The following is a 46,987-nucleotide window of genomic DNA, read 5'->3' on the forward strand; positions in this document are numbered from 1 at the left end:
CGGTGGGCCGGTGGGCCGGTGGGCCGGTGGGCCGGTGGGCCGGTGGGCCGGTGGGCCGGTGGGCCGGTGGGCCGGTGGGCCGGTGGGCCGGTGGGCCGGTGGGAAAACGATTGGTCGCGGGTCGGGTGGGGCGAACAGACTGCGGACATGGAAATACCGAACCGACAGATCCGCGCCGCGTACACCGACGACACCGTCACGGTGTACCAGGCGTACAAGCCGCAGATCGCCGACGCGGCCATCCGGGGGCAGCGGTTTCCGGACACCTGGAGTCGGGAGCGGATGACCTGGGTCAAGCCCAGTTTCACCTGGATGATGTACCGCAGCGGATGGGCGACCAAGCCCAAGCAGGAGCGGGTGCTGGCCCTGGAGATCAGCCGCGAGGGCTTCGAGGCCGCGCTCGCCGGGGCGTGCCTGAGCCACTACGACCACACCACCTATCCGGACCGGGACACGTGGGGTCGGCGGCTGCACGCGACCACGGTGCGAATCCAATGGGACCCCGAACGCGACCTGACCCTGCGGCCGTTGGCGCATCGTTCGTTGCAGCTCGGCCTGGCCGGGTGGGCGACGCGCGCCTACGCCGACGAGTGGACGCGCCGGATCACCGACGTGACCGCGCTCGCGCACCGGGTGCACGATCTGGTCCGCGCCGGTGACCTGGCCGCGGCCGCCGCGGCCGTGCCGGCCGAGCCGGTGTACCCGCTTCCGGACGCACTCGTCCCGGTGATCGGCGCCACCGCGCTCGACTGAGCCGCGCGCGACCGAGCGAGCCGCGCCCGACCGGGCGGTACCCGGCTCACTGCACGGTCGGCCCGCCGTCGATGCCGGCGATCCGTCCGGTCATGAAGCTGCCCGCGGCGGGGGTGATCTCGCCGACCGGTTGCGCCGGTTCGTTCGCGGCGTTGTCGAGCACGATGTCGATGCCGCCGAAGTGCGCGACGGTCGTGTCCACCAGCGCGCCAATCGATCGAGATCGCCGCAATGGGTGGCCACCGCGATCGCCCGGCCGCTCAGGTCGAACATCGCTTTGGCGTCCCGCACTTCGCCCGCGTCGCTCATCTGTCGCCACCTCGTCGTCCGGAACACGCACGCCGCACCGGGCGGAACCACCGGTGTGCCACTCGGGCGGATTCAGGTGTGCCACGCATGCGATTTGCATTGCACAGTCAATTACTTGTATTGCACAGTGAACTACTTCGATGCAAGGTGTCGGGAGACACAACGACCGGCGGAGGGTGGACACATGACCGGGCTCATCGACGCGCGACGCACGTGGGAACTCGCCGAGAAACGCCTGGCGGCGGAGAACGATCCGCGCCGGCAGGCGATCCTGACCACCCTGATTGCGCACATGCGCGCCGAGCACGAAGGCGACCTGGACGCCCTGATGGCCACCGTCTCGCCGCGGGCCGTCTACCACCAGTGGGGCGCTTCCCCGGTGGATCGCGCCCCCAAGAGTCACGCCGAGGTCCGCGAGTTCTATCGTGCCGTGGTCGACAACGACTGCGGCCGACTCGCGCACCACATCGACCGCCTGACGGTGGATCAGGACACCGTGGTAACCGAGGGCATCCTGCGGATCGCCTATCCGGGACGGATCCTGGCCGGAATGGGCCGGTCCGTGCCGGACGTCGACGCGTTCTACCTGTACGAAACGCAAATGGCGATCGTGTGGGGCTTCGACGCCGACGCGCTCGTGCTGTGCGAGGACAGCTACTCCACGGGTGACGGCTTCGCCGACATGCGCCGGCTGGAACCGGACGAGGTGCCGGCGCGCAAGGGCGTCTGACGGCGTGTCACCGGGGCGCGCCGGGGCCGGCCCGGCCCACCATGGGACACGTCTTGTCCACAGGAAGCTCCGACATCCCCCAAAAGTTTCCACAGGCTGTGGACAACTTATGCACACCTGCGTCGACACCCACCTCCGCTTGCGCACTCGTCATACGAGCACCCGCCATACGAGCACCCGTCTCGTGCACACCTCCGCCCCGACCGTGGTCCCGGCTCGGGGTACGCCCGCCGGGCGTGGCAGAAATCCATCCATGGTTGGCATTTCTGCCACTCACCTCGACCCCACGACAGCGACAAGGATCGAAGGCGAGCCGGAAGCCGCCACACACCTCGGCCCCGAGGACCTTCCCGGGGTGTGCGGTACGCCGATCCGGCCGCTCGATCCCATCGGTCACGGGGCGGATGGGCGCGAGTCGCACCAAGGATGCGCCCGGAGCCTGCCGCGGGAACGGACAGGACCCGGACGTCGCGGGACGGATCGGGAACGAGGAGCCGCTCGTCGCCCGAGCGCTCGCGCGGACCACGGCCCGGCCGGCCGATCCACCGGATCACCGGCCGGTCCGTGGTGGCATCCACGCCGGGCGGGTTAGGTTGCCGCCATGCGGCGCGTGGGGATTCTGCTGTTCGACCCGGTACGGGTGTTCGAATACGCGGTCGCCTTCGAGGTCTGGGGAGTCGATCGCACCGACCGGGGCGTCCCGGCCTTCGAGCTTCGGGTGTGCGGCCCGCAACGCGCCGGGGTGAATCTGGGGGCCGGCGTCTTCTGCATTCCCGACTACGACCTGGACGGCCTCGACGAGTGCGATCTCGTGATCGTCCCGGGCAACGAACACCGGGTCGTGCCGAGGCGCGACACCTTCCCCGACGACGTGCTGCGGGCCCTGCGGTCCGCGCACGAACGGGGCGCCACGATCGCCTCGTTGTGCTCGGGTGCCTTCGTGCTCGCCGCCGCCGGCCTGCTGGACGGACGGCGCGCGACGGCACACTGGCTGGACACCGACGACCTGGCCGACCAATACCCGGCCGTCACCGTGGACGCCAACGTCCTGTTCGTCGGCGACGGTTCGATCTGGACCTCGGCCGGCTCGGCGGCCGGCATCGACCTGTGCCTGCACCTGGTCCGCGTCGACCACGGCGCGACCGCCGCCATGGAGATCGCCCGCACGATGGTGACCGCGCCCTTCCGCTCGGGCGGCCAGGCCCAGTTCGTCAACAACCCGGTACCGGCCTCGCCCGCCGCCCCGGACGACGGCCTCGGTCGACTGCGCGGCCGGGTCCTGGACGACCTGCGCCACCCCTGGACCGTCGCCGAGTTGTCCGCCCTGGCCGGCATGTCCGAACGCAGCTTCGCCCGCCACTTCGCACGCAGCACGGGCACCTCGCCGCTGCGCTGGTTGTCCACCCAGCGGGTGCTGGCCGCGCAGCGCCTCCTGGAGATCGGCGACCTCTCGATCACCGCCATCGCCCGGCACTGCGGCTTCGGCTCCCCCCTGGCCCTGCGCCAACACTTCACCCGGCACGTCGGTGTCGCCCCGAGGGACTACCGCGCCGCCTTCCGCGGCGCCCCGGGCCGCGGGACACCGGGCACGGGCGCATAGCCGAGCAGCGGGCCGATCCCGCGTGGTCGACGCACGAACCGGATCGGCTCCGCCCGCTTCGTTCGACCGCCGTCGCCCGACGGCCGACCATCGCCCCGACGCCGGGCGGCTCGACCCGGTGGGCGGGTTCCGGCCGGCTCAGGTGCCCGCGGCCACCCGCACCGTCAGGGCCAGGATCGAGTCGAGGGACGGGGCGAAGGCGAGCGCGCGGATCTCGGCGACCAGGGCTCGGGCGTCGCGGCGGCTGCCGCCGAGACGTTCGCAGGTCTCCAGGTCGAACTGGTAGTCCGTGGTCTTCGCCGCCGGATGCGGCTCGCCGACCCACTCGCCCCCCAGCCCGCCGAGCACCCGTTCCGGTCGCAGCCGCCAGGCCCGACACAACTCGTCGATCCCGCCGACGGGGCCGTTCGCGCCGGACGCGGCCAGTCGCGCGGCGATGATCGCGTTGCCGGCCGCGATCCCGGTGGTGAGCCCGGGGGTGCCGCCGGTGCCGTTCGGCGCACCCGCGAACTCCCCCGCGATGCCCACCGCGTCCCGGACTCGGCACCGGTCCAGCGTCATCAGCCGGGCCGCCGCGAGCGCCGCGCCGAGCACCCCGACCGAGCGCGAACCGTCCGGCGCGGCCAACCGGCAGGCCATCTCGTGCCCGGCGATCACCGCGAGCAACACCTCGTCGCCGCGCGCCTTGACCTCCTGGCCGACCGCCATGGCCACCGGCAGCACCACGGCCATCACCCCACCCGCGCCATCGGGTTCGGGCCGTGCCGCGCCGATCAGCATGCCGTTCGCGAGCGCGGCGGCGGGCGCCGCGAGCCGGCCCGCGGCGTGCCCGATGAGTTCCGCCTCCGGTGGGCCGCCGATCCCGACGGCGACGTGTACGGCGGGGTCCACCAGGCCCACGCGCGCCGCGCCGACCCCGGCCGCGATCGCGGTCAGGATCCGCCGACCGGCCGCCCGTCGTACCGGCACCGGGACATGACGCATCGTCAGTTCCGTCGCCCATTCGGCGAATTCACCCGACACCGGCATAAAAACCCTCCCCGTACCTCGTCTGCACGACGGCGTGGTGCCAAAGGACGGCGCAATGTCCCATTGTGACCGTCCCGGTGACGTCGCGTCAGCCCCCAATCACTCGGGCGCACGGGTGGTGGTCGGAGCGTGCGGGCGTCGGATCAGCGCACGATGCCGGCCGCCCGGGCGGCGGTCAGCCACTGCGGGAACTCGGTCAGGATCCGCTCGTACAGCTCGACGTCGGAGATCCGGTCGATGTCGTCCACCTGGAAGAAGCCGGCGTTGTCCACGAGCCGACCGGGCATGGTGTCGATCCGCTCCAGGATCCCGTAGTTCGAGCGGCCCAGTCCGACGAACTGCCAGAAGATCGGCAGCCCCGCCGCGTCGGTCAGCAGGCGCTGGATCTGCTTGCTGCGGTTGACCCCGCCGTCCGAGTAGAACAGCACCAGCACCGGCGCACCCGGCTCGCGGCGGTAGCGCGCGATGATGTCCTCGATCACCGCCGGTTCGTTGTTGCCGCCGAACACGCCGGACAGGTGGTCGGGCGAGCGCTGTGCCCCGTTCGGCAGCGGGGGCGACTGCGGCCGGTTGTTGCGGCCGTCGATGTACACGTTGTCGGCGATCCAGCGCGGCAGTTCCGGGATCCGGACCGGGTCCAGCGGCGCGAACTCGTCGGCGAAGATCCACGCGTCCAACTCGCCGTCGTCGTCGAGCCGGGCCGCGATCGGCGCCATGCGCTCGACCAGGCGCCCCACCGCGCCGTTTCCGTACAGCTCGCGCATCGACCCGGAGCGGTCCAGCACGATCGCCACCCGGGCCCGCACGTCACGCAGGCCCTTCTTCTCCAGGGTGATCCGCACCGCCTCCTTGCGCAGCGAGATGCGCGCGCCCACCTCCGGCGGCAGCCCGGCCAGTTGCGGGTCGTCCGCGGGCGCGGGCAGGCGCATGGTCGGTTCGTCGCTGTACGGCGGCGGCGCCCACCCGGGCGTCGCACCCACCGGCGCGGCCGGCAACGTCCCGGCGGGCAGCCCGTCGCCGACGCTCCCCTCGTCCTCCTCGCCGACGTCCACGCCGTAGTCGCTCGCGAGTCCGGCCAGCCCGGTGTCGTAACCCTGGCCGATCGCCCGCAACTTCCACGCGCCCTGGCGCCGGTACAACTCGCCCAGCACCAGCACCGTCTCGCCGCCGCCGGCCTGCACCGGGAAGGTCGCGACGGTGCCGCCCGCGCCGTCCAGCACGGCCAGCGCGAGCCCGCCCACCCCGGCGAACGTGCCCTCGTGCACGGAGGCGGCCACCACCACACGATCCACGTCGGCGGGCAGCGCGGGCACATCCACCGCGACCGCCTCGCCGCCCGCGGTCGGGCCGAGGTGGCGTACCGCGCCGGCGGCCCCGGCCGGCTGGTTGTAGAACACGAAGTCCTCGTCCGAGCGCACCTTGCCGTCCGATCCGAGCAGGAGCGCCGAGGCGTCCGCGATCGGCGCGTCCGCCGCGCGGCGGATCACCAGGGTCAACGGGCCCGCGGGAACCGGGACATTGGCCCCGGCGATCAGAGTCGTCATGGTCGTCAGTGTGGACCGGATCGAGGCCCTGCCGCAGGAATGTGGGCACCGGCCGGAAGGCGGACGTGATCGGCATCACGGGTGATGAGGCGTCACATCGTGAATGATCGCCCCCATCCGGTGGGAACCAAGCGGTTATGGGCAACAACGGTCATCATCCGGGCGGCAATCGCGCGGACCCCGGCGAGTGGAGCGAGGCCGAGCACGAGCGTGCCCGACTGCTGGTCGAGCGCGCGGCGTCGATCGCCCGCCGCCTGGAGTCGCTGTGCGCCGCCGAGGCGGCCTCGACGCAGCGCGGCCCGGGCCGCACCTGACGGTGCCTCCCGGGCCGGTCGAGGGGCCCGTGGGACCCCCGCGCGACGTCCCGTCCCCTCCACGGCACGTCGTGGTACTGCCGTCACCGAAGTGAGAAAACCTGACAGAACGGCCGAAGGCGACCGCATCTCCCGGTGTTCGCACAGGAGATACGGTCGCCCCCGACCGTCTTCGCACAGCTCGCCCCGCGCACCACGTGCGCACAGCGTGTTCTTCGCACCGCTCACTCGACCGCCGTGCACCGCGTCGCGGGCACCACACGGCGTACGCCGAACGTTCGGGACCGAGGCGGTCCCGGGAGGTTCTAGCGCAGGACCAACTGCTGGCCCGGGAGGATCAGGTCGGGGTTGCTGCCGACCACACCCTGGTTCTTCGCGTACAGCGCCTGCCAGCCGCCGCCCACGTTGTTCGCCGCGGCGATCGCGCTGAGGGTGTCACCGGTCTTGACGACGTAGGCGCCCTCGGTCGAGGTGGTCGGCGCGGTCTCGGCGACCGGAGCCGCGGCCGGCTTGCTCGCCGGAGCGGCCTTCTTCGGCGTCTCGCTCTGCGGCGCGACGACGACCTTCTTCGGGGTGCTCTTGGGGGTGGTGCTCTTCGGGGTCGACTCCTTCTTCGGGGTCGACTTCTTCGGGGTGGTGCTGCCGGCGTCCGGGCTGCCGCCACCGCGGGTCAGTCCGGCCTTGACCGAGCACACCGGCCAGGCACCCGGGCCCTGGGTCTTGAGCACGTTCTCGGCGACCCGGATCTGCTCGGCCTTCGAGGCGTTCTGCGGGCTGCCGGTACCGCCGTTGGCGCGCCACGTGCTCTGCGTGAACTGCAGGCCGCCGTAGTAGCCGTTGCCGGTGTTGATGGACCAGTTGCCGCCGCTCTCGCACTGGGCGACCTTGTCCCACGTGGAAGTGGTGGCAGCGCCGGCCGAGGTCGCGGTCGCGAGCCCGACGAGCGGGGTGGCGGCGACGACGCCGACAATGGTCGCGGTGCGCAGGCGGCGCTGGGTACGACCCATGCCGCGGTGCGTGTTGGTGCGACCGAAAGCGTTGCGGAGAGACATACATTCCTCTCGGAATTCCCCTGGGGCGGATGGACCGGCGCGATCCTTGCGGATCACCCCCGCCCGGAACCGAACGGTCACGTCCAAGACGTGATGTCCGATGCCGCAACCCCGCGGCCCTCCCAGACCGCGAGTTCCGCCATGCCGTGCCGGCGAGAACCCAGGAGGTGCGATTTGCACATCGCCAGGACCATAAACAGGTTATCCGGCGCTTATCAACCCGCTCGGGTATTTACGCAGGTCAGGATAGGTATTAGAAATGCCCGTCGGACCCCTTCGAGCCGCCTTCCGGGCCCGATCGGCGTTTACCGGCCGGCAAACCTGGGAACCTTTTGCCCCTTTTGACCCACGCTTCTATACGCTACGCGATCGGTCCGTGACACACTGTCGAAACATCACCGGATGCGATCGCATGATCACGCAGGCCGGCGCCCTGGGAGCGGCATTTCGGGTGAGTCTTAAATACCTTTATGTCCGGCTTACACGTGCAGCGTGAGCGTCATCACAATTCCGGCGTCGGTAGCCTGTGGACACACCGGGTATAACCGGCCGGCCACTGCCCCGGACGACCGCGCCGGCCTGCATGTATTCACGCTGCGAGAGCACTCCGCCACCGGCCGGAAAAGTATGCCGAATGCGATCCGCACCACATCCGGATCTGTGACCCGCGCCACTTTCACCCGCGCGTGGCGCTATTTTCGCCCCTTTCGAGGGACTCCACCGCGGAACGCGATCCTCCGGAAGCCGGAGCTTCGGGAAAGCGGGCCGATATCACGATGCGTGGCGGCGGGAAAGCGGATTCCGTGCGCCGAAAGTCGCGCCCGGCGTACCCCTATATATAGGAGTGCTCTTCCGGGGTCGAGCGCGCCCCGGTACGGACGAATGCGCACCCCGGCGCGGGCCGAGACCCACCCGGGGTCGCCGGGGGGTGCGAGGTGCACCCGGACACCCCCGGGGCGGGCCGAGGCGGGTGCGACCGGTTCGGGCCCACGTTTCGTGCGTCGACCGGTTCCACCCGCGCTTCGTGCGTCGACCGGTTCAACCGCGCGATTCGTGCTTCGACCGGGGCAACAACCCGCTTTCGATGGCGATGACCACCGCGTGCGTGCGGTCGCTGACGTCGAGCTTCGCGAAGACCCGCAACAGGTGTGTCTTCACGGTCGCCTCGGCGATCACGAGTCGCTTGCCGATGTCCGCGTTGGAGAGGCCGTCGGCCACCGCGTCGAGCACCTGCACCTCGCGCGAGGTCAGCACCACCGGGGCGGGCCGGCGCATCCGGGCCACCAGCCGCTCCGCGACCCTGGGGGCCAGTACGGTCTGGCCCCGAGCCGCCGAGCGGATGGCCTCGACGAGTTGTTCGCGAGTGGTGTCCTTGAGCAGGTAGCCGATCGCACCGGCCTCGACCGCGCGCTCGATCTCGGCGTCGGTGTCGTACGTGGTCAGGATCAACACCCGGGTCCGGACCGGAAGGCCGACGATCCGGGTGGTGGCGGCCACCCCGTCCAGCACCGGCATCCGCAGGTCGATCAGCGCCACGTCGGGTTCCAACCGCTCGACCAGTTCGACGGCGGCGAGGCCGTCACCCGCCTCGCCGACGATCTCGATGGTGGGCTCCGCGGCCAGCAGGGCGACCACCCCGGCCCGCATCACCGAGTGGTCGTCGACCACGATGACCCGCAGCGTGTCCTGTGTCATGTCCTTCACTCCTGACCGTCGGTGGGAATCATCGCCAGGATCCGGGTGCCGTCGCCGACGGAACTGGTGACGGTGAACTCGCCGCCGAGTTCGGCCAGTCGTTTGCGCATGCCGTCGAGCCCGAAACCGCGGGCGTCCCCGACCACGAACCCCCGCCCGTCGTCGGTGATCTCCAACTCGATGCCGTGCGGATGCCGGGCGAGCACCACGCCGACCGCGGCGGCCTCCGCGTGCTTGCGTACGTTGGCCAGCGACTCCTGGGTGCAGCGCAGCAGCGCGATCCGGGTCGGCTGGTCGCACTCGACGTCGGGCAGGTCCGCGTCCACGGTGATCCCGGTGTCCTCGACGAAGCGGTCCAGTGTGCGGCGCAGGGCTCCGGCGACCGAGCCGGGGACGACGCCGCTCTGCGGGGCGGAGCCGACCAGTACCCGGGCCTCGGCGAGGTTCTCCCGAGCGGTGTGCTCGATGGAGAGCAGTTGCCTGCCGCTGGTCGCGGGATCGCTGGCGATGCCGGAACGGGCCGCCTCCGCCAGCACGATGATCGACGCGAAGCCCTGGGCGAGGGTGTCGTGGATCTCCCGGGCCAGCCGCTCCCGCTCCTCCGCGGCGCCCCGACGCTGGTTGGCCTCGGCCAACCGGAGCTGGGCGCTCTCCAGTTCGCTGCCCAGGACGCGGACCCGCTCACCGCTCTGCTCGACGAGGCGGTGCACCGACAACCCCAGCGGCACGCTCACCGTGTAGGCGATCAGGGTGGCGACGGTGTTGCCGGTGAGCAGGTCCGGACTCCAACCCTGCGGCGCCACCCCGCCGATCACGGTGGCGACCGCGGCGAGGCCGCCGTACGTGATGGCGGGCCTGGGGTCCCGAGTGAGGAACCAGAAGAGCGGGAGGGTCGCGACGTACACCGAGGCACCGCCGTCGCGCGGGTAGGCCATCGCGCCCAGCCCGATGATCAGCACCCACACGAAGGTGTGCGGTCGCAGCACCCGGTTGCCGGGGAACACCCGCGTGATCAGGTAGGCCAGGCCGAGCACGACCGGCAGCCCCACCGACCAGTACCGGGTCGCGCCGGCATCGTCCGTGCCGGCGACGGCCATCGGAGCCAGTCCCAGCAGCACCCAGAAGAGGATGTACCACCGGTGCAGGGTCCACATCCGGAACGGGTCGGTGAGCTGCGGCCGTTCGGACATACCGATCAGCCTACTTTTTCGGTCGTGCGAGCGTCGGCGGCGGGGGCTTGCTCCCGGGTCCGACGCGTCCCGATCGACGGCCACCAGGTCTTCTCCCCCAGCAGCAACATCGTCGCCGGCAGGATCATGATCCGGATCACGAACGCGTCCAGGAGCACGGCCACCGCAAGGCTGAAGCCGAACTGCTTCATCTCGATCAGATGCAGACCGATGAAGCTGGCGAACACGGTCACCATCACGAACGCCGCGCTGGTCACCACGCCGGCCGAGCTGCCGATCCCGTCGAGCACCGCCTGCCGGGTCGACACCCCACGCAGCGCGGCCTCCCGGATCCGGCTGATCACGAACACCTGGTAGTCCATCGACAGCCCGAACAGGATCACGAACAGGAATAGCGGTACGCGAGAGCCGATCGATCCGGTGGAATCGAAGTCGAGCAGCCCCTCCGCCCAGGTGCCCTGGAAGGTCAGCACGAGCAGCCCGAGCGCGGCGCCGGCCGAGAGCAGGTTCAACACCACGCCGACCAGGCCCAGGACCACCGACCGGAACGCGAACACGGTGATCACGAAGGTGACCAGGAGCAGCGTCACCACGATCAGCGGCAACTTGCCCTTTTGATGTTCGGGATAGTCCGCGTAGCGGGCGACGTCACCGGTCACCGCGACGTCGACGCCGGACAGCCTGCCCACGGTGGCCGGCACGTACTCGTCGCGTACCCGATCGAGCGAGTCCTGCGCGGTGGCGGCGCTGACGAAATGCGGCACTCGCAGTTCCAGCATGGTGATCCGGCGGTCGGGCGACGTGCGCAGCTCGGTGACCCGGGAGAGCGACGGGTCGGCCTGGGCCCGCTGTTCCAACTCGCGCAGCGCGCCGGCCACCTCGTCGGCGCGGCCGGCCTCGGCCCGAACCACGACCTGGTGCATCGACTTCAGTTCCGGGAACGCCTGGTTCTGCCGGTGCCAGGTCTCCATCGCCGGGAGGTCGCGGGAGTAGGTCTCCCGGCCGATGTCGGTCAGCTTGAGGTCCGCGAGCGGAGCGGTCATGGCCAGCATGGCCAGCACGGCGACGGCGAGCGTGGCGCCGGGGCGCCGGCTGGTGACCCGCAGCATGGCCGAGGTGATCCGGCCGGCTCCGGTGGTACGCGGCGGCTTGGCCGCCACGACCTCGCCGCGTCGGCTCGCCCGCTCGGCCCGACGGGCCGCCCGGCGCTCGGCCCGGGCACCGAGCTTGACCAGCAGCGCGGGCAACACGGTCAGCGAACCGAGCACCGCGACCAGGCTGACCACGATCGCACCGGTGGCGATCGAGGAGAAGATCACGTCGTCCGCGAGGAACAGCGTCGCACTGGAGGCGGCGACCGCGAGCCCGGACACCACGACGGCGTGTCCTGAGGTGGCCGCGGCCAGCTCCACCAGGGCCCGCGAGTCGAGCCGGCCGTCGGACCGGGCCCGCTCCTCGCGTTCGCGCTTGAGGTAGAAGAGCGCGTAGTCGACGCCGACCGCCAACCCGATCAGCAGGATGACGTTGGTACCGACGCCGGCGTCCGGGAACACGTGCGACACGAGCATCGACAACCCGATGGACGCCGCGATCGAGGACAGCGCGAGCAGCAGCGGCACGGTGGCCATCGCCGCCGACCGGAACACGATCAGCAGGGTGATCAAGGTGATCGGCAGCGCGATCAGTTCGGTACGCGAGAGGTCCTCGCCGCGTTGGCCCTGGACGTCCTTGCTGATCGAGGGGCCGCCGGTCTCCGCGATCAGCAGCCCGGGATGGCCGGCCCGTACCTTCGCGGTCTGCGCCAGCAGCGGGTCGACGTGCTCCTTGCCCTCGAGCTCGGCGCCCTTCATGGTGACGTCGACCCGGACCGCCGTACCGTCCGCCGAGCGCACCGGCGCGGCCACGGACAACACTTCGGGCAGCGCCCGCATCCGGCCGACGACCTCGCGGGCCGCGGCGTCGGCGGCGCCCGGGTCCAACTGTTGCGCCCCGGGCTTCGCGGTGATCAACACCCGCTCCGTCGGCTTCTGTTGCAGGCCGCCCTCGGTGGCCAGCGCCTCGCCGCGCCCGGCCTCGCCGACCCGGAAGTCGTCGGCCGTGGCCGCGTTGGTCCCGACACCGATCCCGGCTCCGAGGCACAGCGCGACGAAGAGGAACCAGCCGGCTATCGCCCGCCAAGGATGTCCGGCGCTCCACCGCGCCATGCGAACAGGAAGTTTCGTCATGCCCGAAATCCTGGTCTCGGCGCCCATATCCCGGACAGGCTCGACCGATGGAACTCGTCGTCCACCGATCGGTGGACAAGGGCGACGGGGAGCAGCGATCACGACCGCTCCACGAACACCACGACACACAGGTGGGCGGCGGCACCCGATTCCCTCCGGGTACCGCCGCCCACCTGTGTTCTCGTGTGTCCGCGTTGCTTCCTGCGGAGGACGTGGGATTCGAACCCACGAGCAGAGTCACCCCTGCTAGCAGTTTTCAAGACTGCCGCCATCGGCCACTAGGCGAGTCCTCCAGCGTCGCGACCGGGATCGGGCGCGGGCGGGATCAGTCTCTCATGAGCGATGGTGTCGATCACTGGGGATTCGGGGCGGGGGTGTTCGGGCCCGGGGTGGCGGTCAGTTGTCGCCGACGCGCTGGCCCAGGGTGACCTCGGTGGTGGCTTCCTTGCCGTCGCGCTGGTAGGTGACCTTCACCTTGTCGCCCGGGCGGTGGCTCCAGATCTCGCTGAAGAGGTCCTCGTAGGAGCCGATCGCCCGGTTGTTCAGCCTGGTGATCACGTCGCCGGCCTTCAGGCCCGCCTTCGCCGCCGGGCCGTTCGCGGTGACCGGGTCCTGGCCGTTGGTGTTCTGCGCCACGATCTGCGCGCCGGTCCCGGTGTAGCGCGAGTCGGGCAGGATGCCCATCTGCGCGTAGACCGGCTTGTTGCCCTGGATCAGGGTGTCCGCGACCCACCTGGCCTGGTTGATCGGGATCGCGAAGCCCAGGCCGATGCTGCCGGATTCCTGCTGCTGGCCGAACGGCGACTGGCCGCCGCCACCGGTCGAGCGGATCGCCGAGTTGATCCCGATCACCTCGCCGGCCGCGTTCAGGAGCGGACCGCCGGAGTTGCCGGGGTTGATCGCCGCGTCGGTCTGGATCGCGTTCATGTAGGAGACCTTTTGCTGGTCGCCGGAGGCGACCGGACGGTCCTTGGCGCTCACGATGCCCGTGGTCACCGTGTTGGAGAGGGTGAACGGTGCGCCGATCGCGATCACCGGGTCGCCGACCGCGACCTTGTCGTTGTCGCCGAGCGGCAGCGGCTGCACGCTGGCCGGCATGTCGTCGACCTTGATCACCGCGAGGTCGTAGCCCTCGGCGCGGCCGACGATCTTGGCCGGCTTGGTGGTGCCGTCGGAGAAGGTCACGCTCAATTCGCCACCGGCGGCGGCGAGCGAGACCACGTGGTTGTTGGTGAGGATGTGGCCCTGCTTGTCGTACACGAAGCCGGCGCCGGTGCCGGTCTCGGTGCCCTGACCGGACGCGCTGCCCTTGGTCTTGATCGTCACCGTGCTGGGAACGGCCTGCTTGGCGATCCCCGCCACGCTCGTGGGCGAGCGGTTCAGCGAGGCCGGGTCCACCGGGGAGGAGGACGGGCTGACGCCGGCCGTGGCCGGCTTGTCGTCGCGGTCCACGATCCACGCGCCCACCCCGCCGCCGACACCACCGGCGAGCAGCGCGGCCACCACGGCCGCGACCAGGATCCCGGACGGGCGACGCTTGGGCTTGGGCGGTGCGCCGAAGCCGGGGTAGTCCGGGTAACCGGGGTAGGCACCGGTGGTCCCGAACGGCGGAACGCCCGCGCCGGCCCCACCACCCGCACCGGCCGTGGACGCGCCGGCCGCGAACGCGGCGGGCACCTCGGCCGACGGCTCGCCCACCGGCGGCAGCGGAGCGGTCGGCGACACCGGCGCGGCGTGCGACTGACCCACGGTGGGCGCCTCGACCGGCTTGGCCGGCACCTCGGACCGAAACTCCGGCTCGGCCGCCGCTTCGGAACGGAACGCCGGCTCGGCCGGCCCGGACCCGATCACCGGCTCCGCTGGCAGTGGTGTGGCGGGAGACGATCCGTTGCCCTCCCCTGGCACCGGTGAACCGACTTCGCCGCCGGTCACGTCGCGGTCGTCGCTCACGGTCTTCCTCCCACACACTTCGGAATCGTTGATGTCCACAGACTCCCCGACGCCCTGTCTGAACACCGTAAGCGCCGGGCGTCCCGACCGCCCGCCCCCCTTATCCCGGGGTTATCCGCGCAGGTCGAACCCCCTGAACCGGGGTGCAAATCCCGGAAGAATCACCGAAGATCGACCCGATCCGGCGCCGTCGGGTCAATGCGCGCCCCGGTTCGCGCCCCGATCGGCGGCCCCATCGGCGCCGTATCGACCGCTTCCGGTGAGCGCTCCGGGAGCATCCGAGGGCCCACCCCACCGGCCCTCCGCCGGACCTGCCGACCATTCCGCCGGCGCCCCGCCGGCACCCCGGCGGCAATCCCGACAACGACCCGCCGCCGGACACCGACGCCGGACACCCGGCCGTCACCCTGTGCTCACCTCGGGATGGCACGATTGTCCCGTGTCCACCACCGGGGCGCGCCCACTGCGCGCCAACGTGCAGGTCGTCGCCCATCGAGGCGCGTCCGACACCGTCCCCGAGCACACGCTCGCGGCCTATCTCCAGGCCATCGAGGACGGCGCCGACGCACTCGAATGCGATGTCCGATTGACCGCCGACGGCCATCTGGTCTGCGTCCACGACCGCAAGGTCGACCGCACCTCCAACGGCAGCGGGATCGTCTCGACGCTGGAGCTCGCGGACCTGTCCGCGCTCGACTTCGGCTCCTGGAAGGAATCCGGCGTCGAACGCGAACGCCCGGAGGAGCCGGAGGCCCCCGACTGGGACCGCCGGTCGGTACTCACCCTGGAGCGCCTGCTCGAACTGGTCGTGGACGCGCCGCGCACCGTGCGCCTGGCGATCGAGACCAAACACCCCACCCGCTACGCGGGCCTGGTCGAGCGCCGCCTGGTCGACCTGCTGGAGCGGTTCGCGCTGACCCGCCCGACCGCCGAGGGCCCGTCACTGATCCGGGTGATGAGCTTCTCCCAACTGTCCCTGCGCCGGATGCGGCTGATGGCGCCGGAGTTGCCCACGGTGTTCCTGATGGAGCACGTCCCGCTGTTGTTCCGCGACGGTACGTTGCCCCGCGACGTGCGCATCGCCGGCCCCAGCATCGACATCGTGCGGGCCCATCCGCGCTACGTCGCCCGCCTGCACCGGGCCGGCCACCGGGTGCACGTGTGGACCGTGGACGCTCCCGAGGACGTCGAGCTGTGCCTGCGGCTCGGCGTGGACGCCATCATCACGAATCGGCCACGACAGGTACTGGCCCAAGTGTCCGATTGAACCCCATAAGGGGGCGTACGCTGGTAGCCTTTCGAGCCGTTATATCCGTCTTGACAGGATCGCATACCCCTATACGCCCCTGGGCGAGTCGGAGCGCGCGTCGCCCCGCCGTTTCCCGTCCGTCGGCATCGGGCATCTCAAGCCCGACGCGCGAGAGATGCGCTCGCGACAGGCGTGTGCACTAAGGAGGCCGGGGGTGGCAATGGTCGTGGCCCGTGGGGTGCCCGATTCCGCGGCGGTGTTGGTACCGCACGCTCCGATCGGTGTGTCCGCGGCTCGGCACCGCCTGGCCACCGACCTCGGCGAACGCGGCATCGCCGGGGACGTCGTGGACGACGCGGTGCTGATCCTGTCCGAATTGTTGAGCAACGCGCTACGGCATGCCCGCGCGCTGCCGTCCGGCAACGTCCGCGCGGCCTGGTGGGTGCGTCCCGACGGGCTGCTCGCCATGGAGGTCACCGATGGCGGCAGTTCGACCCGCCCCCGGCAGGCCAGCCCGTCGCTGAGCGCGCACGGCGGCCGAGGCCTGTCCATCATCGGCACCCTGGCGGCCGACTGGGGCGTGCGTGGCACCCCGGACGAGGTCACCGTGTGGGCACTGGTCCCGATCAAGTCGCGCACCGGCGACCGACTGTGGGACGAGTTCGACCTGGACGCGGTGGACCCACTCGACTGAATCCGGCCGCGCCGACCCCCGCGGCGTACGCACGGCGAGTTCACCCGTGCGGCCGAGCCCGGGCCACCGAGCCCGCACCACCGAGCCCGCACCACCGAGCCGGTACGTCGACCGACGCGGGCCGACCCGCGCACCCATCGCGTCAGCCACGCGTTCGCCCACCCGTTCGAGCGGCTACCCGTGCTCGCGGAACTCAGTACCCTCGGACCTGGTGAGTCGTCGACCACCATCCCCCCGACACCGAGGCGGAGAGACCGCAGCATGGGCAAGAAGGCCGCGCTGAAGGGCCACACCGGCAACAAGACCCAGACCGCAGCCGCCACGGGATCCGTCCCGGTCGTCGGCGGTCGCGAACCGTGCCCGTGCAACTCGGGCCGCCGGTACAAGGCATGTCACGGACGTGAGGCGTCCTCCGCCGCCGAGACGCTCGTGCTGCGTCCGTTCCAGGGGCTGCCGAACGAATGCGACTGGATCGCGCTGCGCGAGTTGGTCCCGGCCGCGACCGCGCGGCTGACCCTGACCGGCGAGCACGCCGACCAGGTCGTCACGCTCGCGACCGTGCTGCCGATGGCCTGGCCCGCGCTGCGGCGCGCCGACGGCGCGATCCTGGTCGGTCTGCAGACCCACACCAGCTCGGGTGACGTCAGCCGGGACCTCGCGCACGCCCTGGAGCGCGCGCTCGCGCAGGAGGACGGCACCTCGGTCACCCCCGGCCCGCTGCCCGAGTCCGGCGACCGGCTGCAGGACCTGCTCGACCTGTCCAAGCCGCTGGAGATCACCGTCCACCAGGGCTTCGACTTCTGGGTGGACGACCCGGCCGCGATGAACGCCGAGGTGAGCGCGTCGCTGGAGCGGGCGAACGCGGCGGCCATGCCGACCGTACGGCTGACCTCGGTGGACGCCGCCTACTGGTGCGGCACCACCGAGAAGAACCACCTGCGCTGGGTGATGCCGTACGCGGAGGAGGAGCTGCTCGACGCGATCGCGCGGCTGCACGCGGCCGGCGAGTCGAGCCTGGGCGAGGGCACCCGCTTCGTCGGTTCGTTCCGCGCGCACGGGCTGCTCGTCCCGGTGTGGGACCTGCCGACCGCGATGAGCGCCGAGGACGTGGAGAAGCCGGCCCGCGAATTCGGTGAGCGGCTCGCCGCCGCGATGGCGGACACCAGTCCGTTGACGCCGCGTCAGCGCAGCGCCCGCAACGGTCTGCTGAACCGCCAGATCACGCTGAACTAGTCGGACCCCGCGGGCACCCGGGTCGGCCGCACCCGCGGCCGACCCGGTCGGTCGACCGGACCGCGTTCAGCGCGAATCCGACGTCGGGGCCACCAGCGACGGCGGTCGCGGGCCGAAGTCCTCATCCGTCCCCTCGTCCGCCCCGCCCTCCCGCCGCCGCGCGTCGGCATCCGCGGCCGGCAGTTCGACGACGACGGACAGCCCCGCCCCCGGTGCGGTCTCCACCCGCACACTGCCCCGGTTCGCGGCCACCCCCGCCCACACGATGGCCATGCCGAGCCCGCTCCCGGTGTCCGAACCGGTCCCCCGGTCGATGCCACTCGCCGTGCCGTTCCCGCCGCGCTCGCGCGCGGCCCGGAAGAACCGGTCGAAGATGCGCTCGGCATCCCGCGGACGCATGCCCGGCCCCTCGTCGCGCACGCACAACACGACCCGCCGCTCCCCGTCCTCGGCCGTGGCCTCGGACATCGACACCGACACCGACACGTGCACATCCGCGGACGTCGGCGTGTGCGCACGCACATTGGTCAGCAGATTGCCGACGATCTGACTCAGCGTCGCCTCGTCGGCCAGCACCACACAGGTCTCCGGCAGATCCGTGTGCACCCGCCGGGTCGCCTGCTGCGCGCGCAGGTCGGCGATCGCGCCACGCACCACGCACACCAGGTCGATCGGGCGCGGCCGCAACTGCGGGCGCTGGTCCAGCCGGGCCAGCGCCAGCAACTCGTCGACCAGCCGGTCCATCCGCTCGGCCTCGACCCCCATGCGGTTCAGCGCCCGGGTGCGCTCGTCCTCCGAGGCCAGCATCCCCTTTTCGTACAACTGCAGATAGCCGCGAATCGCCGCCAACGGTGTACGCAGCTCGTGCGACGCGTCGGCCACGAACCGCTTAAGGTGCGTCGCCGCGTGTTCGCGGATCTCGAACGCCGACTCGACCTGCTGCAACATCGCGTTCAACGCGGTACGCAGTTGCTCGACCTCGCTGAACGACCGATGGCGCGGCGCCACGCGCGCGGACAGGTCGGGTCGGTCCGGACCGCCCTCGGCGATGCCCGACGCCGTCTCGACCATGTCCTCCAACGGCCGCAGCCGCCACCGGGCGACGAAGTAGATGGACCCGCCCAACAGCACCAACAGGGCGCCGCCGACCAGCAGTTCGAAATGCACGACCTGGTCGACCACACCATCGAGGTCCTCGGTCGAGCGGGCGAGGAGGATGTAGTGACCGTCGGCCAGGCGTGCCGTGACGACCCGGTAGGACTCCCCGCCGAGGGAGACGGCGCGCGGCTGTTCGTGCGCCGTCATGCCGCGTGGATCCCGGACCACCGCCGCCAAGGCGCGCTGCAGGGCGTTCGGCGTCTGGTCGGCGACCGGCAGGGCGGTGCCCCGCTCGTCGACCATCACGAAGACTTTGCCGTGCAGGCCGACCGACATCAGCACATCGCGCAGGCCCGCGGTCGGGCCCGGTTCGGACAACTGCGCGCGGGTGAGGCCGGCCCGCTCGATGCCGGTCCGGCCCGTGGTCAGGTCGTCGTCGACGCCGGACTCCAGATAGTGCCGAACCCCCATCATGCTGAACCAGATCAGCAGCGCCAGCCCGATCGCGAGCACCGCGATGCTGCTCAGCGCCAGCGTCGCGCGCATGGCCACGATGTGCGGACGCTTGCGCTCGCACGCCTTCCCGCGCCGGCGCAGTCGTCCGCCCGCCCGCCCCGTCAACCCGCCCACGTCGACCCGCCCACGTCGCTCCGCCCCTCGCTCCCGCCGATCCCGCCCGTCACGCCCCGTAGTCCGCCGGCCGGAGCCCGTACCCCATGCCCCGTCGCGTCGTGATCAGCGGCGGCCCGTCCGGCACCAGCGGGTCGAGCTTGCGACGCAGATAGCTGATGTACGTCTCGACCACCGTGGACTCCACGACGTGCTCGTACTTCCACACCTCGCGCAGCAGTTGCTCCTTCGGCACGATCCGGTCGCCGTGCCGGATCAGGTGGCGCAGGAGCGCGAACTCGGTCGGGGTCAGCTCCACGCCGCGTCCGCCCCGGCGCGCGGTGTACGTCGCCTCGTCCAACTCCAGGTCGCCGTGCCGCAGTACGGGCGGACGCGCGATCGGCGGCGCGCTCGCGTCCGGCGCCGGCCGGGTACGTCGCAACACCGCGCGCGTGCGCGCGACCAACTCGTCCACATTGAACGGCTTGGTGATGTAGTCGTCGCCGCCGAGGGTGAGCCCCTTGACGACGTCCGCGGGCGCGTCGCGGGCGGTGAGGAACACGACCGCGATCTCCGGCCGTTCGGCGCGCAATATGCGGCACACCTGGCGTCCGTCGCCGTCCGGGAGCGAGATGTCCAGCAGCACGACGTCGGGCCGCACGCTGCGCGCGGCGGCGAGGGCGGCGTGCACACCGTCCGCCGTGGCCACCTCGAAGCCGTGGAACCGCAGGGTGATGGCGAGGACGTCGGTGATGCTCGGCTCGTCCTCGACGATCAGGACCGTGGCGCCCGCGCGCGGCTGACTGCTGCTCATGTCCCCAGTATCCGGCGGAAGTTTGCGGAACTGCGGGGGACTGCTTGTGAGCTTCCTGTGAGTGCGCCGGCCGGCCGCCGCACCGCCTCGGCCGCCGCCGAGTCTGGCCTCGGAACGCACGACCGGGCCGCGTGGCCCGCACGAGGAAGGGAACGGCTATGGCGGCTTGGGCGCGATGGTGTCTCGATCACCGGTGGGCGGTGGTCCTGCTGTGGGTGGCCGCGCTGTTCGGAACCGTCGCGGCGAGCGTGACGGCGGGCAGTGCGTACTCCAACGTGTTCAAGATCCCCGGGACCGAGTCGTCGACCGCGTACGAGCGCCTGCAGAAGGCCTTCCCCGACGCGGCCGGCGATGTGGACAACGTCGTGTGGCAGACCGAGCGCGGCACCGTGCACGATCCGGCGGTACGCGACCGGATGACCGCGCTGCTCGCCGACATCGCGCGCATGCCCGACGTCGGTCGTGTGGTCGGCCCGTACGATCCGGACGGCGCCGAGCAGGTCGGCGCCGACGGCCGGATCGCGTTCGCGCAGGTGACCTTCGTCAAGCAGCAGTTCGAGCTGGACACCGAGAATCTCAAGCACCTGATCGAGCGCGCCGAGCAGGCCCGCGCCCCCGGACTGCGCGTCGAACTCGGCGGTCCCGCGATCGAGGCCGCCCAGGAGCCTCCGGCCGGGCTGGCCGAGGCGGTGGGCATCGTCGCGGCGGGCATCATCCTCTTCCTCGCCTTCGGATCGTTGTTCGCCATGTTGCTCCCGCTGGTCAGCGGGGTGTTCGCGGTCGGCACCGGGATCTCCACGGTCGTCCTGCTCAGCCACGTCACCGACATCCCGGAGACCGCGACGCTGCTGGGCAGCCTGATCGGGCTGGGTGTGGGCATCGACTACGCCCTGTTCATCGTGACGCGACACCGCAACGGCCTCAAGGCGGGCCTGTCCCCCAAGGAGGCGGCGGTACGGGCACTGGACACCTCCGGGCGGGCCGTGGTGTTCGCGGGCGGCACGGTGTGCGTCGCGCTGCTCGCGCTGTTCACCGTCGACATCACCCTGTTCGACGGAATCGCGATCAGCACCACGCTCGTCGTGGTGCTCAGCGTGCTCGCGTCCGCCACCCTGCTGCCCGCGCTGCTCGGGCTGCTCGGCCTGCGCGCGCTCAGCCGCCGCGAACGCCGGGCCTTGGCCGCGACTTCCGCCGCCGACGCCCCGCGCGACGCGGAGGCCGGGCGCGCCGCGCTGCGCTGGGCGAGCCTGGTGCAACGCCGGCCCCGACTCCTCGGCCTCGTCGCGCTGGTCGTCATGGCGGCGCTGTCGGTGCCCGCGCTCTCGCTCCGCCTGGGCACCAACGACCAAGGAAACCAGCCGACTTCGCAGACCGTGCGGCAGGCGTACGACCTGCTCGCCAAGGGTTTCGGCCCCGGCTTCAACGGCCCGCTGCTGATGGTCGCCGAGCTCGACGGTGCGCGGGACCGGCAGGCGTTGGACACCCTGATCACCGAGATACGCCGTACCCCCGGTGTCGTGCGCGTCATCGAGGCCCCGGTGCCCGCCGACGCCCGCGGCCTCGCCGCCGATACCCGGGTCGTACAGGTCGTGCCCGCGACGTCCCCGCAGGCCGAGGCGACCGACAAGCTGATCGACACGTTGCGCGACAAGACCGTCCCCGCCGCCGCGAAGGGCAGCACGCTCAAGGTCCACATCGGCGGCGAGACCGCGCTGCAGAAGGACTTCGCGGCCGTGGTCGGCGACCGCATGCCGAGCTTCATCGCCCTGATCGTGGGGCTGGGCGCCCTGCTCATGCTGGTCGCGTTCCGCAGCCTGCTGGTGCCGCTGACCGCCGCGCTGATGAACCTGATCGCCGCGTGCGCGTCGTTCGGCCTGCTGGTCGCGATCTTCCAGTGGGGCTGGGGCATGGATCTGCTGGGGCTCGGCAAGGAGGGGCCGATCATCTCCTTCCTGCCGGTGATCATGCTGCCGCTGCTGTTCGGGCTGTCGATGGACTACCAGGTCTTCCTGGTCAGCCGCATGCACGAGGAATGGCTGCACACCGGCGACAACGCCCGTGCGGTACGCGTGGGCCAGGCCGGGACCGGACGGGTGATCAACTCGGCCGCGCTCATCATGATCTTCGTGTTCGGCTCGTTCATCCTCAGCGGCGACCGCGGCGGCATGATGGCCGGCCTCGGCCTGGCGGGCGCGGTCGCGCTGGACGCGTTCATCCTGCGCATGCTGCTCGTGCCCGCCCTGATGCACGTCCTGGGCCGGGCCAACTGGTGGCTGCCCGCGTGGCTCGACAAGGTGCTGCCGCACCTGGCGGTGGACCCGCCCGACCGACCCGCCGGCGGCACCGCCGAGGGCACCGCGGAGAAGGTGCTGACGCCCAGCCGATAGGGAACGGGGCGGGGTCGATCCGCCCGGTCGCCGACGTACACCGAGGACGACAAAAATCGCCCGCACGCCCGACAACGGGCGTGCGGGATCGGTCGCGATCGGTCGATGAACGGCCCCGGATTGGAGATCGGCCGGCTTGTTGTTACCTTTGAGACAGCTCGGTCGCTGATGCATCCCCCGTCTTCAGCGGCCGGGCCTCTCACTTTTCCGGGGTCTTTTCCCGATTTTGTCCCGAGGGCTTTTTTCACCACCGAGCATCGAATTGTCCGTATGCGTCGATCGCCGGACGCGGCGGCTTTCCCGGGCCGAAGTCAGCGCTGCGTGGTGGCCGATCCCGAACGGAGCAGCTTGGTCGAGCCGTCCTTGGAAGCCAGTTCGGCGACTGCGGACCAGCCCTGGACGTCCTTGGGCACACGCACGCGCGGACTGTCGCAGCGACCCTCGGTGTCCTTGGGTTCGACGGTGCAGGTCACCCGCAGCGTGTTGCCGCCCGGCTGGAGAACGCTCATCACCAGCAACAGCGGGTCGGGCGTGGGGTTTCGGTAGTAGACCCGCCCCCATGCCTCCGAGCCGTCGCGCTCGACGCAGGTCTGCGCGCGCACCCCCTGGGGGCCGTCGACCGCCTTGCCGCACACGCTTTCCGTGCCCACGACCGGCAAAGTACCGGCCGTGGCCGAGGACTTCGCGGTGGGCTTGCCACCGATCAACTCCAGCAGCCCGGCCGAACCGGCCCGATCACGATCGCCGACACCATTGCCGAACTCGGCCGCCTTGGCGGCGCTCGGGCGGGTGGTCGGCCCCGAGTCGGCGGTGTGGCGGCCCTTGTCCGGGCCCGCCGAGTCCGCGGAGGCGGCGGCGAGCGGGACGATCAGGCACAGACCCACGACCGCGCCCAGAGCCACCGTGCGGACGTGACCCGTGCGTGGGCGCTGCATGGTGTCTCCTAGCGCGCAAAGCCCCCCTCCACACGCTCCCCAACGATGGGGATCCGGGTGCGGAACGGGGCCGGAATGATCGGCGCGCCGAGCCTATCGCGCCGCCACGACGTGCAGCGATCACCACATGTTGCGGTTACGCCACAACGATCACCGCATCGCGTGACGGCGCGCTTTCGATCAGGCTCTGGGCCCGGCGTGTTGGCAGGTGTCCACGAGCGTGCGGACCAGGTCGGCCACGGCCGGCAACCATGGTCCACCGGCCGTCGGATCCCCGGAGGGAGCCGGTGGCCGGGCCCAGCGCAACAGGCCGCCCTGCACTCGGGACGGCGGCAGCGCGAGGTAGCCGCCGTCGCCGTGAAAGCGCAGGGTGGAAGGCACCGTGCCGTACCGATCGAGGCCGTATCGGTCCAGCAACTCACCCAGTTCGCCCAACTCGTATGGCTCAACCAGGAACGCGTAGCGGCCCGGCGCGGCGACGACCGGACCGGTACGCACACCGAGCCGGGCGAGTTGGTCGAGCGAGCGGGCACCGGCTTCCGACGGCACACTCAACGCCGCCACCCGCCCACCCGTCGCCAGGATCACCGACGCGTCCGGGGTCTGCTGCCACCACCAGCGCGCCATGCGCTCGTCACATGTGGCCGCGAGCAGGGGAGGTTCACCCGGATGGGCGCCCGGCACGCGACAATCGGTCGCACCACAACGACACACGCCCGACCAGCGGTCGTATCCGACGCCGGGAACCACGGGCCAGCGCCATCTCGCACACGTCAGCACGGCCGACATCAATGCGGTGCGTTCCCTCCGTCGTCTTCCGAGGATCTCGCGCAGCATGCGCTCGTTCCTTTCCGTGAACGTGGAAGCACTATGCGTGATACTCAGGTACTCCGCAGCCGACCACGAGGAGGCCGCTTGGCGGCACATGGCGCGAGGTGGCGCAGGGGTGGCGAATTACGGCGCCCGGTACGGGTGTTGCCCTCGCGGATCGGGCCTCGGGCGGGAGATGGGGGCTCCCGAGCGGACCGTTGTGCCATCCATTGCTGCGGTTTGCGCTGCGGTTGGGTCTGTTGGTCTCTGCCTGGCCCGGCACCGCGTCCGATGCGACGCCGCGCCTATTCCAGCACTCCTCACCGAGGACGACGAACGGCCGGCCCTCGGAGGTTCCGCAGATATCACGAGACCGCGATCACAGGGTCCTGGAGCATACCCGCGATGTGGCTCTCTTCCGTTGTACCCCCATCGCCCGTGACCTTCACGCCGCCGCGCCGCGGCGTTGGGCAGGACGGGTGGAACCGGCCGGCATTCGGGTCGGCTCGTAGGATCACGCCATGGCGGAGCACACGACCGGCACACCGACCGGCGACACGGCCGTGGTGATCCCGGCATACGACGAGGCACAGCGAATCTCGGCCACGGTCGAGGCAGCACGATCGATCGGCGGCGTGGACCTCGTGGTGGTGGTGGACGACGGTTCCACCGACGACACCGGTACGGCGGCGCGCGCCGCGGGCGCCGTGCTCGCCCGGCACGGGCGCAATCGCGGCAAGGCCGCGGCGATGGAGACCGGGGCGGCCGTGGTCGCCGCGATCGACGTGCGCGAGGGCCGGGAGCAGCCGCGTCACCTGCTGTTTCTGGACGCCGACCTAGAGCGTACGGCCGCCGCCGCGGCACCGCTGATCGCCCCGGTCCGGGCCGGCGCGGCGGCGATGACCATCGCGGTGTTGCCGCCGCAACTGCGGGCCGGCGGCGGGCGCGGGTTCGTCGTCCGGGCCGCCCGGGACGGGATCGCCCGGGCCTGCGGGTTCACCGCGACCCAGCCGCTTTCCGGCCAGCGCTGCCTGACCCGCGAGGCGTTCGAGGCGGCGCTGCCGCTCGCGGCCGGCTTCGGCGTCGAGACCGGACTGACCATCGACCTGGTCCGCGAGGGGTTCGCGGTCGAGGAGGTCGAGGTCGAACTGCACCACCGGGTGACCGGAACCGACTTCGCCGCGCAGCGCCATCGCGCCCGGCAGTACGCGCACGTGGCCCGGGCGTTGGCCGAGCGCGGCGCGGCCGGGGCGTTGCCGGGGGCGATCCGCGGTCGTGGCTGAACCGGTGACGGCACGGCCCGGCGCGGAGCGTCGCTCGTCGATGTTTCACGTGGAACACCCGTTTGGGTGTGTCGCGCTCGGCCTGACGGCACTGGCGATCGCGCTGCTCCTGCTGACCGGGCTGCTGGGGCCCTCGGCCGCGCAGCCACCGGTGCCGGGCGGGCCGTCGTGGCTGCCGCCCTACCATCTCGACGTCCGGCCCGGCGCCGGTGTGGTGACCGCTCTGCTGCTCGCGGCGGCGCTGTCGGGCGCGCTCGGGCTGGGTGTGGCGATGCGCGAGCTGCGCCGGGGCTGGACACCGGATCCGGGCCGGCTCACCCTCGCCGGGGCGGTCGCCGCGCTCGCAATGGTGTGCGTGCCGCCGATGGGCTCGGCCGACCACCTCGTGTACGCCGCGTACGGCCGGCTGGCGGCCACCGGTGGCGACCCCTACCGGGACACCGCCGCGACGCTGGTGCGGGACGGGGATCCGGTCGGCGTGGCGGTCGAGGCGCCGTGGACGGACACACCGTCCGTGTACGGGCCGGTGGCGACCGCCGAGCAGTGGCTCGCGGCCCGGATCGGCGGGACCTCGGTGCACACGACCGTGCTGGTGCTGACCCTGCTCGGGGCGGCCGCGTTCGTGCTGACCGGATTGCTGCTCCAGCGTGCGGCCGGCCCGGACCGGGGCGCCCGGGCCCGGGTGGCGATCCTGTGGTCGCTCAATCCGCTGCTGCTGTTCGTGGCGGTCAACGCGGGCCACCTGGACGCGTTCGCGCTGGTGTTCGCGGTCGGCGCGCTGCTCGCGGTGCGCCGCTCCCCCGCGCTCGCGGGCGTCCTGGTCGGTCTGGCCTGCGCGGCGAAGATCTCGCTGGGCCTGTACGTGTTGGCACTGGCCTGGGGCCTGCGCGGTCGCCCGCGCGCGCTGGCCGCGCTGATCGGGTCGGCGCTGCTGGTCGGGATCGCCACCTATCTGCCGGTAGGCCTCGGCGCGTTCGATCAGATGCGCGAGAACACCAGGCTGGTTTCGCTCGCGGTGCCGCTGCGGCTGGTGCTGGGGCCGCTGGAGTCGGCCCTGGGGCATGACGCCGCCCGCACGGTGATCGGCCTGTTCGGCTGGCTGCTGGCCGCGGTGGTGGTGTGGTTGCTGGCGCGCACCGCCGCCCGGGCCCGGCCCGCAGCGATGGCCCACGTGACGCGCGACAGCGCCGCCGCGGCCGCGCTGTTGTCCCTGGCCTGGCTGCTGACCACGCCGTACAGCCTGCCCTGGTACGACGTCGCGGCCTGGGCACCGCTCGCACTGCTCGCGCCGTCCGCGCTCGACGGGCTGCTGCTGGCCCGCAGCACGCTCCTGGTGTGCGCGTACATTCCCGGCCGGGTGGTTCCGCTGCCGGACGCGGTGGACACCCTCCAGCGCACCCTGCGCGGCACCGTCGGCCCGTGGGCGGGCGCGGCGATCCTGGTCGCGGTGGTGCTGGTCAGCCGGCGTGCGGGCGGGCCTCCGCGGCTGCGATCACCGCGATCGCCAGCGGCGCCGCGATGGTGAGCGCGACCGCCGGGATCTGGATGCCGGAGTCGTTCACCGCGTAGCCGACCACCGCGGTCAACCAGCACGCGAGCAGCGTCGAACGCAGCCATGGCACGGCCGCGAAGGACCGTGCCAGGGCGGGCGCCCGCCACTTCGCGGGATCGCGCAGGGCGAGCACGAGCAGCACGAACACGACCGGGATGATCAGCGTGAACGGCGTGGTGAACGAGTGCAGGTTGCCCATGATCTTGCGGTGCAGCGTGTCGCCGGCGTCGCCGTCGACGATTTCCTGGACGAACCGGCCCAGGTGCGAGCGGCTCGCCGCCGGGCGCCGCCAGTCCAGCACGGCGATGGTGCCGATCACCACGACCGCGCCCAGGCCGACCAGGCCGACCTTGGCCCACGAGATCCGGGTGCCGGTGAGCAGCAGGCCGAGCACCGCCAGGCCCGGGATCAGCGCGAGCACGCCACCGAAGTCGCTGCCGAACGCGGGCCAGCCGTCGGCCACCACCGCGACCGTGCCCACCGCCGCGAGCACCGCGACCGCCGCCCGCCGCCGCTCGGCCGCGAGCAGCCGGCCCGTGGGCCACGCGACGGCGAGCAGGACGGCCATCGCGAAAATCGTCCAGGCGACGTTGCCGAAGCCGTAGAACCGGCCCGCGACCAGCGGGGACAGGCCGAACAGGGTGTTCAGTTGCAGCGGTGAGCCGGCCATGACGTCACCGGCCAGGATCACGGCGGTCGCCGCGGCGACCACGCCGGCCGGGCCGTAGGGGTGCCGTCGCCAGGGGCCGAGCAGGGCCACTGCCGCGAGCACGGCGGCGAACACCACGGTGAGCCCGAGCAGCGCCCGGGCCGGGTCGCCGGCCTGCTCCCACGGGACCAGGCCGACCAGGAACGATCCGCCGGGAACGGCACCGAAGAACACCCCGATCCCGGTCGCCGCGCGTATCACCGCGCGCCGGGCCCGGGTCCGGCCACCGCGGCCGAACCGCACGGCGAGCCACAGCGCGAGCGCCGCGAGCACGATCGGCAGCAGGGTGAGCCAGGTGAAGAAGTACCAGACCTCGCGCACCGTGCGCGATGCCTGCGCGCCCACGTCGAACAGGCGCAACTCGTCGATCGCGGTGCTCCCGGAGGGGCCGGGCGCCCGGGTGTAGACCGCGCCGACCAGGTCGCTCGGCGCGTCGATGCCCAGCGGCGCGAGCAGGCTGGGGGCCAGGTCGGTGAGTTGGACCAGACCGTCGTCGCGGGTCGAGGTCGCGGTCAGGTAGCCGGAGGAGAAGGTCGTGTCCGTCGCGGTGCCCGGCCCGCTCGCCATCAGCGCGCGCAGGTGCGGGGTTCCGGTGTCGTCGGCGAGGCCGGCCACCACGAGTTGCGTGCGCGGCGGCAGCGCGGCGCCGATCCGGGCCACCTGCGCGTCCACCGCCCGCAGCCGCTCCGCGCGGTCGACGCCGGGTCCGGTCAGGCCGCCGAGGTCGATCAGGGTCAGCGCGGAGCGTTCGATCAGCGCGGTGTCCACGGCGTTCGGGTCCGGCAGGTAGGTGCCGCGCACCCGGCCGGTCGGGTCGGCGCTCGCGTAGGCCGCGCCGGGGCCGACCGAGGTGACCACCCGGCCGTGCTCGGCGACCGAGGCGGCGAGTTGCCCGTACCCGGGGTTGTAGCCGAACGAGTCGTTGCGCTTGACGATCGCGCGCATGTTCGGCACCGTCGCCGAGCCGTCCGGGGCCAGGGTCGGCGGCAGCGGCTCGGCACACGGCTCGGCGCTCCTGGCACTGGTCCGGGCATCCGTCGAGCGGGCACCCGAGCCGGTGGTGAGCCACCCGTCGACCGGGCACGCGCGCGGGTGCACGGTGCGCACCGACATCGCCGCCGAGGTCGCGTGCCCGGCCTGCGCGGCCAGCCCCGGGGTGCCGGTGGCGTCGATGTCGGCCCAGGTCAGGCCGGGTATCCCGAGCAGGACGACATGGTCGGCGGCGGCCGGACGAGCGGGTGCGGCGCCGGCCGACCCGGGCAGCGCCGAGAGCACGAGCACCGCCGTGAGCACGGCGAGCAGCAGCCGGAGGGGACGTGCGATCACGGGTGCCTGCTCCTCGACGTACACGGCCTACACGGGGACGGATGCTCGCCCAAGGCTATGCGCCCGCGCGCGCCCGCACGTTCAGGGCAGCAGGCCCGCCGCGTACGCCGCCGCGGTCGCGGCGCCCATCACCACCTTCACCGGTCGGCCCAGCGACGCGGCCGCGGCGGCCACGTCCTCGTACTCCGGCTGGGCGTTGACCACCCTGCCCTCGAACATCGCGGTCTTGACCCGCACCGGCAGGCCCTCCACCCGTACCGTGCCGAACTCGCGGGCCAGCGCCCGCTTGGCCACCGGAACGATCCGCGCCCCTATCGTCGAGGTCTCCAGGAACACCGTGTGCAGCGCCGCGTCCACCCGGTCCGCCGGGACCAGGACGCACAGCGTGTGGGCGGGACGCCCCTTCTTCATCAGAATGGGCACCAGCCACGCGTCGCCCGCGCCGATCGCGAGGAGCTTGCCGAGCACCGCCGGCCACAGCCGCGGGTCGAGATCGTCCACGTTGGTCTCGATCAGCACGTCCTCGCCGGTCGGGTGCACGCGCTCCGCCTCGTGCCGTTCGCCGAGCACGACCCGCAGGACGTTGGGCACCTCCTCGACCCGCCGGCTGCCCGCGCCGGTCCCGGCCGCGGTGATCCGCAGGGCCGGCATCGGCCCCCAACTCCGGCACACCGCCGTGAGCAGGGCCGCGCCGGTGGGGGTGCACATCTCGTACGGGGCCGGGCCCGCGTAGACCGGCGCGGCGGCCACCCGCATCAGTTCGAGCACGGCCGGGACCGGCACCGGCAGCACGCCGTGCGCGGCCCGCACGCTGCCGTTGCCGAGCGCGACCGGCGAGCCGACCGCGTCCTCGACGCCCAGCGCGTGCAGCGCGGTACACGTGCCGACCACGTCGGCGATCGCGTCCAACGCGCCGACCTCGTGGAAGTGCACCTCCTCGGGCAGACATCGGTGCGCGCGGGCCTCGGCGTGCGCGAGCCGACCGAACACGTCGTGCGCGCGGGCGTGCACGGGTTCCGCCAAGTCGGCGCGATCGAGCAGGTCGCGGACGTCGTTCCAGGTGCGGTGCACGTGGCTGTGCACGGTCTTGACCCGGGCGTGGGTCGCGGCGATCCCGTGTCGGTCGGTGCGTTCGGCGGTGATCAGGATCGGTTCGACGCCCACCGCGTCGACGGCTTGCTGGACGGCCTCCAGCGGGGCGCCGGCGTCGATCAGGGCCCCGAGCAGCATGTCGCCGCTCGCACCGGCCTGGCACTGGAACCATGCGATTGCCAAGCGTATACCTCCCGTCGCGGCCACTGTCGCAGCCGATCGCGGGTCCCGCCGGGAAACCGACGAAGCGACCGAAAGCGACCGTTTTCTTGCGTTTTCCCGTGTGCTTCGGCGTTCGTGACTACCGGGTCTCGGCGCTCCGCGCCGCCCCGACCGACCGCGCCACCCGGGCCGCGAACACGCCCGCACCGAAGCCGTTGTCGATGTTGACCACCGCGACCCCGGGCGCGCACGAGTTGAGCATCGCCAGCAGCGCCGCGAGCCCGCCGAAGGACGCCCCGTAGCCCACGCTGGTGGGCACCGCGAGCACCGGCACCGACACCAGGCCCGCCACCACGCTGGGCAACGCGCCTTCCATGCCCGCGACCACGATCAGACAGTCCGCCGCGTCGAGTTCGGCGTGTACCGCGAGCAGCCGATGGATGCCGGCCACGCCCACGTCCTCGATCCGCTCCACGTCCGCGCCGAACAGGCGCGCGGTGAACGCCGCCTCGCCCGCCACCGCCGCGTCCGAGGTGCCCGCCGAGACCACCCGGACCAGGCCGCGCGGGGTAGGCGGCGTGCCCACCGCGACACACGTGCCGCTGTCGTCGGTGTACGCCTCGCCGGGGAACGCCGTGCGCACCGCGTCCACCACGGCGGCCGAGGCGCGGGTGGCGAACGCGGGCCGCCCGCCCGCCTCGCGCAACCGGCGGAAGAGCGCGACGGTCTGTTCGGGGGTCTTTCCGGCCGCGAAGACCACCTCGGGATCACCGGTGCGCAGTGCCCGGTGGGTGTCCACCCGGGCGAAACCCAGGTCGGCGAAGCCCGCGGTCGGCCCGCGCACGAGGTCGTCGAGCGCCTCGTCCACGCCCGCCTCCCCGGCTGCGACGCGGTCGAGCAATTCCCTTACCTCGGCCCGGTCCACTGCCCCGATCGTAACCTGCACCGGAACGACCGCGTCCGGCAAGGCAGTTGGCGGCGGACGCCGGGCCGCCCGCGGACCGGCTAGGAGACCGGTACCAACGCGTCCTTGCGCCAGCGCAACGTCTTCTCGAAACGCAGCACCGCACCGCGCCGGGGGTGGTTGCTCAGTTGCACGTGATCGGTCATCGCCCGGATCAGCATCAACCCGCGACCGTTCTCCGCGCCCGGGCCGACGTTCACCGTCGAGCCGCGCAGCCGATCCATCGGAAAGCCCGGGCCGCCGTCGATGATCTCGACCCGACAACAGTCACCGGTGATGCCCGCGCGAATCTGGTATTCCGAATACGGCCCGCCCCGGGCGTGCTCGACCACATTCGCGCACGCCTCGGACAACGCGAGGCCGATCTCCATCGCGATCTCGCGATCCACCCCCGCCGTCTCCATCGCACCGACCAATAGCCGGCGCGCCATCGGCACGCTCGCCGTATCCCGTGGCAGGTGGACAGTCCACCTCATGTCCATGAGCGGCCTTTCGACATCTCTGGGAGTCCGGCTGTATCCGGCGGATCACACACCCGGTTTTATTGCCGCCGCTTGCTCCCTGTATGCGCACATCACTTGATCGGTCGTCAATACCCCGTAAAGACGATTCGTTCGGCCGCATCGTGGGGACATCATGTGCTCGCCCCGCCGGTGCCGGGTCGCCGGCCATGATCATCGGCCATTCCCGGCCCCGGGCACGACGGGCCCGCGCGCGATGAGACGATGGGGCGTCATGCAGGCCGTGTCCGTACCTTTCCGCGCCGTGCGCGCCGCCGTCTTCGCGGCGGTCTGCGCCGCGCTCGCGGCATGCGGTCACGCGTGGATGTCGACCGAGCCGCTGCCGCTGTGGGCGCCCGTCGCCGGCTTCGCCGCGGTGTTCGTCTCGGCCTTCGCCGGAGCCGGGCGACAGCGCTCCTTCGCCGCGATCACCACGCTGCTCGCGGCGGCCCAACTCGCGCTGCACACCCTGTTCGCCGCCGCGGCGGCGAACGCCGCGACGCCCGGCCGTTCGGCCGCGGCCGGCGGCTCGGGGTCGAGCACCCTGCTGGATCGACTGCTGTGCGGTCCGCGCGACTCCACCGGGCACATCCTGCTGCCCAACGGCTGGACGCCCGAGGAGATCATCCGCAACGCCCGGGTGGACCCGACGCTGTTCCCGCAGGACCCGCCGGCCGGGCACCACCACATGGGCGGCTCGGGCCCGCTGCTGTTCGACGGCGGCGCGGGCATGGTGTGCGCGCACCTCGCGGCGGCCCTGCTCACCGGCTGGTGGCTGCGGCGCGGCGAGGCCGCGCTGTTCGCCCTGCTCGGCCTGGCCGCGGCGCCGCTGCGGTTGGTGCTGGCGGTGCTCTTCGGCCTGGTCGTCCCGGTGGTCGAGACCCCGGGCGGCATCCGGCGGACCGGCTCGGCGCCGGACCCGACGACACACCGGACGCTGCTTCGGCACGCGGTGACCCGGCGCGGCCCGCCGGCGGAGTACGCGCTCGCCTGCTGATCCGCTCTCGACCGGGTGTCGGATCGGCGGTGGCGCGCGTCCGCCCTCCTGCCGTCCCCTCCCGGACCGAGGCCGCCTCTGTGCGCCCTCGGCCGGATCACCCATGGAGCAGACACCCCATGACCATGACCACCACGCGCCGCCGGCTGTCCGTGATAGCCGCCTCGGCCGGCGCCGGCATCCTCGTCTTCGCCGGCTCGGCCTCCGCGCACGTGACGGTGCAACCCGGCACCGCCGAGCAGGGCTCGTACGCCAAGGTCGCCTTCCGGGTCCCCAACGAGCGCGACGACGCGGGGACCACCAAGCTCGAGATCACCCTGCCCGCCGACAAGCCGCTCACGTCGGTGCAGACCCGGGCGATGGCGGGCTGGAAGGCCGAGGTCGAGAAGACCAAGCTGACCACGCCGATCGACAACCACGGCAAGCCGCTGACCGAGGTGGTCTCCAAGATCACCTGGACCGCGGACGCCGGCACCCGGGTGAACCCGGGCACGTTCGAGGACTTCGAGGTGTCCATGGGCAAGCTGCCCACCGACACCGACAAGCTCGTCTTCAAGGCCGTGCAGACCTACGACAGCGGCGAGGTCGTGCGCTGGATCGACCTGGCCGGCGCGGACGGCAAGGAGCCGCAGTACCCCGCGCCGACGCTCAAGCTCACCGCCAAGGCGGGTGCCGGAACCACAGCGCCCGCCGCCTCGGCCAAGCCCTCGACCGACGCCAAGGCGTCCGTCGCCGCGGTCGCCGAGGACAAGAGCGACGACTCGACGGCCCGCACGCTCGGCGTGGTCGGCATCGTGGTCGGCGTGCTGGGTCTGGGCGCCGGCGTGTTCGCCGTCCTGCGCGCGTCGCGTCGGGGCACCTCCGCCTGATCCTCGGCCCGCCCGGACCGAGGTCTCGCACCACGGTCTCGGGGTGAACTTCCCGGCCCGGGCGCCGGCACCGCATCGATCGGTGCCGGCCGCCCGGGCCACCGGGCCCGCGCCGACGCCGAACACGTCGGCCACGAGCCCTCGGCAGCAACGACCTGGAGAACGATGAGCAACGCAACGCAGTCCCCGGTCCGGGGCCGCCGTACCGGCCTCCGCCTCGCCGCGCTGGTCGCGGCCGGGCTGCTCCTGGCCACGGGGTGCGGTGACTCCGACAAGTCCGACAACGGTGCGCCGGTGAAGGTGCGCGAGGCGAACTCGAAGTACAAGGGCATCGCCGTCGACCCGCCGTGGAGCAAGCCGGAACTCACCCTGACCGACACCTCCGGGCAGCCGTACGACTTCCGGGCGAAGACCGCCGGGCGTACCACGCTGCTGTACTTCGGCTACACGCACTGCCCGGACGCGTGCCCCACGGTCATGGGCGACATCGTGCGCGCGCTGGGCAAGCTGCCCGCGCCGGACCGGGCCACCGTGGACGTGGTGTTCGTGACCACCGACCCGGAACGCGACACCCAGGCGGCGCTGCGCGAGTGGCTCGACTCGCTGGACAAGTCCTTCGTCGGCCTGACCGGCCCGTTCGACAGGATCCAGGCCGCCGCACGCCAGGTCGGGGTCTCCATCGAGCCGCCGACCACCGGCCCGGACGGCAAGGTGGTGAGCACCCACGGCACCCAGGTGATCGCCTTCGCCCCCAACAACGAGGGGCCGGTCATGTACAGCGCGAGCAGCGGACTGCTGCCGGACGGCACCCCGAACGGGAACTCCTCCGACGACTTCGCCCACGACCTGCCGCTGCTGATCCACCCCGAGGACGCCAAGAAGTGAAGCTCTTCCCCCTCCCCCGCAAGGCCGTACCACTCGCCGTCGGCGGCGTGCTCGCGCTCGGGATCGGCGGTGTGCTGGTGGCCTGCGCCGACTCCGGGTCCTCCGACTCGGCCGACCGCGAGGCCGCCGCGCCGGCGAACGCGGGCGCCGCCGAGGGCACGCCGAAGTTGCGCATCGTCGACCCGTACATCCCGCAGCCCTCGTCGACGGACGTCGCGGCGGGCTACCTGATCGTGCAGAACGACGGCGACACCGCCGACCGGCTGCTCTCGGTGGCCAGCCCGCTGTCCGGCGAGGTGATGCTGCACCAGACCAGCGGCAACTCGATGCGACACATCCCGGGTCTGGACGTGCCCGCGCACGGCAAGGGCGTGCTGGCGCGCGGCGGCGCCCACATCATGTTCATGAACCCGAACAAGGCCGTGAAGAAGGGCGACACCGTGCCGCTCACGCTGACCTTCCAGCAGACCGGGCCGGTCACCGTACAGGTGCCCGTGCTCGGGGTGACCGAACGTCCCGGAGACGCCCCGGCAGCGGGGTCGCCCGGGTCGACCACACCGGGCTCGACCACGCCGGCACCGGCCGCCTCGTCGGCCGCGCCCGCGGCGGTCGCGCCCTCGGCCGAACAACCGGGCCATGCGGGTCACTGACCCGGCCGGCCGCCCGGCCGCCGTCCCGGCACCGCCCCCGTCCCCGGCCCGAGCCGCCGGCGGGGTGGGCCGCCGCGCGCTCGCGTGGCTGCTCGCGCTGCCACTGCTGCTCGCCGCGCTCGTGCTCGGCGGGGCCGGGTCCGCGTCCGCGCACGCCGTCCTCCAGTCGTCCAACCCGGCGTCCGGCTCGACGCTGACGAGCGCGCCCGCGACGGTCACGCTCCGGTTCAGCGAGGGCGTGGAGATCGGGCTCGGCGGGGTCAAGGTGTTCGACCCGAGCGGCACCCGGGTGGACAACAACCAGGCCAAGCACGGTCCGGACGGCGACACCAGCGTGGTCACCCCGCTCCGGGGCGGCCTGCCGACCGGTACCTACACGGTCGCCTGGCGTGCGGTCTCGGCCGACTCGCACCCGATCTCCGGCGCGTTCACCTTCAACATCGGCCAAGCCTCCGGTGGTGTCCGGGTCTCCGACCTGACCGACCAGGGCTCCACCGCGACCGACGTGCTGGAGCGGGCCTCGACCGGGGTCGCCTACCTGTCCTTCGCGGTGCTCGGCGGCGCGGTGCTGTTCCTGCTGATCGCCCGACCCGCCGCGGTCGGCCGGTTCCGGGTCTGGCTGCTGCTGTCCGGCGCCTGGGGCGGGCTGCTGTTGTCCTCGCTCGCGGTGCTGATGCTGCACGGTCCGAACGCGTCCGGTCTGGGCCTGTCCTCGGCGTTCGACGCGGACGTGCTGCGCGCGACGCTGGACACCAAGCTGGGCAAGGCGATCGCGGCCCGGGTGCTGCTGCTGGGCGCGGCCGGCGCACTGCTCGGCTGGCTGATCGCCTCGCTCGCGCACGCGGCCGACCGCACCCGGCACGTACTGGCCGGCGTCTGGGCGGTGTTGTGCACCGCGATCGCGATCACCTGGCCGATCGCCGACCACGCGTCGGTGGGCCGCCAGGTGGAAGTGGCGATGGCCGCGGACACGCTGCACCTGCTCGCGATGTCCACCTGGCTGGGCGGGCTCGCGATCGTGGTCACGCTGATCGTGCGGCCGGGCGAGCCGGCGCCGGAGGCGGGCCTGGACGTGCCGACGGTGCGGATCTTCTCCCGGACCGCGTTCGTCTCGGTCTGCGTCCTGGTGGCGACGGGGCTGTACGCGAGCTGGCGTCAGGTGGGTTCCTTCGCCGCGCTGTTCGACACCACGTTCGGCCTGCTGCTGGTCTTCAAGGTCGACCTGGTGCTGCTCATGCTGGCCGGCGCCTGGGTCTCCCGGCGCTGGCTGATGCGACAGTTGGCGGCGGCCGGGAAGTCCCCCATCGGCAAGAGCACCGCCGGGAAGCCGAAGTGGGCCGTGCTGCGCAAGGCCGTCGCGATCGAGGCGGCACTGGCGATCGCGGTGCTCGGCGTCACCACGGTGCTCACCGACACCGAACCGGGCCGCACCGCGCACGAGCGCAAACAATCCGAGGCGGCGGGCCCGGTCAGCCGCAGCGTCCCGTTCGACGCCGGGGGCGCCGCGGGCAAGGGCAAGCTCGACGTCACGGTCGATCCGGCCCGGGTCGGCCCCAACGAGCTGCACATCTACTTCTCCGATCCGATCGGGCAGATCCGGGACGTCGCCGAGTTGACGGTGTCGATGGCGCTGCCGGGCAAGGGCATCGACGGAGCGGACGTCCAGGTGCGCCGGGGTGGTCCCGGGCATTGGCTCGGCGATCTGTCGCTGCCGATGGCGGGCCGCTGGGAGTTGTCCTTCTCGATCCGAACCTCCGATGTCGACCGGATCACCGTGACGGTGCCCGTGGAGGTCAAGTGAGGCACGTACGCCGCCTCGTGCTGCTGTTCGTCGGGGTGCTGGTCTGCCTGGCCCCGGCGGGCAGCGCGTTCGCGCAGGAGTTGTCCGGTCAGGGGCCGAGCAACTTCCACACCGTGATGACCTCGCCGAGCGAGCTCGACCCGGGCCTGACGGTCAAGGTGATCGAGAACGGTGCGCGGATGGAGGTGCGCAACACCGGTCCGCAGGACGTGGTCGTGCTCGGCTACATGAGCGAGCCGTTCCTGCGGATCGGCCGCGGCGGGGTGTTCGAGAACCGCCAGTCCCCCGCCGTGCAGTTGAGCAGCGAGCGGTGGGGCTCGGTCGACGAGAAGTCGAACCTGCAACCGACCGGCGCGCCGCAGTGGCACCGGATCTCCGCCGAGCCGGTGGCCCGCTGGTACGACCAGCGCGTGCACTGGATCGTGCAACAGCGGCTGCCACCGCGGGTGATGGCCGATCCGGATCGCGCGCAGCGGATCTCCACCTGGACCGTGCCGATGCGGATCGGCGAACGCGAGCTGGCCGCGACCGGCGAACTGCGCTGGTTGCCCGGGCCCAGTCCGTGGCCGGGCATCCTCGGCTCGATCGGGCTCGCGGTGCTGGTGTTCGCGGTGGTGTGGCTGCCGCCGGTCCGCCGCCGGGCACTGCTCGGGTACGGCGTGCTCGCGGGCGTGGTCGCGGCGGCGAGCGTGCTGCACCTGGCCCTGGTCGCGGCGGCCCGGGCCGGCGGGTTCGGCGCCTGGGCGGGCGCGTTCTTCGCCGGCAATCTGCTCCAACTGCTTTCCGGGGCGGTGGCGTTCGCGGGCGCGGCGCTGCTGGTCCGGGGCCGGGTGGGCGGCGCGTGGTTGGCCGCGCCGGCGCTCGGCGTGCTGGCTCTGCGGGTGGCCGGGTACGACCTGCCGGTGTTGTGGCGCTCGTCGTCGCCGTTCGTGGGCGGGCTGGCGCTGGACCGGGCGCTGACCGTGCTGGTGCTCGGCGCCGGCCTCGGCGCGGCGCTCGCGCTGGTCGTGGTGGTGCGACGGGGACCGAACCCGGTGGCGGCGACCGCCGGAGCCGCGGAAGCGGTGTGTGTGACAAACGGCGAGCGCGACGCGAACGGCGCGCACGAGCCGGTGGAACCTGCGAGGGACGACGTGATGAGCAGCCCTGAATCCTCCGATCGAGCGAGCGCCGATTCGGCCGTCTCGCGCCGCCGGTTCGTCGGTGTCGCGGGAGCGGCCGGCGCGGGCGGCCTGGTGGTCGGCGCGACCGGCGGCGCGGTCGCGTTCGCGGACGACTCGACCGCCTCCGGCCCGACGCTGGCCCACGTCGGCTCGACCAGCGTGCCCTTCCACGGCAAGACCCAGGCCGGCATCACCACCCCGGCCCAGGCCAAGGCCGTCTTCCTGGGCTGGGACCTGGAACCGGGCGCGGACCGTGCCGCCGTCGCCGCGCTGATGCGGCGCTGGTCGGACGCGGCCGCACGGCTGACCTCGGGCCGGCCGGTGGCGGACGACGACCGGGTCGCGGCGGACGCCGGGGCCTGCTCGTTGACGGTCACCTTCGGCTTCGGCGCCGGCCTGTTCGACAAGGTGGGCCTGGCCGCACGGCGGCCCGCCGCGCTCAAGCCGCTGCCGCCGTTCCCGGACGACGCGCTGGATCCGGCCCGCGGCGACGGCGATCTGTTCGTCCAGGTGTGCGCGGACGACGGGCTGGTCACCTTCGGCGCGGTCCGCACGCTGCAGCGGCTGGCCAAGGGCGTGGCCCGGATCCGTTGGCAGATGAACGGCTTCGCCCGGTCGCCGGGTGCCACCGCCAAGCCGATGACGCACCGGAACCTGATGGGCCAGATCGACGGCACCAACAATCCGAAGCCGGCCGACCCGAAGTTCGACGAGAAGATCTTCGTCACCGCCGCGGCCGGGCCCGATCAGGGCTGGCTGACCGGTGGTACCTACGTGGTCTTCCGCCGGATCCGGATGTTGCTGGACGCGTGGGACGGCCTGGACAAGGCGCATCAGGAGCGGGTGATCGGCCGGACCAAGGACACCGGCGCGCCGCTGTCCGGCGGCGGCGAGCACAGCGCCGCGGACTTCGGCAAGCGGGGTGCCGACGGCGAGTTGGTGATCACCGCGAACGCCCACATGCGCGTCGCGGCACCGGAGTTCAACCGCGGTTCGACGATGTTGCGGCGCGGCTACTCCTACCACGACGGGTTCGGTACGGACGGCGCGCCGGACGCCGGGCTGCTGTTCGTGGCGTGGCAGCACGACCCGGACGACGGTTTCGTGCCGATCCAGCGCAAGCTGGCCCGCGGCGACGCGTTGTCCCCGTTCCTGCGGCACGAGGCGAGCGGGCTGTTCGTGATCCCGCCGGGGTGCGCCCCGGGCGGGTATGTCGGTCAATCCCTGTTGGAGGGCTGAGTCCGATGCGCCGTCGATGGCTGGTCGGGGCCGCGGCCCTGCCGTTGCTGCTTACCGGCTGCGGAAGTTGGGGCGCGGAGGGCGGCCCGGGTTCGTACATGAGCGAGGCCGAGGCGACGGCGGCGGCGTCCGAGGGCGTCGCGGCCCTGGGCAGTGACGGGGTGCAGCGGATCGAGCTGCGGGTGGACGACAAGCTGCGCTTCTCGCCGTCGGTGATCCGAGCCCGGACCGGTCCGCTGGTGATCACCCTCGCGGACACCGGGATCACCCCGCACCAGATGATCCTGCCCGGCGGTGCCCCGGTCGCGCCGTCCGAGGGCGGCAAGTCCCAGGACATCAAGCTGAGCTTCGGCCGACCCGGCTCGTACACCTTCAACTGCATGTATCACGTGGGCACCGGCATGGCGGGCACGATCGAGATCACCGAGTAGGACGCACACCGGTCGAAGCCGGGTACCCCCGGCCGTTCGGCACGGGTACCCGGCTTCGCCGTCGTGGGGCGGGGGTGCCGGTCTCGGGGTGTCGAGGATCCGCCCGGCCGGGCTCTCGGTCTTCCGAGGCGGGCCGGGTTTCCGGGACGGCTCGGGGTTGTCGGGCCGGCACGGGGTTTCCGGGACGGCACGGGGTTTCCGGGCCGGCTCAGGGGATCAGCACGATCTTGCCGGCGGTGCGGTTCGTCTCGGCCAGTTCGTGTGCCTTGACCACCTCGACGAGCGGGAAGGTCTCGGCGACGACCGGGCGCAGCAGGCCCGCGTCCACCGCCTCGGCCAGCAGGGCCAGCCGTTCCGGGTTCGGCGCCAGGTCGACGGTGATGCCGCGGACGCCGGCCGCCTCGGCCTTGGCCGCGGTGGCCGCGGCGGCGGGCGGGTTGGTGATGTTGATCAGGATGCCGCCGGGGCGGAGGGTACGCAGCGAGCGGTCCTCGTACTCGCCGCCGACCAGGTCGAACACGACATCGACGTCGCGTACCGTCTCCGCGAAGTCGGTCGTGGCGTAGTCCACGACCTCGTCCGCGCCCAATTCGCGGAGCAGGTCGTGCTTGGCCGGGCTCGCCGTGCCGATCACGTACGCGCCCCGGGACTTGGCGATCTGTACCGCCAGGTGCCCGACGCCGCCCGCCGCCGCGTGGATCAGCACGCGCTGCCCCGGTCGCACCTGCGCCGCCTCGACCAGGGCCTGCCACGCGATCGAGGCGGACAGCGGCAGGGCGGCCGCCTGCACGTGGTCGAGCGTGCTCGGCTTGAGCGCGAAGGAGGACTCCGCGGCCACCACGAACTCCGCGTATCCACCGGCAAGTTGCGGGAACCCGGGAATCCCGTGGACCTCGTCGCCGACGGTGAGCCGGGAGACGCCAGCGCCGACGCCCGCGACCACACCGGAGACGTCCCACCCGAGCGTGAACGGCGGCGTCAGCCACATTCCGCCGGCGCGGATCTTGGTGTCGATGGGGTTGACCCCCGCGGCGCGCACTTCGACCAGTACCTCACCCGGTCCGGGTGTGGGTATCGCGGTCTCGATCACCCGGAGAACCTCCGGGCCGCCGAGCGTGTCCTGATGCACAGTGATCATGTTCTTCGTCATGCGGAGAGCATCGTGGACCCGGTAACCATTGTGAAGAAGGCACCTTCCTGGTACCTGGGTACCTTATGCATACCCCTCCCGACCTGCGCCCTTACGGTGGCGCCGACGTCTATCTCGCCGACTGCGCCTCCCGGGCGGTCCTCGACCTGATCGCGAACAAGTGGGTGGCCCTCGTCGTCGGCGCCCTCCACCCGCAGACGCTGCGCTACGCGGAACTGCGCCGTCGGCTCGGCGGGATCACCAAGAAGATGCTCACCCAGACCCTGCGCGACCTCGAACGCAACGGCCTGGTCCGACGCAAGGTCTACGCCACGGTGCCGCCCCAGGTGGAGTACTCGCTGACCGAACTCGGGACCAGCGTGAGCGGCTTGATGAGTGAGATCCGGACCTGGTCCGAGAGTCACATCGACGAGATCGAGGCCGCGCAACGGGCCTACGCCGAGGCGACGGCGAACCGACCGGAGGCGGTCTAGTCTGACGGGCGCCGCTCGCGGGTGCGACGGGCTGCGGTCGCGCCGAGGCCCCGGTCGCGGTGGCGACACGGGGCCTTCGGGTGTTCGGAGTGGGGTTTTGTACCGGCTCCGTTCAGCGTGCGGATGCCGTCGGCTCGGCCGGGGCCGTCTCCGCGCTTCCCGTGCCGCCCGTTCCCTCGGTCTGTTCGGTGCCCTCGGTGCCGTCGGTGACCACGATCGACTCCCGCTTCGGCGAGCGCAGCACCAGCAGGGTGAGCACGATCGCGGCGGCGATCAGACCGGCGCCGATGCCGAAGGCGAGGGTGTACCCCCCGGTCAGCGCCTCGGGCGCGGAGGTGCCCTCGGCCACCAGCCGTTCCGCCTTGGCGCTGGAGAGCGTGTTCAGTACGGCCAGTCCGAGCGCGCCGCCGACCTGCTGGGTGGTGTTGAACAGACCGCCGACCACGCCGGCGTCCTCGGCGGTGGCCCCGGACATGCCCAGCGTGGTGAGCGCCGGGATGGCCAGACCGAAGCCGGCCAGCAGCAACATCGCGGGCAACACGTCGGTGAGGTACGCGCCGTCCGCCGGCACCCGGGCCAGGAACAGCAGCCCGACCAGCAACAGGGCCAGGCCCGCGACCACGACGTTTCGCTCGCCGAACCGGGCGTTGATCCGCGCCGAGTAGCCGAGCGTGATGACCCCGATCACGACCGCCGACGGCAACATCGCGACGCCGGTCCGGGCCGCGCCGTAGCCGAGCACATGCTGGAGGTAGAGCGCGATCATCAACTGGAAGGCGAACAGCGCGCCGACCATCAACATCTGGATCGCGTTGGCCCCGGACACCCGCGCCGACCGGAACACCCGCAGCGGCAGCAGCGGCGTCCGAGCCTTCGCTTGGCGGACCACGAAACCGGCGATCAGCAGGAGTGCCACCGCGCCCATGCCGAGCGTGCGCGCCGAGGCCCAGCCGTGCGCGTCCGCCTCGACGATCGTGTAGACGAGCAGCATCAGGCCGGACGTGATCAGCAGCGCGCCCCACAGGTCCGCGCCCGCCGACCGGCCCAGACCCCGGTCGGCGACCAGCAGGCGGAACGCGAGCGCGGTGGCGGCGACGCCGATCGGCACGTTGACGAAGAAGATCCAGTGCCACGTGAACGCCTCGGTGAGCAACCCGCCGAGCACGAGCCCGATCGACGCGCCGGCCGCGCCGACGAAGCTGAACGCGCCGATCGCCTTGGCCCGTTCCCGAGGGTCCGGGAAGAGCGTGACGATCATGCCGATCGCCACGGCCGAGGACATCGCGCCGCCGATGCCCTGCAGGAAGCGGGCGGCGATCAGCAGTTCCGGCCCGGTGGCCACGCCGCACAGCAGCGACGCGGCGGTGAAGACGACCATGCCCGCGATGAACATCCGGCGCCGCCCGATCAGGTCGCCGAGCCGGCCGGCCAGGAGCAGCAGGCCGCCGAAGGCGATTCCGTACGCGTTGACCACCCAGGCCAGGCCCGACTGGGAGAAGCCCAGGTCGCTCTGGATGGCGGGCAGGGCCACCGTGACGATCGTGCCGTCGAGGACGACCATCAGCACCCCGGCACACAGCACCGCGAGCGCCGACCAGCGTGACCTGTCCGTCGATTCCGGTGTGGCGAACGTGCGCGACATGCTGCTCATCTCCCTGGACGACCGGTCGGCGGGCGGCCGACTCACAGGAGAGACGTTAGCAGATAGTTTTGTTATAGACGATCTCTTTCAGACTCTTCTCTTTGAAACCCATCTGTCACGGACTCATCTCGATCGACCGTGCCTGCGGTCCGCTGCTCGCGCCCTGCCACCTGCCACCCGCCACCTGCCACCCGCCACCCGCCACCCGCCACCCGCCACCCGCCACCCGCCACCTGAGAGGCAACCCGCGCCTACCGCTTCGACGTCCGCGCCCGCCGTACCGTCGCCTCGGACTCGACCGGCTTGGCAAGCACTCCGCCGACCAGGCGCGCCAGCGCGGAGGCGAACACCGCACGCTCGTCCTCGGGCAGCGCCTCCAGCACCTCGTGATGCACACCATCGACGATCCCGCGCCCGGCCCGGACCAGGTCGCGCCCGGCCTCGGTGACCACGATGATCCGCGCCCGCCGGTCGGTCGGCGCGGGCCGCCGCTCGGCCAGCCCGGCCCGCTCCAGCTCGTCCATGGTCACGACCATCGTGGTCTTGTCCAGGTCGGAGAGCTCGGCCACCTGGGCCTGGGTCAGATCCCGGTCGATCGCGTGCGAGAGGACGCAGAAGCTGCGCGGCGTGACGTCGATCGCCGCGAGGGCGGCGGCCATTCGGGTGTTCATCACGTGACCGGCGTGCACGAACATGCCGGTCATGTCCAGCACGGTCGGGGCCAGGCTCTCGGTAGTCATGCGGCCAGCGTAACAAGATAGGTAAGCCAATAGATTGTTCCGTAGTAGACCTATGGCCGGGATCGGAAGGGCGTGCGCCCGACCGACCGGCCCGCCCCCGCCGACCGGTCCACCCCGCCGACCTGACCGGCCGCGAGGAGATCGCGGCCGGCCTCGTCGATCAGCGGCCGAGGGCCTGGAACTTGCGCACCGCGAGCGGCAGGAAGATCGCGGTGATCACCAGCGGCCAGACCACCGCCATCGGCAACGCGTGTTCCTCGATCCAGCTCCCCCCGTGCGGAGCCGGACTGCCGAACAGGTCGCGGATCGTGTTCGCGGTGGAGGAAACCGGGTTCCACATCGCCACCGCGCCCAACCACTGCGGCATCATCGACGGCGGCGTGAAGACGCTGGAGATCATCCCGAAGGGCAGGGCCACCGCGAACAGGCTGCCCGCCGCCTCCGCGTTGGGCACCAGCAACCCCAGGTAGATACCGACCCAGGTCAGCGCGAACCGCAGCAACAACAGCAGCCCGAATGCGGCCAGGATCTCCCACAGGGTGCCGTCCGGTCGCCATCCGACGACGAGCGCGATCGACGCGAGCACCGCGAGGTCCAGACTCGCGCCGAGCACGTCGGCCACCCCGCGCCCGCTGACCACCGCCGAGGGCGCCATCGGCATCGAGCGATACCGGTCCATCACGCCGAGCTGCCGGGTGACCGCGACGACCGTCGCGGTGTTCATGAACCCCTGGGCCATGGTCATCGCGAACATGCCGGGCAGCGCGTAGTCCTTGTAGTCGATCGATCCGCCCACGTCCATGGCACTGCCGAAGACGTACACGAACAGCAGCACGGACACGATCGGGAAGCCCAACTGCCAGGCCAGCAAGCTCGGTTGCCGAGCGATGTGCTCCATCTCGTTGCGCACGACGGTCAGACAGTCCGCGATCGCCCAGTACAGCCGGCGTTCGGGAGCCTCCACCGGTCCCGCGGTGGTCGCGCTCATCGACGCACCGCCTCCTTCGCGGATTCGTTCGCGGCCTGCTCCGGCTCGTGCGCGCGGTGGCCGGTCAGCCCGAGGAAGACCTCGTCCAGGGTCGGCCGGCGTACGCCGATGTCCTCGATCGTGATCCCCTCGTCCTGGCAGGCCCGGGCGGCGTGGGTGAGCGCCGCGACCCGATCGCCGACCGGGGCGGTCACCCGCCGATCCTCGGGATCGAGCACCGGCTCGGCACCCGACTCGGCCACGCGGGCCACCACTGCGGCCACGCGCGGCAGGTCGACCGCGTCCCGCGCGACGATCTCGATCCGGTCGCCGCCCAGTTCGCGCTTGAGCCGATCCGGGGTGTCGTCGGCGATCTTGCGTCCGCGATCGAGCACCGCGATGCGATCCGCCAACTTGTCCGCCTCGTCCAGGTATTGCGTGGTCAGCAGCACCGCCGTACCGCCCGCGAGCAGCGAGCGCACCGCCTCCCAGACCTCGTTGCGCCCGCGCGGGTCGAGTCCGGTGGTCGGCTCGTCCAGGAAGAGCACGTCGGGCGCCAGGATCATGCTCGCGGCCAGGTCGAGTCGCCGGCGCATGCCGCCGCTGTACTGCTTGACGCTCCGGTCGGCCGCCTCGACCAGGCCGAACCGCTCCAGCAGTTCGTCGGCGCGACGGGCCGCACCACGCTTGTCCAGGTGGAACAGGCGGCCGAACAGGATCAGGTTGTGCCGCCCGGTCACCTTCTCGTCGACCGCCGCGTACTGACCGACCAGTCCGATGCGCCGGCGCACCCGCCGGGGATCGCCGGTCACGTCGTGGCCCGCGACCAGGGCCCGGCCGCCGTCCGGTCGCAGCAGCGTGGACAGGATCCGGACCGCCGTGGTCTTGCCCGCGCCGTTGGGCCCGAGCAACCCCTGGACGGTGCCTCGGGGCACGGTCAGGTCGAAGTCGTCGAGCGCGTGGGTGTTGCCGTAGCGCTTGGTCAGGCCCTCGGCGAGGACCGCGTGGCTCGTGGTTTCCATCCGCATTTCCGTCGGTGTTCTCATCGACGTGCTCATCGGCCTCCTTCAAACCGAGTACACCGTACCCGATTGCGCGTACGGCGTACCCAGTTGTCTTGGATCGGTCGCGCGCGGACGCCGGGCGATCGGCATACCAGTGGAGGTGCCGAGGCGGGCTCCTACGATGGGGGCACCATGACGAGCACCGACCACACCGGCGGCGGCGATCTCGCACGCAGCCTCGAACTGTTGTGGGGCGTGGACCGGAAACCGGCCCGAGGCCCCAAACCGGCGCTGACCCTGGACCGGATCGTCACGGCCGCGATCGCCGTCGCCGACGCCGAGGGGCTGGACGCGGTGTCGATGCGGCGCGTGGCCGCCGAGATCGGGTCCGGCACGATGTCGCTCTACCGCTACGTCCCGGGCAAGGCCGAACTGCTCGACCTGATGGTCGACAAGGTCAACGCGCCGGGCGACGCCGAGTTTCCCCCCGAACTCGGCTGGCGCGGGGCCCTGGAGCAGGTCGCGCGCGGCATCTGGCAGATGTACAACCGCCACCCGTGGCTGCTCGGCGTCGATCAGGCGAGGCCGGTGCTGGGACCCAACTCGCTCGAGGCCCTGGAGCTGACGCTGGCCGCGATCGGCGACGCGGCGCTGTCCGACCGGGAGAAGATGACCGTCCTGTCGATCATCGACGGCGGCTATGTGAGCGGCATGGCGCGCACCCATTTCAACACCGTGCACGCGGCGCAGCGCACCGGGGTCAGCGACGAACAGTTCTGGGCCGCGCAGGCTCCCCTGCTGAACGCGGCGATGACGAGCGGGCGCTACCCGAGGTTGGCCGCGCTCGCCGAGGACAGCTTCACCCAGGACGGCGAGGCGGTGTTCGAGTTCGGCCTGCGCCTCCTGCTCGACGGCCTGGAGACGTTCGTCGACCGCCGCGCCTGAACCCGATCCGCACCCATACCGCACCCGGCCCCAGGAATTGTGGACCTGGCGGACAAGGGGTCACGAAAGCGGAATGGCCGGCATCATCATCGGTGCTCGGCTACGGGGAACGGGGACCATGAACAGGACACTGCTGCGGATGCGGGCCGCGCTCGGCATGGGAATCGGGGCTGTGGCCCTGACCCTGGCGCCCCTCGCGTTCGGAACTTCGGCCGCCGGCGCC

General features: G+C 72.0%; 40 protein-coding genes and 1 tRNA gene. 19 read left to right on the forward strand and 22 right to left on the reverse strand.

All coding sequences use genetic code 11. The features are described 5' to 3' along the window. Positions 1–147: 147 nt before the first annotated feature. The gene (locus ACZ4FV_RS07170) at positions 148–753 is read left to right on the forward strand and encodes a DUF4291 domain-containing protein (RefSeq protein WP_395867538.1); all 606 of its coding nucleotides are present in this window, start codon (positions 148–150) and stop codon (positions 751–753) included. Between the two features lie 46 nt (positions 754–799). Here ACZ4FV_RS07170 and ACZ4FV_RS07175 read toward each other — a convergent pair whose 3' ends face one another. Next, positions 800–955, reverse strand: a complete 156-nt coding sequence (locus ACZ4FV_RS07175; protein ID WP_395867540.1) for a hypothetical protein — start codon at positions 953–955, stop codon at positions 800–802. Between the two features lie 291 nt (positions 956–1,246). Between ACZ4FV_RS07175 and ACZ4FV_RS07180 the strand changes: the two genes are divergently transcribed. Further along, complete coding sequence (locus ACZ4FV_RS07180) at positions 1,247–1,792, forward strand: nuclear transport factor 2 family protein (RefSeq protein WP_395867542.1); 546 nt, start codon at positions 1,247–1,249, stop codon at positions 1,790–1,792. Between the two features lie 601 nt (positions 1,793–2,393). After that, positions 2,394–3,392 (forward strand): GlxA family transcriptional regulator, encoded by a 999-nt coding sequence (locus ACZ4FV_RS07185; RefSeq protein WP_402234654.1) that lies wholly within the window; start codon positions 2,394–2,396, stop codon positions 3,390–3,392. A 138-nt stretch (positions 3,393–3,530) separates the two neighbouring features. Here ACZ4FV_RS07185 and ACZ4FV_RS07190 read toward each other — a convergent pair whose 3' ends face one another. Further along, positions 3,531–4,421, reverse strand: a complete 891-nt coding sequence (locus tag ACZ4FV_RS07190) for an MmgE/PrpD family protein (RefSeq protein WP_395867546.1) — start codon at positions 4,419–4,421, stop codon at positions 3,531–3,533. Between the two features lie 143 nt (positions 4,422–4,564). Further along, entirely contained in the window at positions 4,565–5,965 is a 1,401-nt protein-coding gene (locus tag ACZ4FV_RS07195) for a VWA domain-containing protein (RefSeq protein ID WP_395867548.1), read from the reverse strand. 137 nt (positions 5,966–6,102) lie between these two features. Between ACZ4FV_RS07195 and ACZ4FV_RS07200 the strand changes: the two genes are divergently transcribed. After that, positions 6,103–6,279, forward strand: a complete 177-nt coding sequence (locus ACZ4FV_RS07200) for a hypothetical protein (protein WP_395867549.1) — start codon at positions 6,103–6,105, stop codon at positions 6,277–6,279. Between the two features lie 305 nt (positions 6,280–6,584). Here the strand turns inward: ACZ4FV_RS07200 and ACZ4FV_RS07205 are convergent, their stop codons facing one another. From ACZ4FV_RS07205 to ACZ4FV_RS07230, 6 genes are all read right to left on the reverse strand, one after another. Next, complete coding sequence (locus tag ACZ4FV_RS07205) at positions 6,585–7,286, reverse strand: transglycosylase family protein (protein ID WP_395867551.1); 702 nt, start codon at positions 7,284–7,286, stop codon at positions 6,585–6,587. 1,083 nt (positions 7,287–8,369) lie between these two features. Then, on the reverse strand, positions 8,370–9,026 hold the full coding sequence (locus tag ACZ4FV_RS07210; RefSeq protein WP_395867553.1) for a response regulator: 657 nt from the start codon (positions 9,024–9,026) through the stop codon (positions 8,370–8,372). Between the two features lie 5 nt (positions 9,027–9,031). Then, positions 9,032–10,216, reverse strand: coding sequence for a sensor histidine kinase (locus tag ACZ4FV_RS07215; RefSeq protein WP_395867556.1), 1,185 nt, complete (start codon positions 10,214–10,216; stop codon positions 9,032–9,034). Between the two features lie 5 nt (positions 10,217–10,221). Beyond that, positions 10,222–12,441 (reverse strand): MMPL family transporter, encoded by a 2,220-nt coding sequence (locus tag ACZ4FV_RS07220; RefSeq protein WP_402234661.1) that lies wholly within the window; start codon positions 12,439–12,441, stop codon positions 10,222–10,224. 204 nt (positions 12,442–12,645) lie between these two features. After that, positions 12,646–12,734: transfer RNA gene (locus ACZ4FV_RS07225), tRNA-Ser, on the reverse strand. A gap of 103 nt (positions 12,735–12,837) precedes the next feature. Continuing rightward, positions 12,838–14,391 (reverse strand): S1C family serine protease, encoded by a 1,554-nt coding sequence (locus ACZ4FV_RS07230; protein ID WP_465322084.1) that lies wholly within the window; start codon positions 14,389–14,391, stop codon positions 12,838–12,840. A 439-nt stretch (positions 14,392–14,830) separates the two neighbouring features. On the opposite strand from ACZ4FV_RS07230, the gene ACZ4FV_RS07235 reads away from it, so the two are divergent. The 3 genes from ACZ4FV_RS07235 to ACZ4FV_RS07245 all read left to right on the forward strand — a co-directional run bounded on the left by ACZ4FV_RS07235 (position 14,831) and on the right by ACZ4FV_RS07245 (position 17,567). Then, the gene (locus tag ACZ4FV_RS07235) at positions 14,831–15,658 is read left to right on the forward strand and encodes a glycerophosphodiester phosphodiesterase (RefSeq protein WP_465322086.1); all 828 of its coding nucleotides are present in this window, start codon (positions 14,831–14,833) and stop codon (positions 15,656–15,658) included. A 202-nt stretch (positions 15,659–15,860) separates the two neighbouring features. Then, positions 15,861–16,334, forward strand: a complete 474-nt coding sequence (locus ACZ4FV_RS07240; RefSeq protein ID WP_395867958.1) for an ATP-binding protein — start codon at positions 15,861–15,863, stop codon at positions 16,332–16,334. Between the two features lie 261 nt (positions 16,335–16,595). Then, positions 16,596–17,567, forward strand: a complete 972-nt coding sequence (locus tag ACZ4FV_RS07245) for a DUF5926 family protein (protein WP_395867564.1) — start codon at positions 16,596–16,598, stop codon at positions 17,565–17,567. Between the two features lie 66 nt (positions 17,568–17,633). Here ACZ4FV_RS07245 and ACZ4FV_RS07250 read toward each other — a convergent pair whose 3' ends face one another. Together ACZ4FV_RS07250 and ACZ4FV_RS07255 are read right to left on the reverse strand one after the other, a co-directional pair. After that, the gene (locus ACZ4FV_RS07250; protein WP_465322087.1) at positions 17,634–19,295 is read right to left on the reverse strand and encodes a sensor histidine kinase; all 1,662 of its coding nucleotides are present in this window, start codon (positions 19,293–19,295) and stop codon (positions 17,634–17,636) included. 49 nt (positions 19,296–19,344) lie between these two features. Continuing rightward, a complete protein-coding gene (locus ACZ4FV_RS07255) occupies positions 19,345–20,088 on the reverse strand; it encodes a response regulator transcription factor (protein ID WP_395867568.1) in 744 nt (247 codons plus the stop codon). A 158-nt stretch (positions 20,089–20,246) separates the two neighbouring features. Here ACZ4FV_RS07255 and ACZ4FV_RS07260 point away from each other — a divergent pair, with 158 nt between their 5' ends. Continuing rightward, positions 20,247–22,475: an MMPL family transporter gene (locus tag ACZ4FV_RS07260; RefSeq protein ID WP_465322088.1), complete on the forward strand. Its 2,229-nt coding sequence runs from the start codon at positions 20,247–20,249 to the stop codon at positions 22,473–22,475. A 311-nt stretch (positions 22,476–22,786) separates the two neighbouring features. Here ACZ4FV_RS07260 and ACZ4FV_RS07265 read toward each other — a convergent pair whose 3' ends face one another. Beyond that, entirely contained in the window at positions 22,787–23,410 is a 624-nt protein-coding gene (locus ACZ4FV_RS07265) for a hypothetical protein (RefSeq protein ID WP_465322089.1), read from the reverse strand. 180 nt (positions 23,411–23,590) lie between these two features. Continuing rightward, positions 23,591–24,337, reverse strand: a complete 747-nt coding sequence (locus tag ACZ4FV_RS07270) for a bifunctional DNA primase/polymerase (RefSeq protein ID WP_395867574.1) — start codon at positions 24,335–24,337, stop codon at positions 23,591–23,593. Between the two features lie 404 nt (positions 24,338–24,741). Here ACZ4FV_RS07270 and ACZ4FV_RS07275 point away from each other — a divergent pair, with 404 nt between their 5' ends. Together ACZ4FV_RS07275 and ACZ4FV_RS07280 are read left to right on the forward strand one after the other, a co-directional pair. Continuing rightward, positions 24,742–25,503, forward strand: coding sequence for a glycosyltransferase (locus ACZ4FV_RS07275; RefSeq protein ID WP_395867576.1), 762 nt, complete (start codon positions 24,742–24,744; stop codon positions 25,501–25,503). 49 nt (positions 25,504–25,552) lie between these two features. After that, positions 25,553–27,028, forward strand: coding sequence for an MptA/MptB family glycosyltransferase (locus ACZ4FV_RS07280; protein WP_465322091.1), 1,476 nt, complete (start codon positions 25,553–25,555; stop codon positions 27,026–27,028). On the opposite strand, the gene ACZ4FV_RS07285 is transcribed toward ACZ4FV_RS07280, so the two are convergent. From ACZ4FV_RS07285 to ACZ4FV_RS07300, 4 genes are all read right to left on the reverse strand, one after another. Then, complete coding sequence (locus ACZ4FV_RS07285; protein ID WP_465322092.1) at positions 26,961–29,090, reverse strand: hypothetical protein; 2,130 nt, start codon at positions 29,088–29,090, stop codon at positions 26,961–26,963. The genes ACZ4FV_RS07280 and ACZ4FV_RS07285 overlap by 68 nt on opposite strands. 81 nt (positions 29,091–29,171) lie before the next feature. Beyond that, positions 29,172–30,365, reverse strand: coding sequence for a nickel pincer cofactor biosynthesis protein LarC (gene larC, locus ACZ4FV_RS07290; protein WP_395867581.1), 1,194 nt, complete (start codon positions 30,363–30,365; stop codon positions 29,172–29,174). 118 nt (positions 30,366–30,483) lie between these two features. After that, the gene (larB, locus tag ACZ4FV_RS07295; RefSeq protein ID WP_395867583.1) at positions 30,484–31,269 is read right to left on the reverse strand and encodes a nickel pincer cofactor biosynthesis protein LarB; all 786 of its coding nucleotides are present in this window, start codon (positions 31,267–31,269) and stop codon (positions 30,484–30,486) included. 80 nt (positions 31,270–31,349) lie between these two features. After that, a complete protein-coding gene (locus tag ACZ4FV_RS07300; protein WP_395867585.1) occupies positions 31,350–31,790 on the reverse strand; it encodes an ATP-binding protein in 441 nt (146 codons plus the stop codon). Between the two features lie 262 nt (positions 31,791–32,052). On the opposite strand from ACZ4FV_RS07300, the gene ACZ4FV_RS07305 reads away from it, so the two are divergent. The 7 genes from ACZ4FV_RS07305 to ACZ4FV_RS07335 all read left to right on the forward strand — a co-directional run bounded on the left by ACZ4FV_RS07305 (position 32,053) and on the right by ACZ4FV_RS07335 (position 39,843). Continuing rightward, complete coding sequence (locus tag ACZ4FV_RS07305; RefSeq protein WP_395867587.1) at positions 32,053–32,805, forward strand: hypothetical protein; 753 nt, start codon at positions 32,053–32,055, stop codon at positions 32,803–32,805. A gap of 119 nt (positions 32,806–32,924) precedes the next feature. After that, entirely contained in the window at positions 32,925–33,674 is a 750-nt protein-coding gene (locus tag ACZ4FV_RS07310; RefSeq protein ID WP_402234685.1) for a YcnI family copper-binding membrane protein, read from the forward strand. Between the two features lie 165 nt (positions 33,675–33,839). Next, positions 33,840–34,559 carry an SCO family protein gene (locus tag ACZ4FV_RS07315; protein WP_395867592.1) on the forward strand — a complete coding sequence of 240 codons (720 nt, stop codon included), beginning with the start codon at positions 33,840–33,842 and terminating at the stop codon, positions 34,557–34,559. Beyond that, positions 34,556–35,209, forward strand: a complete 654-nt coding sequence (locus tag ACZ4FV_RS07320) for a copper chaperone PCu(A)C (RefSeq protein ID WP_402234688.1) — start codon at positions 34,556–34,558, stop codon at positions 35,207–35,209. The genes ACZ4FV_RS07315 and ACZ4FV_RS07320 overlap by 4 nt, the downstream gene beginning before the upstream one ends. Continuing rightward, a complete protein-coding gene (locus ACZ4FV_RS07325; RefSeq protein WP_395867595.1) occupies positions 35,196–37,010 on the forward strand; it encodes a copper resistance CopC/CopD family protein in 1,815 nt (604 codons plus the stop codon). The genes ACZ4FV_RS07320 and ACZ4FV_RS07325 overlap by 14 nt, the downstream gene beginning before the upstream one ends. Continuing rightward, positions 37,007–39,412 (forward strand): iron uptake transporter deferrochelatase/peroxidase subunit, encoded by a 2,406-nt coding sequence (efeB, locus tag ACZ4FV_RS07330; protein ID WP_395867597.1) that lies wholly within the window; start codon positions 37,007–37,009, stop codon positions 39,410–39,412. The genes ACZ4FV_RS07325 and efeB overlap by 4 nt, the downstream gene beginning before the upstream one ends. 5 nt (positions 39,413–39,417) lie before the next feature. Beyond that, positions 39,418–39,843 carry a cupredoxin domain-containing protein gene (locus ACZ4FV_RS07335; protein ID WP_395867599.1) on the forward strand — a complete coding sequence of 142 codons (426 nt, stop codon included), beginning with the start codon at positions 39,418–39,420 and terminating at the stop codon, positions 39,841–39,843. 208 nt (positions 39,844–40,051) lie between these two features. On the opposite strand, the gene ACZ4FV_RS07340 is transcribed toward ACZ4FV_RS07335, so the two are convergent. After that, on the reverse strand, positions 40,052–40,993 hold the full coding sequence (locus tag ACZ4FV_RS07340; protein ID WP_465322096.1) for an NADP-dependent oxidoreductase: 942 nt from the start codon (positions 40,991–40,993) through the stop codon (positions 40,052–40,054). Positions 40,994–41,058: 65 nt separating this feature from the next. On the opposite strand from ACZ4FV_RS07340, the gene ACZ4FV_RS07345 reads away from it, so the two are divergent. Beyond that, positions 41,059–41,466, forward strand: a complete 408-nt coding sequence (locus ACZ4FV_RS07345) for a winged helix-turn-helix transcriptional regulator (protein WP_395867603.1) — start codon at positions 41,059–41,061, stop codon at positions 41,464–41,466. A gap of 112 nt (positions 41,467–41,578) precedes the next feature. Here ACZ4FV_RS07345 and ACZ4FV_RS07350 read toward each other — a convergent pair whose 3' ends face one another. The 4 genes from ACZ4FV_RS07350 to ACZ4FV_RS07365 form a co-directional block, all read right to left on the reverse strand. Then, positions 41,579–43,108 (reverse strand): DHA2 family efflux MFS transporter permease subunit, encoded by a 1,530-nt coding sequence (locus ACZ4FV_RS07350; RefSeq protein WP_465322098.1) that lies wholly within the window; start codon positions 43,106–43,108, stop codon positions 41,579–41,581. Positions 43,109–43,359: 251 nt separating this feature from the next. Continuing rightward, positions 43,360–43,848: a MarR family winged helix-turn-helix transcriptional regulator gene (locus ACZ4FV_RS07355; RefSeq protein WP_395867607.1), complete on the reverse strand. Its 489-nt coding sequence runs from the start codon at positions 43,846–43,848 to the stop codon at positions 43,360–43,362. 160 nt (positions 43,849–44,008) lie between these two features. Then, positions 44,009–44,836: an ABC transporter permease gene (locus ACZ4FV_RS07360; RefSeq protein WP_465322100.1), complete on the reverse strand. Its 828-nt coding sequence runs from the start codon at positions 44,834–44,836 to the stop codon at positions 44,009–44,011. After that, the gene (locus ACZ4FV_RS07365; protein ID WP_465322101.1) at positions 44,833–45,837 is read right to left on the reverse strand and encodes an ATP-binding cassette domain-containing protein; all 1,005 of its coding nucleotides are present in this window, start codon (positions 45,835–45,837) and stop codon (positions 44,833–44,835) included. Before ACZ4FV_RS07365 ends, ACZ4FV_RS07360 begins: the two co-directional genes overlap by 4 nt. A gap of 174 nt (positions 45,838–46,011) precedes the next feature. Between ACZ4FV_RS07365 and ACZ4FV_RS07370 the strand changes: the two genes are divergently transcribed. Then, complete coding sequence (locus ACZ4FV_RS07370) at positions 46,012–46,764, forward strand: TetR/AcrR family transcriptional regulator (protein WP_402234705.1); 753 nt, start codon at positions 46,012–46,014, stop codon at positions 46,762–46,764. The last annotated feature ends 223 nt before the right edge of the window (positions 46,765–46,987 follow it).

The sequence above is a fragment of the Embleya sp. NPDC025285 genome (genome assembly GCF_055558835.1).

Bases quoted from the DNA above. Each gene is read 5' to 3' on its own strand.
- ACZ4FV_RS07170 (WP_395867538.1), top strand. From the start codon at position 148: ATGGAAATACCGAACCGACAGATCCGCGCCGCGTACACCGACGACACC.
- ACZ4FV_RS07180 (WP_395867542.1), top strand. From the start codon at position 1,247: ATGACCGGGCTCATCGACGCGCGACGCACGTGGGAACTCGCCGAGAAA.
- ACZ4FV_RS07185 (WP_402234654.1), top strand. From the start codon at position 2,394: ATGCGGCGCGTGGGGATTCTGCTGTTCGACCCGGTACGGGTGTTCGAA.
- ACZ4FV_RS07190 (WP_395867546.1), bottom strand. From the start codon at position 4,421: ATGCCGGTGTCGGGTGAATTCGCCGAATGGGCGACGGAACTGACGATG.
- ACZ4FV_RS07195 (WP_395867548.1), bottom strand. From the start codon at position 5,965: ATGACGACTCTGATCGCCGGGGCCAATGTCCCGGTTCCCGCGGGCCCG.
- ACZ4FV_RS07200 (WP_395867549.1), top strand. From the start codon at position 6,103: ATGGGCAACAACGGTCATCATCCGGGCGGCAATCGCGCGGACCCCGGC.
- ACZ4FV_RS07205 (WP_395867551.1), bottom strand. From the start codon at position 7,286: ATGGGTCGTACCCAGCGCCGCCTGCGCACCGCGACCATTGTCGGCGTC.
- ACZ4FV_RS07210 (WP_395867553.1), bottom strand. From the start codon at position 9,026: ATGACACAGGACACGCTGCGGGTCATCGTGGTCGACGACCACTCGGTG.
- ACZ4FV_RS07215 (WP_395867556.1), bottom strand. From the start codon at position 10,216: ATGTCCGAACGGCCGCAGCTCACCGACCCGTTCCGGATGTGGACCCTG.
- ACZ4FV_RS07220 (WP_402234661.1), bottom strand. From the start codon at position 12,441: ATGACGAAACTTCCTGTTCGCATGGCGCGGTGGAGCGCCGGACATCCT.
- ACZ4FV_RS07240 (WP_395867958.1), top strand. From the start codon at position 15,861: ATGGTCGTGGCCCGTGGGGTGCCCGATTCCGCGGCGGTGTTGGTACCG.
- ACZ4FV_RS07245 (WP_395867564.1), top strand. From the start codon at position 16,596: ATGGGCAAGAAGGCCGCGCTGAAGGGCCACACCGGCAACAAGACCCAG.
- ACZ4FV_RS07255 (WP_395867568.1), bottom strand. From the start codon at position 20,088: ATGAGCAGCAGTCAGCCGCGCGCGGGCGCCACGGTCCTGATCGTCGAG.
- ACZ4FV_RS07260 (WP_465322088.1), top strand. From the start codon at position 20,247: ATGGCGGCTTGGGCGCGATGGTGTCTCGATCACCGGTGGGCGGTGGTC.
- ACZ4FV_RS07265 (WP_465322089.1), bottom strand. From the start codon at position 23,410: ATGCAGCGCCCACGCACGGGTCACGTCCGCACGGTGGCTCTGGGCGCG.
- ACZ4FV_RS07270 (WP_395867574.1), bottom strand. From the start codon at position 24,337: ATGTGCCGCCAAGCGGCCTCCTCGTGGTCGGCTGCGGAGTACCTGAGT.
- ACZ4FV_RS07275 (WP_395867576.1), top strand. From the start codon at position 24,742: ATGGCGGAGCACACGACCGGCACACCGACCGGCGACACGGCCGTGGTG.
- ACZ4FV_RS07300 (WP_395867585.1), bottom strand. From the start codon at position 31,790: ATGGACATGAGGTGGACTGTCCACCTGCCACGGGATACGGCGAGCGTG.
- ACZ4FV_RS07310 (WP_402234685.1), top strand. From the start codon at position 32,925: ATGACCATGACCACCACGCGCCGCCGGCTGTCCGTGATAGCCGCCTCG.
- ACZ4FV_RS07315 (WP_395867592.1), top strand. From the start codon at position 33,840: ATGAGCAACGCAACGCAGTCCCCGGTCCGGGGCCGCCGTACCGGCCTC.
- ACZ4FV_RS07325 (WP_395867595.1), top strand. From the start codon at position 35,196: ATGCGGGTCACTGACCCGGCCGGCCGCCCGGCCGCCGTCCCGGCACCG.
- ACZ4FV_RS07335 (WP_395867599.1), top strand. From the start codon at position 39,418: ATGCGCCGTCGATGGCTGGTCGGGGCCGCGGCCCTGCCGTTGCTGCTT.
- ACZ4FV_RS07340 (WP_465322096.1), bottom strand. From the start codon at position 40,993: ATGACGAAGAACATGATCACTGTGCATCAGGACACGCTCGGCGGCCCG.
- ACZ4FV_RS07345 (WP_395867603.1), top strand. From the start codon at position 41,059: ATGCATACCCCTCCCGACCTGCGCCCTTACGGTGGCGCCGACGTCTAT.
- ACZ4FV_RS07350 (WP_465322098.1), bottom strand. From the start codon at position 43,108: ATGTCGCGCACGTTCGCCACACCGGAATCGACGGACAGGTCACGCTGG.
- ACZ4FV_RS07355 (WP_395867607.1), bottom strand. From the start codon at position 43,848: ATGACTACCGAGAGCCTGGCCCCGACCGTGCTGGACATGACCGGCATG.
- ACZ4FV_RS07360 (WP_465322100.1), bottom strand. From the start codon at position 44,836: ATGAGCGCGACCACCGCGGGACCGGTGGAGGCTCCCGAACGCCGGCTG.
- ACZ4FV_RS07365 (WP_465322101.1), bottom strand. From the start codon at position 45,837: ATGGAAACCACGAGCCACGCGGTCCTCGCCGAGGGCCTGACCAAGCGC.
- ACZ4FV_RS07370 (WP_402234705.1), top strand. From the start codon at position 46,012: ATGACGAGCACCGACCACACCGGCGGCGGCGATCTCGCACGCAGCCTC.